This is a genomic window from Bacillus sp. 220_BSPC, from assembly GCF_001054655.1.
Taxonomy (GTDB): Bacteria; Bacillota; Bacilli; order Bacillales; family DSM-1321; genus Peribacillus; species Peribacillus frigoritolerans.
Genome location: NZ_JVPL01000289.1, coordinates 1 through 42,087, shown reverse-complemented (window position 1 = coordinate 42,087; position 42,087 = coordinate 1). Strand labels below are relative to the sequence as shown.

Genomic DNA, 42,087 nt, shown 5'->3' with positions numbered 1-42,087 from the left:
GGCGGTCCGGGGAGCCTCCTCGGCGCTTTGCGCCTGCGGGGTCTCCCTTGGACGCGTATTCCCGCAGGAGTCTCGTACCTTCCGTTCCAATCAGATCTCCATGAAATCTAAGATGGAAACCCGATTGCCCACACGTTTTGAGGATTTTATACTGTGACCGTTGATTTCCTCTCCAGGCACTCGCTTTCCGCGGGCGGTCCGGGAGCCTCCTCGGCGCATTTGCGCCTGCGGGGTCTTCCTTGGACACGTATCTCCCGCAGGAGTCTCGTACCTTCCGTTCCAATCAACTTTGTTTTAATATTTAGATAGAAAGCTTTTTACCTACAATCTTGTTTAGGACTTCCCTTTTTATTCAAATGAATCAGCGAACATAATAGGAATCGGTGATTGATAGCTGTTTCACCAGACGTCTTCATCTATGTATTTTGCAGTACCATCATACTCTATTAGGGTTGTAGCCATAGGGTTCCTTGGTGACATAAACGAATGTTCCCTTCCTTTTTAAGGGGCAGTAATCTCTTTTTTTCTACATCGCAGTGTTCCTTACACCCTTCAATCAGTACAAAAAAAGAGCCTGACACAAGTGTCAGACCCTTCTTGTTAGGCTAACTATTCAATTAACGAAGTAACTGAAGAACGCCCTGCGGTTGCTGATTGGCTTGAGCTAGCATTGCTTGAGATGCTTGCGCCAAGATAGAGTTTTTAGTTTGCTCCATCATAGTTTTAGCCATATCAGTATCGCGAACACGTGATTCAGCAGCTGTCAGGTTTTCAGAAGAAGTACCTAAGTTGTTGATCGTATGCTCTAAACGGTTTTGGTTAGCACCTAGTTTAGACCGTTCAGCTGATACAGTATCAATTGCAGTTTGGATTTTTGTGATAGCAGCTGATGCGTTTTTAGCATTAGAAACATCCAGACCTTTTTCAACGCCTGTAGAATCTGTACCATTGCTCACATTAGCCTTAGCTGTAAAGCCATCACCAGTTCCCGTTAATTTAAGGGCACTTGCACGCATATCACCAATTTCAAGTGTCAGGCTTTGGTTTTCGTTAGCACCGATTTGGAATTGAAGTCCTGAACCAGCTTCAACAGCTTCTTTAGCTTTTACTTCAGCAGATCCCACTACAGTTTCAGCAGCATCTACAGATAGACCGCCAGTTCCAGTGATAGTTGCTGCAGTTGCAGATTCAGTTCCAGGTTTTTGTTCTAGTTTAAGTTGTCCGCCATCTTTAGTTGCAGTGTACTTAGCGCTTAATTCAGCATCTGCACCAATAGCAGCAATTAATCCATCAAGATCAGTGAACTCTCCAGCAGCGGCATCATTAGCTGCGGCAACTGTAAAGGTTTTGCCATCTACTACTACTGTGTCACCTGTATTTGTACTTAATGTACCTGTTGATGTTACGCTTCCGTCCTTAGCAGGAGAAGCTGGTACTGCAGCTTGAGCTACAGTTGCTGAATCCTTAGAACCATTCAATAATTTCTGCGTATTGAATTCAGTAGTATTACCGATACGGTTGATTTCAGATGTTAATGAATCCATTTCTTTTTGGATTTCTCCACGGTCGTTTGTTGTATTTGTGTCCGTTGCTGCTTGTGTAGCAAGTTCACGCATGCGTTGAAGGATGTCAGTCGTTTCGTTTAATGCACCTTCAGCAGTTTGGATTAAAGAGATAGCATCTTGTGAGTTACGGGAAGCTTGATCCAATCCGCGGATTTGTCCACGCATTTTTTCAGAGATTGCAAGACCGGCAGCGTCATCGCCTGCACGGTTGATGCGCATGCCTGAAGCCAGTTTCTCCATTGATTTTGATTGTGCATTCGTTGCACTTGATAATTGACGGTGCGTGTTTAGAGCTGAGATATTGTGATTGATGATCATTTTTGTTTCCTCCTTGAGTCTTAAGTCCCCACGTCCATGTGGTTGTTTACGATGGGAAGTGAATAAGTCGGCCGCCTATTTACTGCTCATCGTTGTATACTTAATATCGACCTGCTTGGAAACATATTTAGCGGATTTTACGATTTTTTCTTGAAATACTCATTTATGCCTTCCAGAAAATTAGTTTCTGTTTTGGAGGCTTTTCTATTTTCCTGCTGAATGGAAAGATAGATTTCCTTCCTATGGATATCGACGTTTTTCGGGGCATTGATACCGAGTTTGATCTGATCCCCTTCAATGGACACGATCGTAATTTCGATATCATCGCCAATCATGATCGCTTCATTCGGTTTTCTGGTCAATACGAGCATCATTTCCCCTCCTGTTCTGCTGGAGGTTCAAACAGTTTGTGCTTTGTACGGTATTCACTAGCATTCATGATGAATTGCTTTCCGACTTTTTTAGTGCCGTTTATGATGATTGGGGCCTGGAGATTCGCCGTCGTTTCATTGAAGGGGTCCTGGATCGTCAAGATGACGAAAGTGATGACTTCCCGTTCCGTTTCTATTTGTAAAGAAGATAACACCTCATCCGTAAGCTTCACTTCGTAATCACAAAACACTTCAAAAGGATCGGTCACAATGAAGGCAAGCTCTTTTGTTTCTATCGATTGCAGGACGAAAAAGGGTGTGTCATCCAAAGCTAGTAAGCAAAACTTTTTTTCTTCTAAAAATCCTGGTATCCCGCTTTCAAATACATAAATCTCTTTCTCTGCCAATTCGAGTTCGCCATGAAATTTTGTTTGTAGGATCATCTATGTTTTCACTTTCCTTTCTCATCCGCATATAAATTGATGAAATCTATATCCAGCGCATTTTTTTGTAGAATTTCGACATACACACTGCCTTGTGTGTATGTATGGTTCACCTTATTGATTTGAGCATCAATGATCGGTTTTTGGGCGGTTGCTTCAATCTTCACTTCCGCTGGCTGGTAGTCAAGCTTCACGCTGAATGGAGAGGGAATCCAGCCGAGATTGAACTGCTTCTCAGGTCCTTTGCTGTTTTGCCTGGCCTGTTCAGCGAGTGCATTACCGCCTTTTTCAATATGCCTCAGCTCCGTCCCCTGCTGGGCACGTCTTGCCATACCCGCCAGCCAATCTTGATATCCCTGCTGCGCAAATTCATCGACTCTTCTTGAGAGGCTTTTCAAATCCATGTCTTCCCTTGCTTGTGACTGATCGATCGTCAGCTTGCCTGGGGTCGTTTGAATCTCCAGGATCGCTTGCGGCTGTTGAATGGATTGGACAGCCGCCTTCTGTTCGATTTGCTGTACAGGTTGCTCTATATTCAATCCAATCTTCATTGGGTTGGTTTGTAATCTAATTTGCGGAATCTGCATCATCAACACTCCTTATAGAAAAAAGCTATCCATTTAAGAATAGCTTAGCGAAGAAAATCCAATAAACTCGGCTGCATGATTTTTGCGCCGATACTTAATGCCGCACTATGGACACTTTCCTGGGTCGTCAAATCCATGATCGCCTTTTCGATATCGACATCCTCATTTTTCGAAAGGATTTCAGTGGCAAATACCTCCTGCTGCTTGAGACGGTCCGTCATCAGCTCAATCCGATTTTGCCTTGCGCCAACCTGTGCCTGCATGCCTAAGAAGGTATTTATCGTTGCGTCAAGTCCTTCCAGCGTGCCAGTCACGTCGCCGCCGTTTTCCAGTGCCTCGATTGTCTGGTCGATGCTTCCGCCGGCAGCTAGTGCATCACCAAAAATCTTGGAACCGTCCGTATTGATTTTAAGGGATATCCCGGAAAACACTTCAAGGTTTATGTCCCCTGTGCCATACACGGTATTTCCATTGCCATCTTTAACGGACGATGGTCTCACATTCGTATCCTGGCCGTTGAAAATATACTTCCCGCCAATCTGTGTGTCGCCAAGAGTTATGAGATGTTCTTTTAATTGTTTAATTTCTTCTGTAATGGTTTTCAGTTGTTCCCCTTCATACGTGCCATTGCTGCCTTGAACGGTTAATTCACGAATCCGCTGCATGGCGGAAACACTTTCAGTAATGGCATCATCCGTGCTGTCGATCCAATTGGTCGCTTCGGCAATGTTACTTTGATACTGCCCTATTTGATTGAGGTTTGTCCGGTACCCCATTCCCATCATGGCCGCAACAGGGTTATCGGATGGCTTGGAGAACTTCTTTTGAGAAGAGACCTGTTCTTGCAGCTTGGACATCTTTTCGTAACTGCTGCTTAAATTGCTCAGCATATTATTGGTTAGCATCGATTGCGTTACCCGCATATTCGTCCCCTCCTATCATCGGCCTGCTGTACCCATTCCGTTTATGATTTTGTCCAGCATTTCATCCATCATCGTCATCATCCTTGCAGATGCGTTGTATGCCTGCTGGAATTTGATCATGTCCGTCATTTCTTCATCAAGGGATACGGAACTGATGGAATCCCTATTTTGGTTAACCGATGCAGCAAGGACGACAGAGTTGGAAAGGTTCTTTTGGGCGCTTTGGGAATCCACACCAAGCTTTCCGATGATACCGGAATAATAGGTGTCGAAGCTTCCCGTCAATTCGTCAGAGTTTTGGTCTTTAGTCGAGTATTCACTGAACGCCTTCTTTTTCAGGTCAGCCAGGAGTTTGGCATTTTCATTATCCCCGGATGCCCCTCCGCTTTTTCCGCCTGCGGCAATTTTTGTGGGATCCTTAACGATTTCACCATTCACCTTGATGCTTTGGGCGGCACTCTTACCAGGTTCAAGTTCAAAGAAGTTCAAAGTTGAAGTGTTGCCATCACCTAAGGCATACCCTTGTTTATGGATGGCATTGAACTCATTCACGAAAGCGGCCGTCATATTATCGAGCTTTTTCAGCATATCAGGATAAGCGCCGCCGGTCGTGCCATCAGCCTTCTTATAGCCGAAGCTTTTGATCAAACCGGACAGTTCCCCCGAGAAATTGTAATCGGTCAATGTTTTCGAACCAAACTTCAATCCGTCCACCATGCCTGTCGTTTTATCATGGCTAACTTCAACTTTCGAAGTTCCCACCATCCCGGTTTGGTTAACAAAAACCAGATTGACGGGCGGCACAAAAGACGAACCGTCTTCTTGCATCAATTCGATGTTGTATAGCCCTGTGGCTACATCGCTGGCTCTGCCGTAATCCGTCGGAATGACGTTATTCACTTTAATGCTGACAAGCTGTGAGAGATTGTCCACGAGCACATCACGGTTATCATAAAGGTCATTGGGGATATAACCATGCGGCTCCACTTTGCTGATCTGTTGGTTAAGCTGATCAATACTGCTGATGAGCGTATTGATTTCGTTCGCTTTGACGTTTATTTGATTTCCGATATCCGTTTGAACGTTCGTTAGCGAGTTATAGTAGTAGTTTAGGGTTTCCGCGACCATGACGCCCGTCGAGGCAGCGACTTCACGCGCCCCGGAGTTTTCCGTATTCGCCGTCAGCCCCTGCAGCGAATTCCAGAACTTCTCCATCGTGGCGGCCAACCCGCTGTCGGTCGGTTCATTCATGACGCCTTCCATTTTCGTCAGGGATTCGCTCATGGCCCCGTAATAACCGATTTTATTACTTTGTGTCCTGTATTGTGCGTCCAGGAAACTGTCCCGGATCCGTTGAACCGTTTCAGCTGCAACCCCTGTCCCGATTTGGCCGGCAACGCGCGGGCTGTTCAAACCGACAGTAGGAAAGCCCGACGTCTGGACCAGGTTGACCCGCTGCCTTGAATATCCTAAAGTATTGGCATTGGCCACGTTATTTCCTGTTGTATACAAGGCCCCTTGAGAGGCGGATAATCCGCGTTTGGCGGTCTCAAGACCCATAAAGGTTGAAATCAATTGCTCGCACCTCCATCTTTTTTCTGTTTCTTATGCTTTGGAATCGAACATTCCCATGCCGATTTTCGTCGTTTTCCCAATCGAATCCCCATAATTCAGGTTCTGGTGCTGAGGTCTCAGCATATCCAAAGAGACATTGATGAATTGAAGGGACTGATAGATCAATTGCTGATTTAAACCGTTCCGCTCCTTCAGCTTTGCCACTTCATCGATCAATGCCGCTTTTAGCATTTCAAGGACTTCCGTTTCTTCTGGTCCTGTCAGTTCCGTCACGGTCTGGATGGTGGCAGGCTGTCCCGCCGTTCCATTGGCTGCAAGAAACTCCTCGACTGCCCTTTCTCTCTCCTTATCCGTCTGACTGATCGCTTTAATATGCTTTTGTTCCGAAATCAGCAGGGCAGTAATCGCCTCGGTATCATTTACTTTCAAAATGGCCGTTTTTCTTATCGCCAATTGATTGAAGCTTTTATGCAGCTTGATCAATTTTTCAAGCGATCCGATGATGTTCCGTGCAGTCATTTCGCTGCCTCCTCCGCTCATAAATGAAGGACGGAAACTGGCTCCGTCCACTTCATTCAAGCTTCTTTTTCATGGAAAATTCATTTCCGGTAAAAATCGATGAGACCCTTAGCCGTTGCTTGTGCATTCAATTTATAATTACCTTTTTCAACCTGGATTTTCAGTTCATCCACTTTTGCTTGTCTTGCAGCAAGAATCGGAGATGATTGCTGCATTTCTTTTGCCGATGAAGAAATTTCAACTTTATCCGAGGATTTGACCTTGGATTCTTTGATATTCCCCGTTTTATTGGTTTGAAGATTATAAGGGTTAACACCCGTCATACCGACGTTATTGATTTTCATATTCCAGATCCTCTCCTTCGGTCGATTTTATAAATCCCATTATGTTTCGATTCCTTAACACATGAAAATGGCTCTGGATTGTGTTATTCTCCCTATCTTTATTATCGACAAGGAACGGATTTCATTAATTGTTTGCTGTAATCTTTCCTTCGACACCCATTGTCGAATATTGTTCTCAATATCGAATATTTTAACAAAAACGGCATCATGTTTCCATGAATGAATTACCCTTTTTGCTCATCCTTCATGTAGTACGTATTTTTTTTATCATTTCCTTGAATTTCAGTCAGGCGCTTTTCTTCATTTTCGAATGCCTGCAAATCCGTACGCAGCGAATCGCCGCATTTGTCGCATAACCTTCCGCTCTTGATGTTGGCGCCGCACTTTCCACAAGGAATTCCGAGATTGGGAAACTGTGAAATTCTCAGCTTTCCGGTTCTAATAAATTTAATAATTAACCTTTCTTCAACGCCGGTTTCCATAACCACCTGCATCATGGACGCCGTTCTATTTGTTTTCTTGCGAATATATGCATACACTTTATCATATTGGGCTTCTTCTTCTTTATAACAGGCATCGCACACATCACGGAACTTTATCATAACGAATAACGAATTACAGTTTGGACAGTTGAATACATCCATCGAGGCCCCTCCTTCACCATCACGGCGATTATTCTTCAGTACTGTATATATCGAATAATCCCGGCGATACTTTAGGAACTTTTATTAAAATAAGCTTTTTCACCTAGCCAGGGTGATGGATGATACTTCTTTGGCCCCAGCCGTTATCAATGCCTTTGCTGCATGCCTGAGAGTTGTTCCTGTTGTGTAAATGTCATCGATGATCAAAATGGATTTATGCTCCAGCAAATCAGATTGCATGACCTGAAAAACCTGCGGTAATGACATTCTCTCTTGACGAGATTTTTTTGATTGTTTTTCGGTATGGATTCTTGTCAAGGTCTCAACCGTATGAAGTCCAACTAGATCTGCCAAAGCCTGTCCCTGGTTGAATCCCCGCTCCTTAAGCCGTTCATCGCTAAGCGGGATGGCCGTTACCAGGTCAAACTCCATGTCTTTTAACCTTTCTTTCAAAAAAGGGACGAAAACCTCAGCTAACGCATAATCACCCCGGTACTTATATTTAGCAATCAGGTCTTTTAAGTATTCATTATAATGAAATAGCGCTATGTTCTTCGACAAATAGCCTCCCCATTCCCTATTCCTTTCCCATCTTGAACAATCGAGACAAAGGCCACCTGTCATATGATCCCCTCCCAGCTCCCTTGAGCACATTGTACATGTTTCTCCGGTTATCCTATTAAGTTTCCCCTCACATCCTTCACAGATTGCCCTTGCCTCGGCCTGTTTAAGCAGGCTCCTCCATGTCAAGTCTTGCTTCATTCCTTCATCACAAACTAGACATCTATTCATCCAGCAGCCCCCTTTTCATGGCATTTTTATTCATCATTTGTATATGGTGGACCGCCTCGGCCATCGCTTCACTTTTACCGTAATGAAAAAAGGTGACCGTCCCGGAAGGGTTCGCAAAGCTTCTCCCTACCCTGCCGGCAATCTGAACGAGAGCACTATCAGAAAACACTTCATGTTCAGCACCGATCACGGCTACTTCCAACCGCTCGATTGTCACGCCCCGTTCCAGGATGGTCGTGGTCAGTAATCCCGGAACGAGTCCATTCCTTAAGGCCATTACTTTTTCCTTTCGATCAGGGTGCCGGGAGTGGACAATCGATAATTCAGGGGACAGCCTTTGAAACAGCGGAAGGACTTGCTCCATCACTCTGATGCTTGGAAAAAACAATAGGAAGGGGATATTCTGGTTAAGGCGCTCACTTACCCATGCGTTGATTTTCGATGGAATCTTTTGTTGAAGGAATAGTTTTTGCCAATTGCCGCTCCACTTCATTTCAGGAACGGGGATTGGCTGGCGATGATAACGGGCCGGGATTATGAAGGCTTTCAATTTGCCGCTTCGGTATAGCCGCTGCATCCTCTTCGAAGGTGTGGCGGTCAAGTAGATGGTTGCCGCGGATACCTTTTTCGATTTATTAACCGCATAATCCAGCGAATCATCCATTGAGTAAGGAAACGCATCGACTTCATCAACGATGATGACATCGAAAGCTTCAATAAAACGGAAAAGCTGATGGGTCGTGGAAACGGTCAGTGGCGAAAAACCATGTCGATCTTCACTGCCGGCATGGAGGGTCGTGACTTCAATGGCAGGAAAAGCTTTTTTTAACCTTGGGGAGAGTTCGAGAACGACATCGGTCCGCGGTGTTGCCAAACAAATCCGTTTCCCGGCAAGCAAGGCTGCCTCAATCGCTGGAAATAATACCTCTGTCTTCCCTGCCCCGCATACAGCCCATACCAGGAATTCATCTTTTCCGTTTACGGCTTCAACGACACAGTCGGACGCATTCTGTTGACCTGCCGATAAAGTGCCTGTCCACCTCATCACATTGTCAGGAATCGTATATTGAATGCCGGGACCTGTCCACCTATAAAGCTTTGCACATTCACTGACCCGTCCCATCATGATGCATGAGCGGCAGTAAGTGCAATCTTGATTGCAAATCTTGCAAGGGAAAGTATAAAACAAGGTTTGATCTTCGTTACCGCAGCGTACACAGTGATAACTGCCGTTCCCGGATTGCACGCCGCAAGTTTCCGAGACATACCCATTCTTGAGGTGCTCTGTGAGGATTTCTTGGGAGAAGGGGATTTCGAAGTCCAAAAGATGTTTACCGGTGAGATGGTTCTGAAGTTCAGGGGAATAAGGCGGGGAAATACTCATTTTTTTCAAACTGCAACCTCCATTTCTTGATAAATTACACTCCCCCTTATCATTCGCTTTTAACTCCCGGATTCCTTTTTGTTCATAAAAAAAACGCCTTTCACTTAGTAAAGGCGTCACAGCTTAAATTTTATACCAGCCCATCCCCATCGAGCCTTCGCCCAGATGCGTTCCGATTACTGGACCGAAGTAGCTGATGTCGAATTCGACATTCGGGAACCGGGCTTCAAGTTCCGCTTTCCACTCTTTAGCTTCACTTTCCCGTTTTGCATGAATGATGACGGCTTTATATTTCTCGCCGCTAGCCGCGTCTTCTCCAAGTAAATCAGCAATCCGTTTCATCGCTTTTTTCCTTGTACGGATTTTTTCGAATGGGACGATGACTTTATCAACAAAATGGAGCACCGGCTTCACTTGAAGCAGACTGCCGATCAAAGCTTGGGCACTGCTTAAGCGGCCGCCGCGCTGGAGATGGGAGAGGTCATCTGCCATGAAGTATGCCTTGACCGATGGTTTCATTTCTTCAAGCCTGGCCATGATTTCTTCTGCACCTTTGCCATCAAGTGCCATCTTTGCCGCCTCGATCACGTAAAACCCCTGTACCATGCAGCTGATTTCCGAATCAAAGGCATGAACCCTGATTCCCTCGACCATTTCACCTGCAGATACCGCTCCTTGATACGTTCCGCTGATGCCGCTCGATAAATGAATGGAAATAACATCATCATATTCTTTTTGGAGTTCCTCGAACTTCTCGACAAACTTCCCGATTGGGGGCTGTGAAGTGGTCGGTAATTTCTCCTGCCTCTTTACTTCCTCATAAAACTCATCCGCAGTAATATCAATTTCCTCCCGGTAAGCTTCATTGGAAAAAATGACATTAAGCGGCATCATATGTATATGTAAACGATCACGCATTTCCTTTGGTATATATGCAGTGCTATCTGTTACGACTGCGGTTTTCATAATAGTACCATCCTTATAAAAATTTACTTCGTATCATATTCAACATTCTATCTGAAAATGCCTTTATTTGCATTAAATAGCTTTTTGAATTACCAAAAATTTGAATGTAATCACATCAAAAAAAATCCAGCCCTTCAGCACGCATTGCGGAATCTGAAGAGCCGGACTTATCGAACGCTTTAATTACTTAACTTCTACCCAGCCGTTTTTAATAGCTAGGACAACCGCTTGTGTACGGTCATTCACATTCATCTTCTGAAGAATGTTACTCACATGGTTCTTGACTGTTTTTTCACTGATATATAGAGTTTCGCCGATGGCCCGGTTGCTTTTCCCGTCAGCTAAAAGCTGAAGCACTTCACATTCGCGTCGAGTCAATAGGTGAAGCGGCCTCCTGATTTCTATCGTATGTACGGAATCACGATCAGCACCCTCTTCAGCTGCTAAGCGGCGATATTCTTTAACTAAGTTATGGGTGACCTTCGGATGAAGGTATGAGCCGCCTTCAGCGACTACACGCACAGCATCGATCAACGCGTCTGCGTCCATCTCTTTCAACAGATAACCTTGTGCTCCTGTTTTCAATGCGTGCTGCACGTAGTTTTCATCATCATGGATGGAAAGGATGATGACTTTTGTTTCAGGATAACGGCTCACGAGCATTTTTGTAGCTTCGACCCCATTCATGTTCGGCATGTTGATATCCATGATAACAACATCAGGTTTATGTGTTTCAACAAGATCCATAGCTTCGCTTCCGTCATCACCCTCGGCAACAACATCAAAGGATGATTCAAAATCTAATATGCGCTTTACGCCTTCACGGAAAAGCTGATGGTCATCGATTATGACGATACTAGTCTTCAACGGCTTCTTCCTCCTAGTTTCTAATTAATATGTCTATTCTCTATTATTTAAATGGTAGGGAATTTGGATAAATACCAAAGTGCCTGCCCCCGGTTGTGAATCAATCGTCATTTCACCTTCCAGCAGCTCGACCCTTTCTCTCATTCCCACCAAGCCAAATGAACCTTCTTTTTGAATCGAAGAGTCAAACCCCTTTCCATCATCTTTAACGACGACGGTCACCATCTCCTTGGAAATGGACAGTTTAACTTGAATCTGTTTTGGGTCCGCGTGCTTCAATGAATTTTGTACAGCCTCTTGAACCAGCCTGAATAATGCGACCTCCATATCGGAAGGGAGCCTTTTGACCTGCCCAAGGTTGACGAAATTCAGATTTACGCCATTATTATAGTCTTCGGTCGTTTGCAGGTACTTTCTGAGGGTAGGAACAAGTCCTAAATCATCAAGCGCCATAGGTCGAAGGTCATAGATGATTCTTCGCACTTCATATAAAGCATTCCTTACCATGACCTTTAAACTGCGGATTTCCACTAACGCTTCATCAGGACCTCTCTCCCGCTGCACTCGTTCTATCAGGTCTGAGCGCATCATGACGTTTGCCAGCATTTGCGCCGGACCATCATGGATTTCACGTGAGAGCTTTTTACGTTCCTGCTCCTGGGCTTCGATTATTTTCAGACCGAAGTCCTGTTTGCGTTTCGCTTCTTGAAGGGCTTCCCCCACAAATTTAAGATCCTGTGTCAAATAGTTCTGCACTACCGATATTTGCGAGACGAGATGCACCGCTTTATCGATCGTCTGCTGCAAACCCCTTAACCTTAACTCAAGCTCATCCCGGCGATTACGGAGCTCTTTCTCCAATTGCCGGTTAATTTGTAAATCGACTTGCAGCTTATGTGCCCTTTCATAAGCATCGCGCACCTGTTCTTCAGAAAAATGGTTGAAGTGCATACTGACTTCTGAAAGCCTTTTTCGAGCAAACCTGGCTTTTGAATCCAGTGCATCGCTGTCGGTTATCACAATGGCAACCCTGATTTTCACATCATCAAGCTCTTTTGATAATGTCTCGAAATCCTTTCGGCATTGTTCGCCGATATCAAAGACTTCATCCTTACTTTCACTAACAGTGCTCACCATTGTTTCTAAGATCTTGTCCAATGCTTTAGCATCAACCTTTTTAATGGACATTAAGATCCCTCCACTTAAATCAAAAGAATTAAACAATTTATTGTCTTAAAGACTATGTATATGGAAAAAAGTTCTTTCCCTTTTTCATGAATGGTTAAATTTCAGGAAACTTTTGTATGAAGTAACCTTCATGAACATATTGTACCAAAAAAAGATTAAAAATACGTTAATTTCCTTTTGTGATTTCCATAAAATGTACATATTTACTATACATCTCATAACCCGGCCATTAAGTCTGCCTATTAAAGGCAGAAAGCCATATCTATTTTCCTGATACAAAATATCCTTTTCAATCAAATGGGATATTCCGCTTCATTGATTATCATATGAAACAGATGCATTTATTAAATGGCAAAATCCTTGAAATGAGAGGACACGTTAAGGTAAAGCCAGGATAATGGCACAGAACTCATGTTTTTCCTACAATGTTATTCTTTTAAGCATATATGACCAGCTAATAACAATAACAGGCAATGAAATTAATTATAACACGTACAGCTTTATCTTATATTAAAGTTTCTTTACACATGCAGTATGTAAATGAATCGTGATTGCCACTTTTTCCGCAAAGCCTTATAATAAATCAACTAATAGGAAGCACGAAGGTGGAATAATAATGCTCACTCAATATTTAACGGTGGCAGGTCGCGGCGACCATGAAATCGTCATTGAAAAATCCCGTTTTATTTCCCACATCGCCCGGGTCGAAACCGAAGATGCCGCACAGGCCTTTATCCAGGAAATCAAGAAAAAGCACAAAGATGCTACACATAATTGTTCAGCTTATATGATAGGGGAACAAAATCAAATCCAAAAAGCCCTCGACGACGGGGAGCCGAGCGGAACGGCAGGCGTCCCTATCCTAGAAGTGCTTAAGAAAAAAGAACTGAAAGACACCGCTGTTGTGGTCACACGGTATTTTGGCGGCATCAAACTTGGTGCTGGCGGCCTCATTCGCGCTTACAGCAAAGCGACTTCAGAAGGGATAAATACCACTGGTGTCGTCATTAGGAAACTAATGCGGGTCATTTCGACAACCGTCGACTATACCTGGCTTGGAAAATTGGAAAACGAATTGCGCTCTTCCATTTACCAAATAAAGGAAATTCAATACCTCGATCAGGTCAATATCCTTGTATATGTGGAGGAAACACAAAAAGAGACATATACCGCTTGGATTACAGAGCTGACAAATGGTCAAGGCCACATCACTGAGGAAGAAATGCTTTATTTGGAAGAGGAATTCTCCTGATATACTCCTGCATATTTTTCCTTTTTTATGCTGTAATATAATTGAAAAGAAATATTTATTTTACGAAATTATTAAATCATTGTAAAATTAGGTGTAATATATGACGAAATATAAACTGCTGGATTCGAAAAATAGCGATATATGTCTGATGTTCGTTATTTAAAAGGAGAAGAAAAAGATGTCTACTACTAGGCGTGTTTATAAAATTAAAAAAACAAAGAAAAAAAGGCGAAAGAGGCTTTGGTTATTGCTTGTTCCCCTGCTGGTACTTGGTCTGGGGGCTTCTACGTATGCTGCAACCCTGTATATGAAAGCCCAGAATGTATTCAATGATTCCTATGACCCTGTGGAAGCTTCAGCAAAGCGAAGTGCAGCAATCGACCCGCTCGAAGATAATTTCTCGATCCTTTTCATAGGAATCGATGATAGCAAGGACCGTGACTTAAAAGGAAATTCCCGGTCGGATGCTTTAATGCTGGCCACATTCAATAAAGATCAAAAGTCTATAAAACTATTAAGCATTCCGCGTGATTCATATGTGTACGTGCCAGCTAAAGGCGTAACCACGAAAATCAACGCGGCCCATGCAGCCGGCGGACCGAAAGCGACGATGGACACCGTAGAGGAGTTACTCGATGTCCCTGTCGATTATTATGTTCGCATGAACTTCAATGCTTTCATCGATGTCGTAGATTCATTGGATGGCATCGAAGTCGACGTCCCTTATGAAATGTATGAAATCGATTCACATGACAAAAAGAATGCCATCCACCTCGAAGAAGGATTACAGACCGTTGATGGTGAAGAAGCATTAGCATTTGCACGGACACGTAAAAAGGACAGTGATATCCAACGCGGCGAGCGTCAGCAGGAAGTCCTGAAAGCCATCATTGCCAAAGCAACCTCTGCTGGATCACTAACGAAATATACAGACGTAATGGAAGCTGTCGGCGACAATATGACAACGAACCTTAAATTCTCGCAAATGAGAGGTTTCATAAAATATGTGACTACCGATAAAGGCATCAATCTTGAAACCATCAAACTTGAAGGACAGGATTCCACCATTAACGGAACCTATTATTATCAGCTGAACGATACATCATTAGCGAACACTAAGCTGTTGCTTCAATCCCACTTGAACCTGGGACCAGCTGAAGGCAATCAAACTGAAGCAGTTCAATCACAAATACAAGAATAAAGCGAACCCCCCACTCGTCTTGAGTGGGGGGTTTTTGATGCATTACAAAGAATGGCCGTAAATAAAATCAAGTACAAAAAAGCCACCAACCGTTACTTCAAACGATTGGTGGCTTTCCGATAAAACTAGCGAATCTAGTAATCTATTCCAAAATGATCATGGCTTGTTTTTAAAGTTGAGCATCTTGAGCAACGGCTGGTAGTTTGAATTGACCAAACCAATTTTCTCCACAAAAATCTCTATGATCAGCAGAAGCCCCGTTACAAGGATCAAAGCCCCCCACATCGTTGCAAATGAAAAGATTATGGCCGCTAAACCAAAGCAAGCAGCTAAAGCATAAATGAGCAAGACAGTTTGCTTATGTGTGAATCCCAAGTTTATCAAACAGTGATGTAAATGTGATTTATCAGCAGCCGAAATCGGCTGTTTATTGACGACCCTGCGGATAATCGCGAAAAATGTATCCGAAATGGGAACACCCAAAATGATGATCGGTACGATCAATGAAATCATCGTTACGTTTTTAAACCCTAGCAGGGACAGAACGGCAATGATGTAACCTAAGAATAAGGCACCTGTATCTCCCATGAAAATCTTTGCCGGATGGAAGTTATATTTCAAGAAGCCAAGAGTGCTTCCAATCACGATCAATGCGACCATGGCAACAAATAGGTCCCCTTTAATAAGGGCCATAGTTGCAATTGTCACTAATGCGATTGTTGAGACACCGCCTGCAAGACCATCCAGTCCATCTATTAGGTTGATTGCATTAATGATGCTGACGATCCACAAAATGGTGATCGGTATACTGAAAACACCAAATTCAAGTGTATCGGTAAAGAACGGCAAATTGATGAATTCCACTTCAAGACCGCCCCATAATACGATAATGAGGGCAGCCAAAACCTGACCCAGGAATTTGGGTGCAGCCCTTAATTCAAAAATATCATCAGCCATCCCGATCAATATGATGACAAGGGCTCCCACCAGAAGGGGCAGCTGCTCCCCAAAATCATCCATGAAAGGCGAGAAGAGCAAGAAGGTAATGAAAAAACTCAAAAATATAGCTAAACCGCCCATGCGCGGCATAATTTTACTATGCACTTTTCGCTCATTCGGTTTATCGGTAGCTCCTAATTTAAAGGCCAGCTTTCCGACAAAAGGAGTCAAAAAAATGGATAATAAAAAGGCTACCAACAAGGCCCCTATTAACATCAAGAACCACCTCAATTCAACTAAAAATCTAATACCCGTTACGATCTATAAGAAAACCTATATATAAATGCTTATTTAATTTTTCATCCTCAAATAAACATTATATACGTTATTGGCTAAAATCTCTATAGAAAAGTTGTTTTTTGCAAATTTTTGTAAATTCAACCCTATCTTTGTCAAGTCCCCGGATTTTTTAAATTCCAAAGCATTGCAGATGGCCAGTTTCAGCTGTTCGACATTGCCGATATCCGTTATCCAGCCCTTGCTCCGATCGGGAATCAATTCCTGTACACCGCCGACATCACTAGTGATTGCCGGAAGACCCGATCTTGCTCCTTCAAGTAAAACGAGTGGAAAACTTTCGCTTAAGGAAGTCAATAATGTGATGTCCCCCAACGGGTAGATTCGATCTAAATCTTCACGATACCCTAAAAAGTACACGTGATCGGATAATCCCTTTTCCGAGACCATCTCTTCCAGAGCGGATCTCCTGCTCCCGTCCCCTGCAAGGATCAGCTTCACATGGGGAAATTCCGATACCACTTCACTTAATGCCGCTAAAGCAAATTCATGACCTTTCACCGGTTCAAGCCTTGCAGGCATGATGATGATGAAATCATCTTTCCCGAACCCGAAATCTTCTCTTCGAAACGGGAAAGGCAGTTCCTTTTCAAAGTCAATTCCGTTCAGGATCTTCGTTATTTTGGTCGAATGGATTCCTTGGTCAATCAAGTCCTGCTTAAAGCGGTCGGAAACCGCCAGTATATGATCGGCATATTGAAATGACCTTACATGAAGGCCCGTAAACAATTTCCCTTTTACACCCTGCCCTAAAAAATCATGATGTGGCGAACTGTGAACAGTAAGGAGCCATGGACATTTAATGAGGCGCTTTATAAAAGCACCATATATATTAGCCCGCGGACCATGTGTATGGATGATGTCTATATTATTTAGACGGATAAAGTCCCTTAAAGGTTTCAAAATTGAAAGATCATATTTGGAATGTTGCTTGAAAAGTTCAGTTTGTATCCCGGAGGACATGGCCCGCCGGTATAGTTCACCATTTTCAAATACACCAAGCAAACACTCCTCTTTATTCAATTGGTTCAGTAAGGACATAATATGAAACATACCGCCGCCGGTTTCATTACCAGCGTTTAAGTGCAAGATTCTCATCCAGTCCACTCCTTATGTTCAGGAACGCTGCACCGTTTTCCTTAACCGCCTAACCTTTAATACGAATCTTGGCAGCGCAAGCATCCGTTTCCACCGTGAAGGTTGCTGGATCAGTCGGTACAACCATTCAAGACGCATTTTTTGCCAGAAAACCGGGGCGCGGTTCACCTTTCCCGCAAGGACATCAAAGCTTCCCCCTACCCCCATGAATAACCCTTTATTGAATAACGCATAATGTCTGGAAACCCATTTCTCCTGCCTGGGGAACCCTAATGCAGTCAATATGATGTCAGGTTCCAGTTCCGCTATTGACTTCGGCAGGGTATCATCCTTGATATCAATGTAACCATGGTTGTATCCCACCAACTCGAGACCCGGATATAATTCTTTCACTTTCAGGGCCGCTGCTTCAATCACGTTTTCCTCCGCTCCAAGCAGATAAACCTTCAACGCTTTTTCATCAGCGACCCGAAATAATTCATTCATCAAGTCGAATCCTGTAATCCGCTCTTGTAAAGGTTGATTTAGCCATTTAGAGGCCATAATAATACCAACGCCATCCGGAGTGATGTAATCAGCCGATATAATGATGTCTTTATAATCCTGATGTTCATTTGCATACTCGACTATTTCCGGATTTGCCGTAACGACAAACGTTTTTTCCTGATTCATCAATCTAGGATAAATCATTCCATTCATGAACTCATCCATATTGCTATCAATGAATGGAATGGTTAGTATCTCAACAAACTTCTCTGTCATTTCACTTCAGCCTTTCATATGTACTATACATCTAAAGGGTGGGGTATTATTCAAGAAATTTTTTCATACACATCATAGAACATGATTTTTGATTCAAAGGTGGTTAATCAATTGAAGTTTATAGAAAAACAATCGTTACCCATTCTATTTCTGTGCCTGCTCATCCCATCGGCAGTGCCTCACCCTATCGCCGGTTACATAGCAACGGCGTTGATGCTCGTTTTTATCGGTATAAATAAAAAAAACCTGTTATTAATTCTATTCATTTATTTCCCTGCCCGTCCCATATTGATGGAACTGAATAGCGGCTTAACTTATACAGGTGACCTGATCATCCTCACCTTATTCATTTCTTTGCTAATTGAAAAATTCAAAAAGAACGAATGGCCATTTTCGAAATATCATTTCACTGCGCCATTTTGGTTGTTTTGTTTAATCGGTGCCGGTGCTGCACTCATAAACGGGGTGGGAATCCTCCCCATCTTGTTTGAACTCCGTGCATTGCTTATTACATTCTTGCTTCTTTACATTATCGGTGAATTAAATCTAGAAAGAAAGGATATCTTTCGCTTTTTGAAGGTAATCCTAATATTTACTATCTTACTTTGCCTGCATGGCATAGTGGAGAAAATCTTTTCACGTACGATCCTGCTTCCCCGCGCATGGGAATTGTGGAATCTTTCCCCAACAAACCGGATGAGGATTTATGGAGCACCAGCCAATCCTAATGTATTTGCCTTATTCTTAAGCATCCAGTTATTCCTTGGTTTCTTTCTATTTCAGTCGCTGAAAAAATATAAATGGATCGTCTTTCTGGCTGCCATCCTGATTTCCGGAACGTTACTGCTTACCTATTCGCGGGGCACGATGATTGCATTCGGGTTCGCTGCGCTTGTCTTTATAATTTGGACTAGAAATAAACCATTTCTCAAATATGCTGTAGGAGCATTTTGTCTCGGGCTGCTTCTTATTTATTACCCAGTTTTATTTGCATCAAGTAAAGTGGAGGTATCCGCATCGATTCCCATGGAAAATGTGGTAATCGGCAGCACCCCCTCTTCCGAACACGAACATGCCCTCTCCAATCGTTTTTCAGAAATGTTCTCTGATAAGACCCTGCACCAAAGTACGGAATGGGGCCGGTTATATGTCCTAATCAAGGGAATTGAAATTTTCAAAGATCACCCGATAATCGGCACCGGTCTAGCCACCTTCGGGGATTCTGCCACACTTTCCTTTTCCTCACCAATCTATCAGGAATACCAAATTGGTGAAAGGATGTATACCGATAATCAATATATCCAGATCCTGGTCCAAACTGGTGCGCTCGGCTTCCTTGCGGTTCTTGCATTCATCCTTTTCACCTGCCGGAAAATCCTGAAATCGGGAAAAGGCACATTTGCGGCGTTCACCATCTGCCTGATGTTGGCCGCACTATTAGCAGGACTTTTCTACAATATTCTCGAAGATAAAACATTTACGCTGATATTTTATAGTTGTTTGGGATTCTGTTTACAGAAGGACATCATTTTAAAGGATTGAAAATATGCCTACTCTTTCAAATGTCATTAAATCGGTCGGGCTCGTCACCATTATTGCAGCCATTGGAAAAGTCCTCGGGTTCGGGCGGGAATCGATCATAGCCGCCTATTTCGGGGCATCATCCATGGCGGATGTTTTTTTCGTGGCAAGTCTCATACCAACCATTCTATTTACGGCTCTCGGCAGCGGTCTTCAGGCCGGCGTTATTCCTATTTACTTGGAAAAGAAAGCGGATAACCCGAAGAAAGCTGATGAATTCATCAGTGTTTTAGGTTCTTTCTTCATGCTGGTTGCCGGAGTCCTGACCATTGCCTGCATGATTTTCATAAAGCCGCTCGTCATGATGACAGCCCCGGGTTTCTCCGATTCAGAGCTTGCCCTGACGGAGTCACTGACCCGGATCATGCTGCCCAGTTTACTATTTTTCACACTTTCATACATGGCGACGGGGGTCCTGAATGCGAATAAGCGCTTTATTCTGCCGGCACTCACTTCAACTGCACAAAACACGGTCATTATAGCAGCCACCGTATTGTTCGCTGCTCCCTTTGGGATTGAAGGACTTGCTTGGGGGTTTGTGTTCGGTGCAGCAAGCCAGTTCCTTATTCAATACCCATCATTGAAGAAATACGGAATCCGGCCCATCGTCTCTTTCCTGCCCCATAAAAGGCAGATTGCACAAACACTGTTCACCTTTTATCCAATCATTATCGCAGCTTTGGCGATCCAGTTGAATAGTGTCGTCGATCGAATTATTGCGACTTCGCTCGAAACTGGAAGCGTATCGGCCCTGAACTATGCGAATCGGCTGCTGTGGCTGCCATTGAGCATTGTCCTCACGCCGCTGATTACCGTATTGTACCCTTCAATCGTCGAGCGCGCGCTTATAGGCTATCAATCTTTCCTTAATTTAACCTTAAAAGGGTTGAAATCGTTGTTATTTTTAGCGATTCCGTTCATGGTCGTCATGTTAATCAGCGGAAACAGCTTAATCACTCTGGCTTTCCAACGCGGGGCTTTCGATGCTTCAGCAACCGACATGACTTATAGGGCATTCTTCTTTTATTCAGCTTGTCTCCCGTTTTTTGCACTGAGGGATTATTTGATGAACGCCTTTTACGCCTTGAAGAAAACGAAAGTGGCCATGTATTCCTGCCTGATTGCCGTTTTGCTTAACGTGCTGCTCAGCTGGGTTCTATCACGTTATCTCGGCGTCGGTGGAATTGCTTTAGCATCGGGGATTTCCATGCTCCTGCAATCCCTCTACCTTTTCAGCTACCTGTGGCTGAAGACAGGAAGAACGGACAAGGCTGCTTTCAGGGATGTTTTTCAGGAAATCGGCAAGCTTACCATCATCGGAGCCATCATTTACGGAATCGCTCTCTGGATCCATCCGCTTACCCTATCGTTGCCCATCATCATGGAATTGGTGATCATCACGCTGCTGGTATTCGGATTATATCTCTCACTATCCATTCTTTTTAAAGTAAGCAGTCTGCAAGGGATGAAAAGGATCAGATCATCAAAGTAATACATTAGAAGAAGGAGTGCCATTATGAACATTTTAATCACAACCATTTTCAACTACCCTCATGAAGGAGGGCTATCGAGCCATATCACTACGTTAAAAAAGGGTTTAATGACACGGGGCCATAATGTGGATATATTATCTTTTTCTCAATTACCAGCTTTCAAGAGGAAGATGCTCGCCCAGGCTCCAGGATTTTTATTAAATAAAGTAAAACAGGGGAGCGGCCAGCTTTTCAATGATCGGCAACGCCAAAAATTATTGGCTTCATCTATTAATGCCTTGAAAAAGAACTATGATGTCATTAATGCCCAAGACATTTTCGCAACGCTCGCTTCCATCGAATCCGGGATACCAACGGTGCAAACCGTCCATGGGTATTATTCATTCGAGGCAGTCAGCAGGGGCGCCCTTCTTCCGGACAGTGAAGAAGATTTGATCATTCGCGAGCTAGAAAGAAAAGCTTATCAGTCCGCTGCAAAAGTTGTGACGGTCGATCAAAGGATCAAAGACTATATAAATCATTTGGCACATATAGAGGCGGATACGATCAAGAACTTCATTGACGTGTCTGCTTTTAAACCGGAGATGGCAAAGCGGGAGCAAACTCGCCGGGACTTTCAAATACCGCTACATAAAAAGATGCTTTTCGTTCCGAGAAGAATGACGGAAAAGAACGGTGTCATCTACCCGCTCCTTGCTTTGCCGGAGGTGCTGGAAAACCATCCTGAAACGGTTTTGGTCTATGCAGGTACAGGGGAACAGCGAAGCCGGCTAGAGGAAACCGCAGCCAGTCTCAATATATCCGCTTCCGTACTTTTCCTGGGTTCTGTGCCGTTCGAGAAAATGCATAACCTCTATGAAGCATCGGACATCGTACTCATCCCTAGCGTTCATTCCCACGGGGTGGAAGAAGCGACTTCCATTTCCGCTTTAGAAGCGATGAGTTGCCGCTCACCCGTCATTGCAAGCGCAATCGGAGGTTTAAAGGAGATTCTCATTGATGGCGAAGATGGCCTTTTAGTAGAGGAAAAAAATAAAGAAGCACTTGCACAAGCCATCTCCCTTCTGCTTAAAGACCCTGAATATGCAGCAAAGTTAGCTTCGAAAGCAAGGTGTAAAATGGAAAGTGAATACTCCCACCTTTCAGCGGCCGAGCGGTTTGAGAAAGCTTATGTTGAAGTGCTTAACTAAAAAAAAGCAGACCCGAAGCCCGGGTCTGCTTTTCACTTTCATACCAGTGCGGAACTACGCCTTTTCATTTGCTCTTCACGGTATTTTTTCTGTTCTTGTTTAGACATGGCGTTATATTCTTTTAAGAATGCCTCATATTGCGGCATTACTTCCTTCATGGCACCGTATGCCTTTAACTCTCCATATTCAAGCCATAATGCCTTTTGGCAAAATTTCTTCATCTGACCGATTGAATGGCTGACAAAGAACATCGTTTTGCCCTTTGCCTTAAATTCGTTCATTTTCTCTAAACACTTTTCAGCAAAGTTTTTATCCCCGACTGATAAGGCTTCATCAATAATCAGGATATCTGGATCGATATGCACGGAAATGGAAAAACCAAGCCTGGACTTCATGCCGCTTGAGTAGGATTTCACCGGTTGGTCAATGAACTTACCAAGTTCCGAAAACTCAATGATCTCAGGCTCAAGTTCTTTGATCCGATTTTTATCGAATCCGAGCATCAGCATTTTCAGTTCGATGTTTTCCCGGCCCGTCAACTGATTATTCAGGCCCGATGAAACGGCAATCAAAGCCGTTTTCCCATTAGTTTGGACATTTCCGTCCGTAGGCGGGACAATGCCTGCAATAATATTGGACAATGTGGATTTACCTGATCCGTTGACCCCGACAAAACCTATTACATCGCCCTTTTCTGCTTCAAAACTAACATTCCTCAGAGCGAAGTACTCTTCCCCATAGCTTTTAGGCAAAAGGAGATCCAATAATTTTTCCGAGTTTTTATTATATAATTTATATTTTTTCGTTATATCTTTGACTATTACCGATTTTTCCAAATTTTCTCACTTCCAGTTTACTTAAAGTCAACAAAGCGATCTCTGAACCTGACATGCAGCGAGGAACCTATCATAAACAAGATGATAACGACTGCCCAGAAATAAAGCGTATACTCCCAATGCGCTATCAGATACCATGATTCCCCCAACAACGAAGCTCGATACCCTTCCACAATATAATATAGTGGATTCAGCTTCATGATGTTGACTATGGTAGGGTGTTCCTTAGCATCCATTACCCAAAGGATTGGTGTTAAATAAAACATGACTTTCATTAAGGACACGATGATATTATGAACGTCACGAATGATGGTTGATAATGTTGAAGTGATTAAACCCAATGAAAATAACAGCAAGACCGTCGCTGCAACATAATACGGCAGTTGCAAGATGTAGAGTGTAGGGAGGTAACCTGTAAACCCTAATAGGATGATGATGACTCCCAGCAGCATGAGATGCTGATACAACTTAGCAAAGATGACATACGATGGAATCACACTCATCGGAAAGCTCATCTTGGATACCATATTCATTCGGGAATAGACGGATTTGGACGTTTGGGTTATGGCCGGGTTCACAAAGAACCAGACAACGATCCCTGCCATCAGCCATGGAAGGAAATCATCCCCGCGATTTAAGATGATAAATCCAAATACAAACCAATAAATCGCAATCTGTATCATCGGATTGATGATTTCCCATAGGACTCCCAGGTAGTTACTGCTGTTGGCACTTTTCACCTCATAAACAGATAAACGCCTTACCAAATAAAAATGTTTGATTTGTTCTTTTAAAACGGTCAAAGCTGAACTCATAAATTACACAGACCTTCCTAAAAACACTTTTTCTACGACACGGCGTGAAGCCTGGCCATCCTCGAGTGCACAAAACCGCTCGTGAAAATGATTGATATCATTGGTATTTTCATATTTCATCGTCTTGATACTATCAATGACCGCATCAGATGTTTTGACTAACAAACCTGGTGCATTCTTTTCGAAATCAAAGTAAAATCCGCGAAGCTTATCCCTGTAATTTTCAATATCATATACATAGAAAAGCATCGGACGCTGTAAATTTGCGTAATCAAAGAATACGGATGAATAATCGGTTATTAATAAATCCGAAATAAGATACAAATGACTAATATCTTCGTAACTGGATAAATCATAGGCGAATCCTTGATACGCCGATAAATCCAAGTTCTCAGAAACCAAATAATGAAGACGGAGCAAAATGACATACTCCTCCCCCAATTCCCGTTTCATTCGATCCAGATCCAGTTTTATTTCGAACTTATATTTTCCCTTGCTATAAAACTCATCATCTCTCCAAGTCGGGGCATATAAAACGATCTTTTTCTCTATTGGTATACCCAACTTCTGTTTCAATGAGTCGATTGTATCACGATTATTCCCGTTGTAAAGGATATCATTACGAGGATAACCTGTTTCCAGAATTTTAGAGGTATCGACATTGAAGGCCCGGGCAAAGATTTCACTTGAATAAGCATTCGGTGAAATTAAATAATCCCATTTACTTGATTCGGCATGGAAATTTTCTTTATATTTATCCGTCGTCGTTCCAGGCATATGAACTTCATTCATATCCGCCGCAAGTTTCTTTAGTGGAGTACCATGCCACGTTTGCAAATAGATCGTGTGCTTCGGCTTCGGAATCCAAAGCGGGAGCCTGCTGTTCGTCACCCAATAACGGGCCCTTGTCATTTTGAGCAGCCAACTGAATGAAAAACGATCGAGATATGGAATGCCTGCCTCTTCGAAAAGAGCTGCATACTTTTTATCTACGCTCCAATACATTTTATATTCAGGATGGTTACTCTGCAAGTATTCATAAATCGCCCGGGGATTACAGCTATACTGCTTGCCCAAAAAGCTCTCAAAAATGACAAGCTTCTGGTCCACTGGCAACACTGTGCCAGCAAATGCAAAAGCCATTTTATATCCTCTTAAAATAATTGCTTTAGCCTTATTTTTAACTAGCGATAGAAAGGAAGGTCTCTTTGAGGTTTGTACTTTTTCATTTGACATATCCGATCTCCCTTTTTATTGATTAATGATCATTGAACCATGCTAATTTCAAACCAAAAATAAGCTCACCCAATAAAAGGGAGAGCTTATTTTTGGCGTACTTCTACAGCTACTCCAAAGACTTAATTGCCAGTCCCAAATTATTTGCCACTGTTGTATAAAACTCCACATTTTTCTTATTATACGTCATCTTATTTTTCAGGATCCTTTTAATATTCATCAATTGATAATCATTGTAGCGAATGAACACTGTAAATAATGACATTTCCAATTTATCAATTTCTTCTAAAGAAACAGTAAACTGACCTATATTACCGTCTATTTGAACTTCGCAATTGATTTCATTGTCCATTCTTTTTCGATCACGTATCAATACAGAATCTATGTTGTTTATATCATCACCATAAATCTCAAAACTTTGGTGATAGACATTATCCATGATAAAGGAATCCAATGCACGGGCAAGCATCGGTATCCTGACAAAGCGATATTCGTCTTCCAGAAATGGAAGTTCATAATATGGTAAACCATCTTTAATATGATACTTTTTATTTGAATCTCGCTTTAACCATTCAAATAACTTCACGAAATCCTCAATGCGATCGCCCATGAATAATTCAAGAGCCAATTTATAAACAGGCACCTTAAATTCATCCTTAAAGTCATATGACAGGTTTTTCGCAGTTTCGACAGCTTCCCTTAATATTTCTATAAAATCTTCTTTATTCTTGGATTTCACAAAAGTTTGGCTGTCGAACGTTTTTACAATATCGTACTCATAAATCCGGTTAAGGGCCACCTTTTTCAATTCGATGGCAATGTCCTTGGATTGAATATACTTTATTATGTCGATATCCGCTTTTCTTTTTTCCAGCACATTCGTAACACGTGTTAAAGAAGAGGGATTTTCTGAAGTCCTATTGACATAATAAATAGGCTTTTTAGTAGTTGATACTGCTCTGACTTTAAAGAAAACATCAGTAAAGAACCATTTATCTTCACCGAATTTCATATTCGGAAAACCAATTTCATTTTCTTTAATCATAGGCAGATTCATCATCCTGGCCGTTGGACCCATATGATAAAAAAAGTGCGGAACATCCATTGGGGTGATGCTTCTTCTTTCTTTAATGGAAGCAAACTCACCGATGACACTCTCTGCCTCAGATTCGACTTTTACCGTTTTGCCCACTACATAATCATCACCGGTTTCCTCCAGGATGTTATAGAGGCTTTCCAGTCCATCATGGGCAAGCCAGTCATCCGCGTCTAAAAAAGTTATATATTTGGATGTTCCCAACTCTATTCCAATGTTTCTGGGGGTCCCAGGTGACCCATTATTTTCTTGAAGAGTAACTGAACAGATATTTTTATATTTAGCTGTATACTCCTGAATGATTTTATTGGTAGCATCAGTCGAACAATCGTCAATAATGATATATTCAATCTGATCTATACCCATTGTCTGATTTATTACTGATTCAATCGTTTTTCTGATGAATTTTTCAGCATTATAAGCAGCCGTGACTACAGTGACCCTTTTTTCTTTTCCTAAAAATTTATTCCTTAAGCCAACAGGGTTATTTTTTATTGAAATATTACCGCTCTTTAAAAGTTCCCTCGCCTTTTGACGTACCAAGAAATTCATACGATTCCCTCCTTTTAAGTAGAGGTAACATAGATGTTTCTATCAGGCAGCCAGTTACCAGTTACTTAAAAGCAACAATACCCTTTATTTAAGGAATCAATCATTAAAAAATTTATCCACGATTCTCTGTGTAGCTTTACCATCCTCTATTCCACAATACTTCTCTCTAAATAAACCATATCTCTCTTTGTATTGCATGTTTATTTCATCAATATTGGTAATAGTATCGATAATCTCCTCAGTCGTTTTTAAAAATGGACCTGGTGCTTCCTTTTCAAAGTCCATATAGAATCCGCGGATGTTATCTCTGTAATCTTCCAAGTCATACGTGTAGTACAAAATCGGCCGGGCAGTATTAGCAAAATCGAACATTACGGAAGAATAATCCGTAATCAATATATCAGAAATCAGGTAAAGTTCCTGGATATCTGAATAATTGGATACATTTATCACGAAATCCTCGAATTCGCTCGGAATGCTCAGATTATTACTTATAACAACATGCATCCTTAACAACAGGATATATTCATCCCCTAGTTCTTCCTTCATTCTTTCCAAATCAAATTTCAGCTCGAAAATGAATTTATTATTTTTCGAAGTTTGATTATCCCGGAATGTAGGAGCATATAAGATGACTTTTTTTCCTTTTGGTATCTTCAGTTTTTCCATCACTGAGTCGGCAACCATTGAAGCATCTTCCTTGTAAAACAAATCATTTCTCGGATATCCCGTTTCCAATATTTCCCCTTCATATTTGAAAGCACTTCTGAAGGCTTTGGATGCGTATGGACTTGGTGATATTAAATAATCCCAAGTTCTCGTTGCACCATGCACCCGATTCAAGTACCCCTCGTCTCTTCCTTGAATATTATCGATATCAAACAGCATTTTTTTCAAAGGGGTTCCATGCCAAGTCTGAATATATGTCGTTTCCTTCCTTTTGCTTAAATAAGTAGGGAAGTTTTGATTATTTATCCAATAACCTGCTTTGGCTAAATAATAATAATATTCCGGGCTTAGGCGTTTGATCAGCTTCGTATTCTTTCCTTTTATCGGTAAATTACCATTATACACCCAAACTTTTTTATATTTATTATCCCTTTTGACCAGTTCTTCATAAATATATTTGGGGCTATCGGAGAATTGCTTCCCTATCCCACTTTCAAAAAGAATAAGGTTCCGGTCAACCGGTATGACCCTGGACATGATTTTATAAACTTTTTTCATGACAGGGAAATACTGTTCACTTTTCCTAAATCGATTCATAATGAGTTTTGATATCGGGTGGTTATATAATTTAATAAGTGAATTCTGATCTTTTTCTGCATGTTTAATCACTTCGAATATCCTTGAATTAGAATGGACATCCCGATATTTAATAAAACGGTTGGCCTTATCGATATACTTTTTCTTCATGACAAAATCAGTGTTGGCGTATTCGGCTAATACACCTAACAATCCATCCAATTCATCAACGATTTCACCCGGAAGATCGTTATCCAAATCCAAATGTGACGGTCTTTTCCCTATGAAACGATCTCTATCAAATTGATAGTAAATAACCGGTTTATGCAGGAAACTAAAGTCGAAAGCAACACTTGAATAGTCCGTGATCATAATCGCACTTTCCTTAATTAACCTTTGGACATCCACTTCACCCTGACTAATCACCCGAACAGGGGCATCTTTAAAATAAGACGTGAATTTCTGCATATTAGGGTGAAGGCAAAAAATGATTTCAAACCCATTATTTTTAGATAACTCATGTAAAACCGGGTGATTCACCAAGTTCTGATACCTTTCGAAATACTCGCTTTCCAAAAATATTTCATCGGATGTAATCCAATCTCGCCATGTCGGAATGATCAGTAATTGCCGCTTTGTTAAAACATCATCCTTAAATAGTGAGTCGAACCTAGAAAGTCCGGTCGTGAATACTTCCTTCTCGTTGTATCCAAAATCCGTTACGATCATATCCTTTTCGAAGTCTGAACTAACTAGAAAAACATCCGTACTAAAACCGGAGGATGCATTTTTGCCGTAGTTTGCAACCATGTTCTTAGTGCCCATTACACCATGTTGAAGAAATACTTTAACTCCCTTAACACGATTTTTAAATTCAGATGTTCTTAAAGGATATAAATAATCCGGATGATGTGATGAAATGATACGTGTCGATTCCATTGTCTTTTTTATATGGTCCTTTGACTTGAAATAAAGGATATTTCCAAAGGGCTCGACGTTCTTGGCTTCCACGGAATTTTCTTCTATTACATAATACACTTCTTTTTCAGGGTGGTTTTCCCTCATATATTTAAAAAAGTGGTATCCGGTATCTTGGGCTTTATAAGTTCTTTCACCAATTAGCCAAACATCCTTTTTCTTTTTAAATAGGGCCAGGAAACGCCTCCATCCCATCATCTTTTTTAAATATCGATAACTTTCCGTAGAGAAGTTAAACACTTCCAAAGATAAATTGGATGCTTTAAAGGTATAATATGGATTGATGATGGCCACTCCATTATTCGAGCTCACATCGGTCTTTTTTGTAAATAATTTAGTTCTCGTGGTTGGTCTTCCGACGCGTACCATTTTCGGCTCTTCCTGATCATGTAAATGTAATTTCATGTAAATATCATAGACATCATCTTCCAAATCCACACTGACTAATTGTTCTAAATCCAATTTCAAATCATATATATAACGATTCAGTCCAAATTTCTTAATATTCATTTCCTTATTATGAATAAAAGATAGATTGGCCTGATATTCTTTGCCACTTTGTCTTCCTCTAACTAGGCCCTCACCTTTTATGATCGCGGAATGCTTGGTGAAGATTTGACCATTAACCTGCATGGTCTTCGAATTGTTTTTGATTTTTTCAATTTGAGACTTAATCTGAATTTTAGGGGTTTTATTGATGTAAAGAGATATATTTCCTTTATTCGTTATCGAGAATATACTTTGTTTATCTTCATAGGTGAAAATACTTAAATTGTTCGTGTACGTCTCCTGAAAACGCCCTAGACGAATTGGAAATTCAATATGAACCTGTTCGTTCTCTTCTACATATTCAGCTTTATGTTCGATATTAAGTATTGTTTTCTTACTCAGCTTTTCAATCGGAACGGCTACCTTTATATAACAGTCATAAACAGTCGGTTCATCATCTGCTAATTTCCTCATTAAATCTTTCATATCTACTTTAAAATCAAATTTAGACGAGCTCACTGATTCAGCTATTTTTATTTTTTGATCTTCATTTTCCCTAGAATGTAGCCATAGTTCTTTTGCGCAATAATGTTCTATTGAGAATTCTCCTTTAATCAATAGCATATTTTCTTCTTGCGCAATGGTCAGAACTTGTTTCAGCTTAATTTTAGGCGCTTTTTTTGCTTTCCCTTTTCCAAGAAGCTTTTTAATCATTTTAGACCACCTATAACAAATTATTTATTTAAATAAAAATGAATCATTCATTGTACTTTAAAATCATAAACTTTTTTTGGTTTTTCCTCAATATCATTAAACAGACAGGTAGATTTCCTGTATTTTCCCTTCAATTCCTCTTATGAACAAAAAAGAAAAAACCAGGTGATTCATTGTCGTATTGAAACAAAAAAACCGCAAAAATCATATGCATGTCCTTCCATGTTGCCAGAATGGAAAGGGAATAGCAAAAACATGTCTTTCAATTACAAAGAAGTCTTCTTACTATCAAAGTGAACGCTTTCAAAACAGGTCAACCGTTTATATTTTCCCCTCATTAAATGGATCCATAAAAGTTAAGCGATAGATTTATGGCCGATAGATACCATCCTCTGTCCTTTACCTTTCACTATTAGAAAACAGGGATTTATTAAGCCCCTCTAGTTGTTCTCTCTTAAACGTGGTAAAATTGTGAGTGGCTTTTCTGATTGCAGCAAGAATGATGAAATCTTTCTTCATTCATTAATGTGAGGGAAATTATTTTTAAATATCATTTAGTATAAATCCTTACATTAATTATAGACACTTTATTATGCCCTTTAGTGCCATACAAATTAGTCAACATTTAATTTTAACTTAAAAATTAATATTTACAAGAATCATCAATGTAAAAAATTGTGGTTTATTTGTAAAAAAATTGTGGTTTATTTGTAAAGCTATTAAGTTATAATTAGTTAGAGAATGCCATTGCCTAAATATATAGGAATACAACTAGCAGAATTAAAATGCTGGTTGCCTGTTTTATTGTTCCATTTCATATTCTAATAGACCAAATATATATTAATTTGATTGAATAACAGTTCAAGAGTCTTAAAGGAGGAATAAAAATGAAAAAAGTAATCACTTACGGAACCTTTGATTTGCTTCATTGGGGTCATATCAATCTATTAAAACGTGCTAAAGATTTAGGGGATTATCTGATCGTTGCCATTTCTACGGATGAATTCAATGCTTTAAAAGATAAAAAAGCTTATCACAGCTTTGAAAACCGAAAAATGATCCTGGAATCAATTCGTTATGTGGATGAAGTCATACCTGAAGACAATTGGGAACAAAAGAAGGAAGACATCGTTCGTGAAGGTGTGGATATCTTTGTAATGGGTGATGACTGGAAAGGCCAATTCGATGAATTATCCGAAGTTTGTGAAGTGGTCTACCTTCCAAGGACAATCGGCATTTCTACTTCCCAAATTAAAGATGACCTTCTACAAGTTACTAATGGCTAAAGAATTCGCGATAGGGGTTTATCTTTTTTGTTTCAAAGTTTTATTCTCTATCTTTAAACTTTTCCCTTTATATGACAAAACGACCTTTGTCACATCATTCGGGGACAATTGCCAATATATCGCAGATGAAATGGACAAGCAGGACATTTCCGTTCAAAAAGTATTTTTAATGAAATCAAGCAGCTCTATACAAGTTAAGGACGATGGGGAAACCATCGTCCTTCCGTTTGAATCAAAAAATATCAGTGCCATGATCCGATCGATTTATCATCTGGCTACTTCAAAATGGATTATCATCGATAATTATTTTGGCTTTCTTTCAGCCATTTCATTCAAAAAGCAAGTGACATGCGTGCAAGTGTGGCATGCGGCCGGTGCCGTAAAGCAATTCGGAGCAAAAGACCCTTCCATTAAAAACCGTTCAGCCGGTGCAAGGAAAAGATTTTTTGAGGTATATGATAAATTCGATTATGTTACGGCAGGTTCAGAGAGAATGGCCGAGATTTATCAAGAAAGTTTCCAACTGCCGGCATCCCATATCCTAAGGACCGGGATACCTCGGACCGATTTCTTTTTTAATGATGAATCAAAAAGGACTGCCCGTAATGCTTTGCTGGCCAAGTATCCAGAACTTGAGCATAAGAAAATCATGTTATATGCCCCTACATTTCGTAATGACGGCTTGAACAACGGAAAGATTGCTCTTGATTTGGAATTGCTCTACAAGGAACTTAAGGGCGAAAATTATGCGTTATTACTAAAGCTGCATCCAGCTGTAAAAGCAGAGCATGATTTACAAGATAAATTCCCGGGATTCATTTTCCCTGTCAATAGTGACTTTCACGTTAATCAACTGCTGATCAGTACGGATCTTTTAATAACCGATTACTCATCGATTCCATTTGAATTCTCTTTTTTGGGAAGACCCATGATATTCTTTGCATATGACTTAGAAAAGTATGTGCAGGAACGGGGATTCTGGGAGGATTACTCTTCTTCCATGCCCGGACCCGTGGTATCCACCACAGAAGAGCTCTTGAGGAAAATCCGTACCGCCGATCATTCATTAATGAAGATCGCTTCCTTTAACCAAAAATGGAATGAATACTCCACGGGAAAATCAAGCAGGAATTTAGTTGATTTCCTTTTTAAATAAAACCACCCACTTCGTAAAACGAAGTGGGTTTTCTATTTTTCCATAAACACTGAGCGGGAATGCATATCCCAAAAAAAGGTGCATTTTTACAGCAAATGACAAAGAGAAAGGCGAAACTCCAAAATGTGAAAAAAGACTCACAATATAGAAAATATTGTAGATTACAATACTCAATCGCCACCAATATAAACCAGTAAAATACTACTATTTTCCCCTTGTAACAAAAATGTAATATGTTTAAACCCATTTATTTTGTTAGAATAGGGAAAAAGACATATTTGAGGTGGAAAACCGTGAAAAAAAGTGTTGTCGCATTTTCGACATTAGCCATTTTATCTTCGACTTTTGTTTCTCCTGCCCTTGCCGGTACATATACAGTCAAAAGCGGTGATAACCTAAGTAAAATTGCCCAGAAGCATAATACGACGGTAAAAGACTTAAAACAGCTTAATAACTTAAAATCAGACTTCTTGAGAATCAATCAAAAATTAATTACACCCAACTCCAAAACAACATCAAATGCTTCTTCAGTTTCCATGAAAACAACAAAGAAAACCACATATACCATTGTTTCAGGTGATACCTTAACCAGGATAGCAAACAAGCATAACCTTACACTTGCTGAATTGATGAAAATGAATAACTTAAAATCCGATAGAATTTATGCAGGCGCCAAACTTATCGTATCCAAATCAACCACCACCACTACCATTGATTTACCCGGCAGCTCCAAACCATCCAGTGGTACACAGACCCCAGCCAATTCGTCTACATACATTGTGGTAAAAGGTGATACTCTTTCCAATATTTCCAGAAAAACAAACTTGACTGTAGCCCAGCTTAAATCAATCAACTCGTTAAAGTCCGATTTAATCAGAGTGGGGCAAAAACTGAAATTAAGTAAATCGGCAAGCACTGCCCCTGCAGATAAAAACGATGGTGGAAAAGTGGAAGCCCCAAGTTCAGGAAACAAAGTGGCCAAGCTCGTTTCCGAAGCAAAGAAATTGATCGGCACACCTTATTCGTGGGCGGGTTCCTCCCCATCAGGATTCGATTGCAGCGGATTCATCTACTATACGTTCAAGAAGGCTGGGTATGATGTTCCAAGGCTTTCATCATCCACCTATTATGATATGGGCAAAAAAGTTACTTCACCGAAAAGCGGCGATCTTATCTTCTTTGCAACGGGTTCCAATAAATCAGTCATAAGCCATATGGGAATTTACTTGGGCGGCGGGGAATTCATTCATGCCTCATCAAGTAAGGGAGTAACGATCAGTACCACTTCAAACTCTTATTTCAAAAGTAAAATCATCGGTTATAGAAGTTTATAAGATTTACTTGCCAGACTTTCTCTTAAAGTCTGGCAAATTTATGGAAAGAATCATAACTTCTTTAACTCTTCTATACAATTTGGGAAAACAATTGAATGCTGTGCAAACGAAGGAATTCAGAATCCTTCGTTTTTTTGAATGAAAAAAGGTAAATATGCACTCTACCTACAAAAAGAAACTATTCTAATTTTGACAAAAAAAAGGTATAGTTAAAAATACCGACTAGGTACTTTTTCACACCTTCCATTTTGTGGGATGGTTAAGGGAGGAATATTAAATGAGATCCGAACATAAAAAAAAGAAAAAGAAACGCAAAACGTTTAAAATAATCGGCTTCACCCTTCTTATCCTTATCATTGGCGCAGGTGTTTATGGCGCTTCAGTATATCAATCATTAGCCGGTGCGATCAGCACTATGCAGGGCACAGCCCATAAAACGGATAAACGTGTAGAGGACATCAAGTTCAAAAGCCAAGATCCATTTTCATTACTGATTCTTGGTGTGGATGAAAGAAAAAATGACTCAGGTCGATCAGATACGATGATTGTCATGACCGTTAATCCTAAAAAAGAGTCGATTGAGTTATTGAGTTTACCGAGAGATACGCGTACAGAGATCGTCGGTAAAGGTATAAATGATAAAATGAACCATGCCTATGCATATGGCGGAGTGGCCATGTCGATAAATACAGTGGAATCCTATTTGGATATCCCGATTGACTATTACGTCAAAATGAATATGGAAGGCTTTCAGGATATTGTGAATGCCGTTGGTGGTGTCAAAGTCGATAATGATATGGACCTTGCCTATAAAGGATATACCTTCAACAAAGGTACAATCGACTTAAATGGTAAAGAGGCCTTGATCTATTCCCGAATCCGTAAAGAAGATCCCCGCGGGGATTATGGACGGCAAATGCGGCAACGCCAAGTTATCCAAGCTGTCATGAAAAAAGGGGCAAGCCTATCAACACTTACCAATTATGACGATATATTCGAAGCTTTAGGTAAAAATGTGGAAACCAATTTAAGTTTCAATCAAATGTTGAGCATTCAAAATAACTACAAATCATCCCTCAAAAATATTGAACAATATACACTTGAAGGTGACAATCAACGGGTAGATGGCGTTTGGTACAACATCGTTCCAGAAGATACAAAGCTTGCAGCCCAAAATCGTGTTAAAGCACATTTGGGATTATAATGGAAGGAGGATGACTTTTATCGGTCATCCTCTTTTTTTACTTCTTTCTCAATTTTTTTAAAGTAATCGGAACGTATCACCTGATCACTCAGATCAATCTCCTTTTGATCTTTTGGTGAAAATCCTTCGACCTTGCCTTCCCCATTTATTTTCATTTGAGAACCATAATCCCCTTTTAATATCAAGGCATCACCCTCTTCCCCATCCAGCATGCTCTCTCCAAAGTATGAAGAACTCTTTATATTGAACAGATCATATAGAGTGGGCAGAATATCGATTTGGCCCGCCACCTTATCTATCGTTCTTCCTTCCATATCCTCCTGATAAATGATCACGGGAATGGGCATATATTTTTCGATCCACTCTTCATCGCTAATTTTACTACCGTAATACGCTTCAACCTCGTGTTTATCTTTTAAGAATAGCCCATCATGATCTCCGTAAATGACAATTACGCTGTCTTTCAATTTCCCGTCATCCTTCAACTTCTTAACGAAATCCCCGATAGCTGAATCTGTATAATGAATGGCTTCGAAATATTTAGTCAGGTAACTATTTTCTTTTCCAACTTCAGGCTTTATTGTTATCTGTTCCTTCGGCAGCGAAAAAGGTACATGGCTGGTCAAAGTAACGAAAAAAGCGTAATAGGGGTTTTGTTTATCTTTTAAGAAATCATAGCTTTGATTAAAGAAACTGCGGTCTCCCAAGCCCATCGAAATCATCTCATCCTGCTTCATATCCTCTATGGAAAGATAGTCATCAAAACCTAGCGAGGGATATGCATGCTGCCTATTCCAAAAGTCTTCTTCATCTCCGTGGAAAGCAAAACTTTGATAATCCGACTTCTTTAATTCCTTGGCAAGACCAGGAAAATCATTATAAGGGAACCGAAAAAAGGTCGCACCTTGCTTTAAAGGAAATAGTCCGGTATTCACGATAAGCTCTCCATCAGATGAATTTCCAAATACCGTCTGCGGATATACATGCGGGAAATACAATCCCCCTTTCGCCAGTTCATTCATGAATGGCGTGACCTCCTGCCCGGCACTGGTTTGAAAGAGCGGAAACGCCTGTAAAGATTCCACCTGGATGATAATGAGATTCTTCCCCTCCAAGGATCCTGAATGGGCATTTTCCTTTCTTTTCTTTTTATTGAAGTAATCAGAAACGGCCTTCTTTTCTTCCGAAGACATTTCATCCCTTCCCGAGTCATTAAAATAGGCATACGCATCCAATGCGTGATGACCGATAGGACCCCAGTTTCGCAAAAAGGTATTTGCCTCATAACGACGGGTTATATCGACTTTGTCGATAAAGATATTCTTGACCGGTTTTAATCCTGCTATCATCAGGAATATTACGGCCGGCACAAGTGCCATATGCTTGAGGGGGTATTTTTTCTTCACAAAAGATTCAGCAATTGGAATGCCTGCCAGAAGAAAGATTGCATCCTTGATTTCCATCATACTGAATATACTTTCACCTAGCCCATTCAGATTGCTTTTTTGCATCCACATATAGGATGTTATAGGTGTCGAATAATAACGATAAAACCAGATGTCCCCAAGGAAAAAGACCATGATTGAAAGAAGGAAAACTGAAAAAATGATGCCCTTTATGATTCGATTCGATATCCATTCCTTCAGATAAACAATAAAACCGGCAACACCGATGATTATCGTAATGATCCCAATAGAAAGATCGTTACCCATCCTATCATTCGTATAAATGAAAAGTATGGCCACGATTAAGAATGACAATAACTCAAATAGCCTCTCCTTCAAGCGTTGATTACGGTTATTCTTCATGCTCCTGCCACTTTCCTCTTCAATATTTCCAAGCCTTGGTTAGGCTAGATTGCGGAAGATTACTTATAAATATTACTTAGCGTTGCCATTTATGAGAAATTGCACACAGAAAATGGCATAAATATTTGGTGCTACTGACTTCCCTTATAAACAAAAAACCTTCATCACTAAAAGGATGAGGGCTTTGCTTTGGCACTCCGGCAAAAAGCTGCCGATTGCCGCTAGACTCATGCAGTTGTTTTTCTACTTTCTCTTCCATTCAAAAGCAATCTTCCAACCTTCATCAGGAATCGATTCCGCCAACATATCCCCTTCCTCGAACAAGAAACGCCATGGCATGCATGAAAGTGCTGGAAGCTCACCAAGCTCTGCAAGATCGAATGTCTTTTTTGCGAGGAATTTTCCATCTCCATCAACTAACAGTAAATCCACGATATCAAAACTGACAGCTTTCTCTATTGAACTTCGCAGAAAAGCCTCTATGATGACATCATCTTCCACCCTAGTCAGCTTGATGCCGGATATTGAAATTTGGTTCGGTTTTAATGCAGGCAGCCTTTGATGGTGGAATTTATATACATATTCCTCTTGCTTGGAAATATCCCACCCCCTGTGAAACATCAGGACAGTATGAACGGTGTCATCATGATTTGCTAACTTAGGTACATCTGAAGCTGCATTATCCCTTTTTCCAAATAAACTCATCGTTCCTCCCCCTCCAAAGAAGCTGCATCTTGCTGATTGCTTTTCATATATTCCATAAAACGGATGCTTATCTCCGCCTCAATTTTACTTAATAGAAGGTTGAATTGACTGAGAGCTGCTTTTTCAAACAACGCATATGGGTCCTGCTGACCATATTCACTTAAACCAATGCCTTCCTTCAAACTGTTCATTTCATCTAAATGGTTCATCCAATTTGTATCGATGTGCTGTAGCATGAAAGCGCGCAACTGGTTTCCCCATTCTGCATCGTCTTGAAAGATCACCAGTCTCGATTCCCATTCAGCTAAAGCCTCCAACACCCTTCCTCCAATTTGGCCTTCTATATCCTTCAAATCACTTTCCTGCCAACCTAACGACAGCAAAACAAAGGTTAGCTCTTCAATTAAGGCAGAGGAGTCAGGCTCCGCTATATGTTCACAGTCATATTTCACTGTGAGCCGAGTAATGTATTTTACGATGTAGTCAAGTAAAATGGCCGACATCCGTTCAGGCTCCATATCAAGAATCCGATCTCTCATTGCATAGATGATTTTACTCTGCTCATTTAATGCATGTTCCAACTTCAATAAGTGATATCGGCTTGATTGATGCATCTGCTCTACCGTTTCCTGAACCATTTTAACGAATTTATCGGGTGCAGGGCCCAGCACCAACCCATTTTCATCCGTTTTGATTTTCTTGATATAACGTCCCATTTCTTCTTCATCATAGTAATTAAACAAATCATCTTCCAAAGAAATGATGAATTGTGTTGAACCAGGATCACCCTGCCGCCCGGAACGTCCTCTTAACTGCATATCGATCCGACGGCTTTCGTGTCGCTCCGTCCCGATAATATGAAGGCCGCCCAATTCCTTGACATCATTCCCAAGTAATATATCCGTTCCTCTCCCAGCCATGTTCGTAGCCAGCATCACTTGTTTTTTTTGCCCGGCCTTCGCAATGATCTCCGCTTCATCCTCTTCCGTCTTCGCATTAAGGATTTGATGTTTAATTTTTCGATTATCCAGTTGAACCGAAATTTTTTCAGATTGCTCAATGGAGGTCGTCCCGATCAGGATAGGTCTGCCTCCATCATGGATCCTTTTTACTTCCGTGACGATTTTGTTGATTTTGCTTGTTTCATCTTTATAAAGCAAATCAATCTCATCCACTCGAATAATAGGCTCATTAGTTGGAATTTCAATGACGGGGAGCTGATATATTTCCTGGAATTCAGACTTTGATGGCATGGCACTCCCTGTCATCCCAGACATTGAATGATATAATCGAAAATAATTTTGGACGGAAATCATAGCCTGTGTTTCATTCTCTTCGGAAATCTCCAATCCCTCCTTTGCCTCAATGGCTTGATGTAGCCCGTCACTGAAGCTTCGCCCTTCCATCACCCTGCCTGTGAATTTATCGATGATTGCAATCTTTCCATCGAAGACAATGTAGTCCACATCCAATTTCATGATTGCCTGCGCTTTCAGCGCCTGTGTAACATTATGTAATAACTCTTGATGCTCCATTCCATACAGATTGTCGATGCCAAAGGCCTCTTCAATCTTGGAAGCACCTTGATCCGTGAAGAAGGCGGACCTTGACTCGATGGAAATCTCGTAATCATCCTTTTCTATAAATGTCTTCATGATTTGCGACGTGATCTGGTGAAGCTCGGTTCCGTCGTTTGCCCTGCCCGCAATGATTAATGGTGTCCTCGCTTCATCAATCAAGATGCTGTCAACCTCATCGACAATGGCAAATCGGTGTCCTCTTTGAACCTTGTCTTCCCTTCGAAAAACCAGATTATCACGCAAATAATCAAAACCGAACTCTGTTGCCGTCCCATACGTGATATCTGCCGCATATGCTTCACGTTTCGCGGAAGGTCCCATTTGGGAAATGTTCAAACCGACCGTCAAACCTAGAAATTCATGAATTTGTCCCATTAACTCTTTATCACGTTTGGCCAAATATTCATTGGCCGTAATAATATGGACACCGTTACCGAACAGTGCATGTAAATAACTAGGCAATGTAGAGACAAGCGTCTTCCCCTCGCCCGTATTCATTTGGGCAATGCCCCCTTCACTCAGGACAAAACCGCCTGCAAGCTGAACATCATGGTGCCTAAGATTCAATACTCGCTTGGAAGCCTCCCTCACGACCGCAAATGCTTCGGCTTGTATATCCAAAATATTATCACCAGCATCCAAAATGCTTTTAAATCTATTCTTCATTCCGCTTAATTCCAGATCTGAGTATTTTTCATATTTACCCTCTAGCCGATTCACTTCTTCTACCAACTTATAAATTCTCTTCAAGTCTTTAGAACCTTCTTTGAAGAACTTTTTCATACTGGATAGCATAGGGTTTTCTCTCCTATTAATTCAATTGACTTTTAGTGAAATTATATCAGTTATGTATTTACTGTTTATAAATTATCGCCTTCATATTGTAATTATATAGAAATTCTTTATTTTTTTGAAAGACAAATTATACAAAAACCGACTCGATGCCGCTAACCATGCTAAAAAGATTAGCTCATCCTTAATATCAGGGAGGGGTTTTTTTATCGATTTAAACAAATAATAGGAAGACTTTCACCCAATGGAGGATTTCAGATGAATAAGACATCCAGATATAAACTCGTACAGCCGCATCGCTTTGGATTATTCGTTCTTATAATTTTCTTTATTAGCATGAGCTCCCCTGTTCAAGCAGAAACTAGAAACACCCCCAAGAATGTCATATTGCTGATTGGCGACGGCATGGGGCTAGGAGCAATAGAAATTGCCCGGCAATTGGAATATGGAAAGACAGGTGTACTACATATGGAAAAACTGGAGCATGTCGCCCTGATGCGCACCTATTCCGCCAATAATTACGTCACTGACTCGGCGGCAGGAGGGTCGGCGATTGCCACTGGTATAAAAACCAACAATGAATCAATCGGTGTCGATGCCAATGGTTCCGAGGTGGATAGTGTATTGGATGCCTTTCAGAACAATGGCAAAAAAGTCGGGATCATCTCAACCAATATGGTTGTCGATGCCACACCCGCTGCCTTTGGTGCAAGTGTGCCTAACCGCTGGACAGGTGGCGCAAATATCGCGAGGCAGCTCTTTGATAACAGGATTGACGTCATTCTTGGCGGTGGTGCCAGCTATTTCGAGGCGGATAAGCAGAATGGCGAGGATTTAATCGCCAAATTTAAACAAGCTGGCTATGGGATTACGACGACTAAAGAAGAACTTAGTTCCATTAATAATCCGGCAAAACTTTTAGGATTATTTCACCCTACCTATATGAATTTTAAACTGGATAAAGAAGTATTACATTCCCAAGAGCCATCCCTCCCCGAAATGACATCCAAAGCATTGGATATTTTATCCCGGGGTGATAAGGGATTCTTCTTGATGGCCGAAGGTGCGCGTATTGACCATATGGAGCATGCAGCCGACATCACTGGAATATGGAAAGAAACCATCGAATTTGACCAAACCGTAAAAGAGGTTGTAGATTGGTCAAAAAATCGAAATGATACGTTGATCGTTGTACTTGCAGACCACGAAACAATGGGGACCTCCGCTTCTGAAACAATGGATATCACGGCATTGAAAAAAATCAGGGTTTCATCTGAATATATGTCCAAACAGCTTACATTCGATAAAAATAATGAAATCAATCCAGAAAGTGTCGTTTCCACATTCAAGAAGTATGCACATATATCCCTTACGGATCAAGAAGTCGATCAATTCATCGATAACGTAAAAAAGAATAAAACGCTTGTCTATCCAAAGCATCAAATCGATTGGGAAATCGGTAGCACCATCGCCAGGCACCATAAGGCGGGCGTAGCTGATCGAAGCATACGGGCGGCCAGTTCCACAGGAGGACACACAGCCAATATGATTCCCGTTTTCGCCTCCGGTCCAGGCAGTGAAGCCTTTGATGGAGTCATTGAAAATACCGATATCTCAAAAATCATCACAAAAGCCGCCGGCGTTCCGTTCACACCCGGTCAGCATAAAACAAAAGAGGAATGAATGCATTCATTCCTCTTTTAAGATTACTCATTAACTGCATTACATCGAATCGAATGTCATTTTTATTGAGGTCAGATAACTCAAGTTATGACGAAGTTTGGGGCATTACTCGCTAGTTTGAGGCATTTACTCTCGTGAATCCATCCTTTACTCTTGAGTTTAGTGCATTTACTCGTGAGTTTTCGCCTTTTACTCGTGAATTTGCAGCATTTACTCGTG

At 41.2% G+C, this 42,087-nt stretch carries 35 protein-coding genes and 1 pseudogene; 10 read left to right on the top strand and 26 right to left on the bottom strand.

The features are described from left to right. Positions 1–617: 617 nt before the first annotated feature. The 14 genes from ADA55_RS23190 to ADA55_RS23125 form a co-directional block, all read right to left on the bottom strand. Positions 618–1,883 (bottom strand): flagellin, encoded by a 1,266-nt coding sequence (locus ADA55_RS23190; RefSeq protein ID WP_048687874.1) that lies wholly within the window; start codon positions 1,881–1,883, stop codon positions 618–620. 137 nt (positions 1,884–2,020) lie between these two features. Then, entirely contained in the window at positions 2,021–2,254 is a 234-nt protein-coding gene (gene csrA / locus ADA55_RS23185; RefSeq protein ID WP_048687872.1) for a carbon storage regulator CsrA, read from the bottom strand. Then, positions 2,254–2,697: a flagellar assembly protein FliW gene (gene fliW, locus ADA55_RS23180; protein WP_048687871.1), complete on the bottom strand. Its 444-nt coding sequence runs from the start codon at positions 2,695–2,697 to the stop codon at positions 2,254–2,256. The genes csrA and fliW overlap by 1 nt, the downstream gene beginning before the upstream one ends. An 8-nt stretch (positions 2,698–2,705) precedes the next feature. After that, positions 2,706–3,284 carry a DUF6470 family protein gene (locus ADA55_RS23175; RefSeq protein WP_048687868.1) on the bottom strand — a complete coding sequence of 193 codons (579 nt, stop codon included), beginning with the start codon at positions 3,282–3,284 and terminating at the stop codon, positions 2,706–2,708. Positions 3,285–3,328: 44 nt separating this feature from the next. Further along, on the bottom strand, positions 3,329–4,207 hold the full coding sequence (flgL, locus tag ADA55_RS23170; RefSeq protein WP_048687867.1) for a flagellar hook-associated protein FlgL: 879 nt from the start codon (positions 4,205–4,207) through the stop codon (positions 3,329–3,331). A 15-nt stretch (positions 4,208–4,222) separates the two neighbouring features. Continuing rightward, entirely contained in the window at positions 4,223–5,782 is a 1,560-nt protein-coding gene (gene flgK, locus ADA55_RS23165) for a flagellar hook-associated protein FlgK (protein WP_048687865.1), read from the bottom strand. A gap of 30 nt (positions 5,783–5,812) precedes the next feature. Further along, a complete protein-coding gene (locus ADA55_RS23160; protein ID WP_048687863.1) occupies positions 5,813–6,301 on the bottom strand; it encodes a flagellar protein FlgN in 489 nt (162 codons plus the stop codon). 80 nt (positions 6,302–6,381) lie between these two features. Beyond that, positions 6,382–6,645: a flagellar biosynthesis anti-sigma factor FlgM gene (gene flgM, locus ADA55_RS23155; protein WP_048687862.1), complete on the bottom strand. Its 264-nt coding sequence runs from the start codon at positions 6,643–6,645 to the stop codon at positions 6,382–6,384. A 224-nt stretch (positions 6,646–6,869) separates the two neighbouring features. After that, complete coding sequence (locus ADA55_RS23150) at positions 6,870–7,289, bottom strand: TIGR03826 family flagellar region protein (protein ID WP_048687860.1); 420 nt, start codon at positions 7,287–7,289, stop codon at positions 6,870–6,872. A 99-nt stretch (positions 7,290–7,388) separates the two neighbouring features. Beyond that, the gene (locus ADA55_RS23145; protein WP_048687859.1) at positions 7,389–8,081 is read right to left on the bottom strand and encodes a ComF family protein; all 693 of its coding nucleotides are present in this window, start codon (positions 8,079–8,081) and stop codon (positions 7,389–7,391) included. Next, positions 8,074–9,465: a DEAD/DEAH box helicase gene (locus ADA55_RS23140; protein ID WP_048687879.1), complete on the bottom strand. Its 1,392-nt coding sequence runs from the start codon at positions 9,463–9,465 to the stop codon at positions 8,074–8,076. The genes ADA55_RS23145 and ADA55_RS23140 overlap by 8 nt, the downstream gene beginning before the upstream one ends. Before the next feature lie 123 nt (positions 9,466–9,588). Beyond that, positions 9,589–10,431 carry a DegV family protein gene (locus ADA55_RS23135; protein WP_048687857.1) on the bottom strand — a complete coding sequence of 281 codons (843 nt, stop codon included), beginning with the start codon at positions 10,429–10,431 and terminating at the stop codon, positions 9,589–9,591. 183 nt (positions 10,432–10,614) lie between these two features. Continuing rightward, on the bottom strand, positions 10,615–11,298 hold the full coding sequence (locus ADA55_RS23130) for a response regulator (RefSeq protein ID WP_048687855.1): 684 nt from the start codon (positions 11,296–11,298) through the stop codon (positions 10,615–10,617). Positions 11,299–11,331: 33 nt separating this feature from the next. Beyond that, positions 11,332–12,486, bottom strand: a complete 1,155-nt coding sequence (locus tag ADA55_RS23125) for a sensor histidine kinase (RefSeq protein ID WP_034315684.1) — start codon at positions 12,484–12,486, stop codon at positions 11,332–11,334. 616 nt (positions 12,487–13,102) lie between these two features. On the opposite strand from ADA55_RS23125, the gene ADA55_RS23120 reads away from it, so the two are divergent. Both ADA55_RS23120 and ADA55_RS23115 read left to right on the top strand, forming a co-directional pair. Continuing rightward, positions 13,103–13,738, top strand: a complete 636-nt coding sequence (locus tag ADA55_RS23120; protein WP_048687853.1) for a YigZ family protein — start codon at positions 13,103–13,105, stop codon at positions 13,736–13,738. Positions 13,739–13,916: 178 nt separating this feature from the next. Continuing rightward, the gene (locus ADA55_RS23115; protein WP_048687852.1) at positions 13,917–14,939 is read left to right on the top strand and encodes an LCP family protein; all 1,023 of its coding nucleotides are present in this window, start codon (positions 13,917–13,919) and stop codon (positions 14,937–14,939) included. Between the two features lie 156 nt (positions 14,940–15,095). Here ADA55_RS23115 and ADA55_RS23110 read toward each other — a convergent pair whose 3' ends face one another. The 3 genes from ADA55_RS23110 to ADA55_RS23100 all read right to left on the bottom strand — a co-directional run bounded on the left by ADA55_RS23110 (position 15,096) and on the right by ADA55_RS23100 (position 18,095). Beyond that, positions 15,096–16,154 (bottom strand): glycosyltransferase family 4 protein, encoded by a 1,059-nt coding sequence (locus tag ADA55_RS23110; protein WP_048687848.1) that lies wholly within the window; start codon positions 16,152–16,154, stop codon positions 15,096–15,098. Between the two features lie 75 nt (positions 16,155–16,229). Then, positions 16,230–17,333, bottom strand: a complete 1,104-nt coding sequence (locus ADA55_RS23105) for a glycosyltransferase family 4 protein (RefSeq protein ID WP_048687846.1) — start codon at positions 17,331–17,333, stop codon at positions 16,230–16,232. Positions 17,334–17,351: 18 nt separating this feature from the next. Continuing rightward, a complete protein-coding gene (locus ADA55_RS23100) occupies positions 17,352–18,095 on the bottom strand; it encodes a WecB/TagA/CpsF family glycosyltransferase (RefSeq protein ID WP_048687845.1) in 744 nt (247 codons plus the stop codon). Positions 18,096–18,206: 111 nt separating this feature from the next. Here ADA55_RS23100 and ADA55_RS23095 point away from each other — a divergent pair, with 111 nt between their 5' ends. The 3 genes from ADA55_RS23095 to ADA55_RS23085 are packed head-to-tail and all read left to right on the top strand — an operon-like array spanning position 18,207 to position 22,359. Further along, positions 18,207–19,637 carry an O-antigen ligase family protein gene (locus ADA55_RS23095; protein WP_048687843.1) on the top strand — a complete coding sequence of 477 codons (1,431 nt, stop codon included), beginning with the start codon at positions 18,207–18,209 and terminating at the stop codon, positions 19,635–19,637. Positions 19,638–19,641: 4 nt separating this feature from the next. Beyond that, positions 19,642–21,168, top strand: a complete 1,527-nt coding sequence (gene murJ, locus ADA55_RS23090) for a murein biosynthesis integral membrane protein MurJ (RefSeq protein WP_048687841.1) — start codon at positions 19,642–19,644, stop codon at positions 21,166–21,168. A 24-nt stretch (positions 21,169–21,192) separates the two neighbouring features. Then, positions 21,193–22,359 (top strand): glycosyltransferase family 4 protein, encoded by a 1,167-nt coding sequence (locus ADA55_RS23085; protein ID WP_048687839.1) that lies wholly within the window; start codon positions 21,193–21,195, stop codon positions 22,357–22,359. Between the two features lie 38 nt (positions 22,360–22,397). On the opposite strand, the gene tagH is transcribed toward ADA55_RS23085, so the two are convergent. The 5 genes and pseudogenes from tagH to ADA55_RS23060 all read right to left on the bottom strand — a co-directional run bounded on the left by tagH (position 22,398) and on the right by ADA55_RS23060 (position 30,320). Further along, the gene (gene tagH, locus ADA55_RS23080) at positions 22,398–23,195 is read right to left on the bottom strand and encodes a teichoic acids export ABC transporter ATP-binding subunit TagH (RefSeq protein WP_034315705.1); all 798 of its coding nucleotides are present in this window, start codon (positions 23,193–23,195) and stop codon (positions 22,398–22,400) included. Between the two features lie 17 nt (positions 23,196–23,212). After that, on the bottom strand, positions 23,213–24,010 hold the full coding sequence (locus ADA55_RS23075; protein WP_034315708.1) for an ABC transporter permease: 798 nt from the start codon (positions 24,008–24,010) through the stop codon (positions 23,213–23,215). Between the two features lie 3 nt (positions 24,011–24,013). Continuing rightward, positions 24,014–25,219: pseudogene (locus ADA55_RS23070) on the bottom strand (CDP-glycerol glycerophosphotransferase family protein); the annotation flags it as partial. A 136-nt stretch (positions 25,220–25,355) separates the two neighbouring features. Next, positions 25,356–26,894: a glycosyltransferase family 2 protein gene (locus ADA55_RS23065; protein ID WP_048687836.1), complete on the bottom strand. Its 1,539-nt coding sequence runs from the start codon at positions 26,892–26,894 to the stop codon at positions 25,356–25,358. Between the two features lie 96 nt (positions 26,895–26,990). After that, positions 26,991–30,320 (bottom strand): CDP-glycerol glycerophosphotransferase family protein, encoded by a 3,330-nt coding sequence (locus tag ADA55_RS23060; protein WP_048687835.1) that lies wholly within the window; start codon positions 30,318–30,320, stop codon positions 26,991–26,993. A gap of 887 nt (positions 30,321–31,207) precedes the next feature. On the opposite strand from ADA55_RS23060, the gene tagD reads away from it, so the two are divergent. From tagD to ADA55_RS23040, 4 genes are all read left to right on the top strand, one after another. Continuing rightward, complete coding sequence (gene tagD / locus ADA55_RS23055; protein ID WP_034315711.1) at positions 31,208–31,606, top strand: glycerol-3-phosphate cytidylyltransferase; 399 nt, start codon at positions 31,208–31,210, stop codon at positions 31,604–31,606. Next, positions 31,599–32,762, top strand: coding sequence for a CDP-glycerol glycerophosphotransferase family protein (locus ADA55_RS23050; RefSeq protein WP_048687833.1), 1,164 nt, complete (start codon positions 31,599–31,601; stop codon positions 32,760–32,762). Before tagD ends, ADA55_RS23050 begins: the two co-directional genes overlap by 8 nt. 293 nt (positions 32,763–33,055) lie before the next feature. Continuing rightward, positions 33,056–34,096, top strand: coding sequence for a LysM peptidoglycan-binding domain-containing protein (locus tag ADA55_RS23045; protein WP_048687831.1), 1,041 nt, complete (start codon positions 33,056–33,058; stop codon positions 34,094–34,096). A gap of 277 nt (positions 34,097–34,373) precedes the next feature. After that, positions 34,374–35,300, top strand: coding sequence for an LCP family protein (locus ADA55_RS23040; RefSeq protein ID WP_048687829.1), 927 nt, complete (start codon positions 34,374–34,376; stop codon positions 35,298–35,300). Between the two features lie 17 nt (positions 35,301–35,317). Here ADA55_RS23040 and ADA55_RS23035 read toward each other — a convergent pair whose 3' ends face one another. The 4 genes from ADA55_RS23035 to secA all read right to left on the bottom strand — a co-directional run bounded on the left by ADA55_RS23035 (position 35,318) and on the right by secA (position 40,188). Then, positions 35,318–37,108 carry an LTA synthase family protein gene (locus tag ADA55_RS23035; protein ID WP_048687827.1) on the bottom strand — a complete coding sequence of 597 codons (1,791 nt, stop codon included), beginning with the start codon at positions 37,106–37,108 and terminating at the stop codon, positions 35,318–35,320. 76 nt (positions 37,109–37,184) lie between these two features. Next, positions 37,185–37,367 (bottom strand): hypothetical protein, encoded by a 183-nt coding sequence (locus ADA55_RS29685; RefSeq protein ID WP_142398479.1) that lies wholly within the window; start codon positions 37,365–37,367, stop codon positions 37,185–37,187. Further along, positions 37,352–37,813, bottom strand: coding sequence for an SLAP domain-containing protein (locus ADA55_RS23030; RefSeq protein ID WP_048687877.1), 462 nt, complete (start codon positions 37,811–37,813; stop codon positions 37,352–37,354). The genes ADA55_RS29685 and ADA55_RS23030 overlap by 16 nt, the downstream gene beginning before the upstream one ends. Further along, positions 37,810–40,188, bottom strand: a complete 2,379-nt coding sequence (gene secA / locus ADA55_RS23025) for a preprotein translocase subunit SecA (protein ID WP_048687826.1) — start codon at positions 40,186–40,188, stop codon at positions 37,810–37,812. The genes ADA55_RS23030 and secA overlap by 4 nt, the downstream gene beginning before the upstream one ends. A 255-nt stretch (positions 40,189–40,443) precedes the next feature. Between secA and ADA55_RS23020 the strand changes: the two genes are divergently transcribed. Then, a complete protein-coding gene (locus tag ADA55_RS23020) occupies positions 40,444–41,868 on the top strand; it encodes an alkaline phosphatase (RefSeq protein WP_082162898.1) in 1,425 nt (474 codons plus the stop codon). The last annotated feature ends 219 nt before the right edge of the window (positions 41,869–42,087 follow it).

What these genes read in the sequence shown, in the direction of transcription:
- ADA55_RS23060 (WP_048687835.1), bottom strand. Translation starts at nt 30,320, where the DNA reads ATGATTAAAAAGCTTCTTGGAAAAGGGAAAGCAAAAAAAGCGCCTAAA.
- fliW (WP_048687871.1), bottom strand. Translation starts at nt 2,697, where the DNA reads ATGATCCTACAAACAAAATTTCATGGCGAACTCGAATTGGCAGAGAAA.
- ADA55_RS23160 (WP_048687863.1), bottom strand. Translation starts at nt 6,301, where the DNA reads ATGACTGCACGGAACATCATCGGATCGCTTGAAAAATTGATCAAGCTG.
- ADA55_RS23125 (WP_034315684.1), bottom strand. Translation starts at nt 12,486, where the DNA reads ATGTCCATTAAAAAGGTTGATGCTAAAGCATTGGACAAGATCTTAGAA.
- ADA55_RS23120 (WP_048687853.1), top strand. Translation starts at nt 13,103, where the DNA reads ATGCTCACTCAATATTTAACGGTGGCAGGTCGCGGCGACCATGAAATC.
- secA (WP_048687826.1), bottom strand. Translation starts at nt 40,188, where the DNA reads ATGCTATCCAGTATGAAAAAGTTCTTCAAAGAAGGTTCTAAAGACTTG.
- ADA55_RS23040 (WP_048687829.1), top strand. Translation starts at nt 34,374, where the DNA reads ATGAGATCCGAACATAAAAAAAAGAAAAAGAAACGCAAAACGTTTAAA.
- ADA55_RS23150 (WP_048687860.1), bottom strand. Translation starts at nt 7,289, where the DNA reads ATGGATGTATTCAACTGTCCAAACTGTAATTCGTTATTCGTTATGATA.
- ADA55_RS23065 (WP_048687836.1), bottom strand. Translation starts at nt 26,894, where the DNA reads ATGAATTTCTTGGTACGTCAAAAGGCGAGGGAACTTTTAAAGAGCGGT.
- ADA55_RS23175 (WP_048687868.1), bottom strand. Translation starts at nt 3,284, where the DNA reads ATGCAGATTCCGCAAATTAGATTACAAACCAACCCAATGAAGATTGGA.
- ADA55_RS23035 (WP_048687827.1), bottom strand. Translation starts at nt 37,108, where the DNA reads ATGAAGAATAACCGTAATCAACGCTTGAAGGAGAGGCTATTTGAGTTA.
- ADA55_RS23135 (WP_048687857.1), bottom strand. Translation starts at nt 10,431, where the DNA reads ATGAAAACCGCAGTCGTAACAGATAGCACTGCATATATACCAAAGGAA.
- ADA55_RS23145 (WP_048687859.1), bottom strand. Translation starts at nt 8,081, where the DNA reads ATGAATAGATGTCTAGTTTGTGATGAAGGAATGAAGCAAGACTTGACA.
- ADA55_RS23050 (WP_048687833.1), top strand. Translation starts at nt 31,599, where the DNA reads ATGGCTAAAGAATTCGCGATAGGGGTTTATCTTTTTTGTTTCAAAGTT.
- ADA55_RS29685 (WP_142398479.1), bottom strand. Translation starts at nt 37,367, where the DNA reads ATGGAAGAGAAAGTAGAAAAACAACTGCATGAGTCTAGCGGCAATCGG.
- csrA (WP_048687872.1), bottom strand. Translation starts at nt 2,254, where the DNA reads ATGCTCGTATTGACCAGAAAACCGAATGAAGCGATCATGATTGGCGAT.
- ADA55_RS23100 (WP_048687845.1), bottom strand. Translation starts at nt 18,095, where the DNA reads ATGACAGAGAAGTTTGTTGAGATACTAACCATTCCATTCATTGATAGC.
- ADA55_RS23030 (WP_048687877.1), bottom strand. Translation starts at nt 37,813, where the DNA reads ATGAGTTTATTTGGAAAAAGGGATAATGCAGCTTCAGATGTACCTAAG.
- ADA55_RS23110 (WP_048687848.1), bottom strand. Translation starts at nt 16,154, where the DNA reads ATGTTAATAGGGGCCTTGTTGGTAGCCTTTTTATTATCCATTTTTTTG.
- ADA55_RS23020 (WP_082162898.1), top strand. Translation starts at nt 40,444, where the DNA reads ATGAATAAGACATCCAGATATAAACTCGTACAGCCGCATCGCTTTGGA.
- tagD (WP_034315711.1), top strand. Translation starts at nt 31,208, where the DNA reads ATGAAAAAAGTAATCACTTACGGAACCTTTGATTTGCTTCATTGGGGT.
- murJ (WP_048687841.1), top strand. Translation starts at nt 19,642, where the DNA reads ATGCCTACTCTTTCAAATGTCATTAAATCGGTCGGGCTCGTCACCATT.
- flgM (WP_048687862.1), bottom strand. Translation starts at nt 6,645, where the DNA reads ATGAAAATCAATAACGTCGGTATGACGGGTGTTAACCCTTATAATCTT.
- ADA55_RS23190 (WP_048687874.1), bottom strand. Translation starts at nt 1,883, where the DNA reads ATGATCATCAATCACAATATCTCAGCTCTAAACACGCACCGTCAATTA.
- flgL (WP_048687867.1), bottom strand. Translation starts at nt 4,207, where the DNA reads ATGCGGGTAACGCAATCGATGCTAACCAATAATATGCTGAGCAATTTA.
- ADA55_RS23140 (WP_048687879.1), bottom strand. Translation starts at nt 9,465, where the DNA reads ATGAGTATTTCCCCGCCTTATTCCCCTGAACTTCAGAACCATCTCACC.
- ADA55_RS23115 (WP_048687852.1), top strand. Translation starts at nt 13,917, where the DNA reads ATGTCTACTACTAGGCGTGTTTATAAAATTAAAAAAACAAAGAAAAAA.
- ADA55_RS23075 (WP_034315708.1), bottom strand. Translation starts at nt 24,010, where the DNA reads ATGAGTTCAGCTTTGACCGTTTTAAAAGAACAAATCAAACATTTTTAT.
- ADA55_RS23105 (WP_048687846.1), bottom strand. Translation starts at nt 17,333, where the DNA reads ATGAGAATCTTGCACTTAAACGCTGGTAATGAAACCGGCGGCGGTATG.
- ADA55_RS23085 (WP_048687839.1), top strand. Translation starts at nt 21,193, where the DNA reads ATGAACATTTTAATCACAACCATTTTCAACTACCCTCATGAAGGAGGG.